The sequence below is a fragment of the Pseudophaeobacter sp. C1-32P7 genome (assembly GCF_041008775.1).
In the GTDB taxonomy this organism is placed as follows: Bacteria; Pseudomonadota; Alphaproteobacteria; order Rhodobacterales; family Rhodobacteraceae; genus Phycobacter; species Phycobacter gallaeciensis_A.
On the sequence record NZ_JAXGFR010000012.1, the window covers coordinates 57,672 to 115,342 of the forward strand.

51 protein-coding genes (2 of these 51 cut by a window edge) are annotated in these 57,671 nt (G+C 60.6%); 30 read left to right on the forward strand and 21 right to left on the reverse strand.

Annotation, left to right across the window (positions count from 1 at the left end; genetic code table 11):
- Positions 1 to 1,008, reverse strand: partial view of a TRAP transporter permease gene (locus SM763_RS16665; RefSeq protein WP_368999227.1) — the beginning only. The gene continues 1,980 nt to the left of window position 1, outside the view; only the first 1,008 of its 2,988 coding nucleotides appear in the window; its start codon is at positions 1,006 to 1,008; its stop codon lies off the left edge, out of view.
- A gap of 128 nt (positions 1,009 to 1,136) precedes the next feature.
- Positions 1,137 to 2,102 (reverse strand): TAXI family TRAP transporter solute-binding subunit, encoded by a 966-nt coding sequence (locus tag SM763_RS16670; RefSeq protein WP_065270355.1) that lies wholly within the window; start codon positions 2,100 to 2,102, stop codon positions 1,137 to 1,139.
- Positions 2,103 to 2,553: 451 nt separating this feature from the next.
- On the opposite strand from SM763_RS16670, the gene mtnA reads away from it, so the two are divergent.
- The 10 genes from mtnA (at position 2,554) to SM763_RS16720 (ending at position 13,428) form a co-directional block, all read left to right on the forward strand.
- Positions 2,554 to 3,663, forward strand: coding sequence for an S-methyl-5-thioribose-1-phosphate isomerase (gene mtnA / locus SM763_RS16675; protein ID WP_368999228.1), 1,110 nt, complete (start codon positions 2,554 to 2,556; stop codon positions 3,661 to 3,663).
- On the forward strand, positions 3,660 to 4,325 hold the full coding sequence (locus SM763_RS16680; RefSeq protein WP_368999229.1) for a class II aldolase/adducin family protein: 666 nt from the start codon (positions 3,660 to 3,662) through the stop codon (positions 4,323 to 4,325). The genes mtnA and SM763_RS16680 overlap by 4 nt, the downstream gene beginning before the upstream one ends.
- 119 nt (positions 4,326 to 4,444) lie before the next feature.
- Entirely contained in the window at positions 4,445 to 5,506 is a 1,062-nt protein-coding gene (locus SM763_RS16685) for a dipeptidase (protein ID WP_368999230.1), read from the forward strand.
- 53 nt (positions 5,507 to 5,559) lie between these two features.
- The gene (locus SM763_RS16690) at positions 5,560 to 7,155 is read left to right on the forward strand and encodes an ABC transporter substrate-binding protein (RefSeq protein WP_368946535.1); all 1,596 of its coding nucleotides are present in this window, start codon (positions 5,560 to 5,562) and stop codon (positions 7,153 to 7,155) included.
- Entirely contained in the window at positions 7,156 to 8,214 is a 1,059-nt protein-coding gene (locus SM763_RS16695) for an ABC transporter permease (RefSeq protein ID WP_368999231.1), read from the forward strand. It abuts the gene before it with no gap.
- Positions 8,211 to 9,128 (forward strand): ABC transporter permease, encoded by a 918-nt coding sequence (locus tag SM763_RS16700; protein ID WP_065270361.1) that lies wholly within the window; start codon positions 8,211 to 8,213, stop codon positions 9,126 to 9,128. Before SM763_RS16695 ends, SM763_RS16700 begins: the two co-directional genes overlap by 4 nt.
- Positions 9,125 to 9,982 carry an ABC transporter ATP-binding protein gene (locus SM763_RS16705; RefSeq protein ID WP_368999232.1) on the forward strand — a complete coding sequence of 286 codons (858 nt, stop codon included), beginning with the start codon at positions 9,125 to 9,127 and terminating at the stop codon, positions 9,980 to 9,982. Before SM763_RS16700 ends, SM763_RS16705 begins: the two co-directional genes overlap by 4 nt.
- Positions 9,979 to 10,749 (forward strand): ABC transporter ATP-binding protein, encoded by a 771-nt coding sequence (locus SM763_RS16710; protein WP_274829264.1) that lies wholly within the window; start codon positions 9,979 to 9,981, stop codon positions 10,747 to 10,749. The genes SM763_RS16705 and SM763_RS16710 overlap by 4 nt, the downstream gene beginning before the upstream one ends.
- 5 nt (positions 10,750 to 10,754) lie before the next feature.
- Positions 10,755 to 11,540 (forward strand): N-acyl homoserine lactonase family protein, encoded by a 786-nt coding sequence (locus SM763_RS16715; protein WP_368999233.1) that lies wholly within the window; start codon positions 10,755 to 10,757, stop codon positions 11,538 to 11,540.
- Positions 11,541 to 11,679: 139 nt separating this feature from the next.
- On the forward strand, positions 11,680 to 13,428 hold the full coding sequence (locus SM763_RS16720; protein ID WP_368999234.1) for a sugar phosphorylase: 1,749 nt from the start codon (positions 11,680 to 11,682) through the stop codon (positions 13,426 to 13,428).
- 21 nt (positions 13,429 to 13,449) lie between these two features.
- Here SM763_RS16720 and SM763_RS16725 read toward each other — a convergent pair whose 3' ends face one another.
- Genes SM763_RS16725 through SM763_RS16735 form a run of 3 tightly spaced genes read right to left on the reverse strand, consistent with a single transcriptional unit; the run spans position 13,450 to position 16,448 of the window.
- Positions 13,450 to 14,670: a glycosyltransferase family protein gene (locus tag SM763_RS16725; RefSeq protein ID WP_065270366.1), complete on the reverse strand. Its 1,221-nt coding sequence runs from the start codon at positions 14,668 to 14,670 to the stop codon at positions 13,450 to 13,452.
- A gap of 14 nt (positions 14,671 to 14,684) precedes the next feature.
- Complete coding sequence (locus SM763_RS16730; RefSeq protein ID WP_368999235.1) at positions 14,685 to 15,458, reverse strand: HAD-IIB family hydrolase; 774 nt, start codon at positions 15,456 to 15,458, stop codon at positions 14,685 to 14,687.
- A gap of 15 nt (positions 15,459 to 15,473) precedes the next feature.
- Positions 15,474 to 16,448, reverse strand: a complete 975-nt coding sequence (locus tag SM763_RS16735) for a DUF808 domain-containing protein (RefSeq protein ID WP_368999236.1) — start codon at positions 16,446 to 16,448, stop codon at positions 15,474 to 15,476.
- Between the two features lie 262 nt (positions 16,449 to 16,710).
- Between SM763_RS16735 and gap the strand changes: the two genes are divergently transcribed.
- Both gap and SM763_RS16745 read left to right on the forward strand, forming a co-directional pair.
- On the forward strand, positions 16,711 to 17,712 hold the full coding sequence (gene gap, locus SM763_RS16740; RefSeq protein ID WP_274833704.1) for a type I glyceraldehyde-3-phosphate dehydrogenase: 1,002 nt from the start codon (positions 16,711 to 16,713) through the stop codon (positions 17,710 to 17,712).
- A 73-nt stretch (positions 17,713 to 17,785) separates the two neighbouring features.
- Complete coding sequence (locus SM763_RS16745; protein ID WP_165832660.1) at positions 17,786 to 17,929, forward strand: hypothetical protein; 144 nt, start codon at positions 17,786 to 17,788, stop codon at positions 17,927 to 17,929.
- Positions 17,930 to 18,056: 127 nt separating this feature from the next.
- Here SM763_RS16745 and coaD read toward each other — a convergent pair whose 3' ends face one another.
- The 3 genes from coaD to SM763_RS16760 all read right to left on the reverse strand — a co-directional run bounded on the left by coaD (position 18,057) and on the right by SM763_RS16760 (position 20,144).
- Positions 18,057 to 18,551 (reverse strand): pantetheine-phosphate adenylyltransferase, encoded by a 495-nt coding sequence (gene coaD / locus SM763_RS16750; protein ID WP_065270370.1) that lies wholly within the window; start codon positions 18,549 to 18,551, stop codon positions 18,057 to 18,059.
- 127 nt (positions 18,552 to 18,678) lie between these two features.
- On the reverse strand, positions 18,679 to 19,113 hold the full coding sequence (locus tag SM763_RS16755; RefSeq protein WP_065270371.1) for a CBS domain-containing protein: 435 nt from the start codon (positions 19,111 to 19,113) through the stop codon (positions 18,679 to 18,681).
- 134 nt (positions 19,114 to 19,247) lie between these two features.
- The gene (locus SM763_RS16760; RefSeq protein WP_065270372.1) at positions 19,248 to 20,144 is read right to left on the reverse strand and encodes a LysR family transcriptional regulator; all 897 of its coding nucleotides are present in this window, start codon (positions 20,142 to 20,144) and stop codon (positions 19,248 to 19,250) included.
- Positions 20,145 to 20,292: 148 nt separating this feature from the next.
- On the opposite strand from SM763_RS16760, the gene SM763_RS16765 reads away from it, so the two are divergent.
- The gene (locus SM763_RS16765) at positions 20,293 to 21,792 is read left to right on the forward strand and encodes a CoA-acylating methylmalonate-semialdehyde dehydrogenase (RefSeq protein ID WP_368999237.1); all 1,500 of its coding nucleotides are present in this window, start codon (positions 20,293 to 20,295) and stop codon (positions 21,790 to 21,792) included.
- 255 nt (positions 21,793 to 22,047) lie between these two features.
- Positions 22,048 to 22,644, forward strand: a complete 597-nt coding sequence (locus SM763_RS16770; RefSeq protein ID WP_065270374.1) for a L,D-transpeptidase — start codon at positions 22,048 to 22,050, stop codon at positions 22,642 to 22,644.
- A gap of 20 nt (positions 22,645 to 22,664) precedes the next feature.
- Here SM763_RS16770 and SM763_RS16775 read toward each other — a convergent pair whose 3' ends face one another.
- Positions 22,665 to 24,458 (reverse strand): O-linked N-acetylglucosamine transferase, SPINDLY family protein, encoded by a 1,794-nt coding sequence (locus SM763_RS16775; RefSeq protein ID WP_368999238.1) that lies wholly within the window; start codon positions 24,456 to 24,458, stop codon positions 22,665 to 22,667.
- Between the two features lie 236 nt (positions 24,459 to 24,694).
- Here SM763_RS16775 and SM763_RS16780 point away from each other — a divergent pair, with 236 nt between their 5' ends.
- From SM763_RS16780 to SM763_RS16800, 5 genes are all read left to right on the forward strand, one after another.
- Positions 24,695 to 25,840 carry an acyl-CoA dehydrogenase family protein gene (locus SM763_RS16780; protein ID WP_274834238.1) on the forward strand — a complete coding sequence of 382 codons (1,146 nt, stop codon included), beginning with the start codon at positions 24,695 to 24,697 and terminating at the stop codon, positions 25,838 to 25,840.
- A gap of 8 nt (positions 25,841 to 25,848) precedes the next feature.
- The gene (locus tag SM763_RS16785; protein WP_368999239.1) at positions 25,849 to 26,889 is read left to right on the forward strand and encodes an enoyl-CoA hydratase/isomerase family protein; all 1,041 of its coding nucleotides are present in this window, start codon (positions 25,849 to 25,851) and stop codon (positions 26,887 to 26,889) included.
- Between the two features lie 3 nt (positions 26,890 to 26,892).
- Positions 26,893 to 27,765: a 3-hydroxyisobutyrate dehydrogenase gene (gene mmsB / locus SM763_RS16790; RefSeq protein ID WP_368999240.1), complete on the forward strand. Its 873-nt coding sequence runs from the start codon at positions 26,893 to 26,895 to the stop codon at positions 27,763 to 27,765.
- A gap of 134 nt (positions 27,766 to 27,899) precedes the next feature.
- Positions 27,900 to 28,091, forward strand: a complete 192-nt coding sequence (locus SM763_RS16795) for a YgaP family membrane protein (protein ID WP_065270379.1) — start codon at positions 27,900 to 27,902, stop codon at positions 28,089 to 28,091.
- 191 nt (positions 28,092 to 28,282) lie between these two features.
- Positions 28,283 to 28,597: an excinuclease ABC subunit A gene (locus SM763_RS16800; protein ID WP_368999241.1), complete on the forward strand. Its 315-nt coding sequence runs from the start codon at positions 28,283 to 28,285 to the stop codon at positions 28,595 to 28,597.
- Positions 28,598 to 28,630: 33 nt separating this feature from the next.
- On the opposite strand, the gene uvrA is transcribed toward SM763_RS16800, so the two are convergent.
- The 7 genes from uvrA to SM763_RS16835 all read right to left on the reverse strand — a co-directional run bounded on the left by uvrA (position 28,631) and on the right by SM763_RS16835 (position 41,542).
- A complete protein-coding gene (uvrA, locus tag SM763_RS16805; RefSeq protein WP_368999242.1) occupies positions 28,631 to 31,492 on the reverse strand; it encodes an excinuclease ABC subunit UvrA in 2,862 nt (953 codons plus the stop codon).
- A gap of 94 nt (positions 31,493 to 31,586) precedes the next feature.
- Positions 31,587 to 32,762 (reverse strand): MFS transporter, encoded by a 1,176-nt coding sequence (locus SM763_RS16810; RefSeq protein ID WP_368999243.1) that lies wholly within the window; start codon positions 32,760 to 32,762, stop codon positions 31,587 to 31,589.
- A gap of 142 nt (positions 32,763 to 32,904) precedes the next feature.
- The gene (gene lpdA, locus SM763_RS16815) at positions 32,905 to 34,299 is read right to left on the reverse strand and encodes a dihydrolipoyl dehydrogenase (RefSeq protein WP_368999244.1); all 1,395 of its coding nucleotides are present in this window, start codon (positions 34,297 to 34,299) and stop codon (positions 32,905 to 32,907) included.
- 393 nt (positions 34,300 to 34,692) lie between these two features.
- Positions 34,693 to 35,271 (reverse strand): DUF924 family protein, encoded by a 579-nt coding sequence (locus SM763_RS16820; RefSeq protein WP_368999245.1) that lies wholly within the window; start codon positions 35,269 to 35,271, stop codon positions 34,693 to 34,695.
- Between the two features lie 139 nt (positions 35,272 to 35,410).
- The gene (locus SM763_RS16825; protein ID WP_065270385.1) at positions 35,411 to 36,685 is read right to left on the reverse strand and encodes an MFS transporter; all 1,275 of its coding nucleotides are present in this window, start codon (positions 36,683 to 36,685) and stop codon (positions 35,411 to 35,413) included.
- A 205-nt stretch (positions 36,686 to 36,890) separates the two neighbouring features.
- A complete protein-coding gene (gene queA / locus SM763_RS16830) occupies positions 36,891 to 37,961 on the reverse strand; it encodes a tRNA preQ1(34) S-adenosylmethionine ribosyltransferase-isomerase QueA (protein WP_368999246.1) in 1,071 nt (356 codons plus the stop codon).
- Positions 37,962 to 38,026: 65 nt separating this feature from the next.
- Positions 38,027 to 41,542: a YhdP family protein gene (locus SM763_RS16835; protein ID WP_368999247.1), complete on the reverse strand. Its 3,516-nt coding sequence runs from the start codon at positions 41,540 to 41,542 to the stop codon at positions 38,027 to 38,029.
- 47 nt (positions 41,543 to 41,589) lie between these two features.
- Between SM763_RS16835 and SM763_RS16840 the strand changes: the two genes are divergently transcribed.
- The 5 genes from SM763_RS16840 to SM763_RS16860 all read left to right on the forward strand — a co-directional run bounded on the left by SM763_RS16840 (position 41,590) and on the right by SM763_RS16860 (position 46,717).
- On the forward strand, positions 41,590 to 42,051 hold the full coding sequence (locus SM763_RS16840; RefSeq protein WP_274829238.1) for a peroxiredoxin: 462 nt from the start codon (positions 41,590 to 41,592) through the stop codon (positions 42,049 to 42,051).
- Between the two features lie 197 nt (positions 42,052 to 42,248).
- Positions 42,249 to 43,103 carry a ferritin-like domain-containing protein gene (locus tag SM763_RS16845; protein WP_368999248.1) on the forward strand — a complete coding sequence of 285 codons (855 nt, stop codon included), beginning with the start codon at positions 42,249 to 42,251 and terminating at the stop codon, positions 43,101 to 43,103.
- A gap of 226 nt (positions 43,104 to 43,329) precedes the next feature.
- Positions 43,330 to 44,664, forward strand: a complete 1,335-nt coding sequence (locus SM763_RS16850; protein WP_065273469.1) for a M23 family metallopeptidase — start codon at positions 43,330 to 43,332, stop codon at positions 44,662 to 44,664.
- Positions 44,654 to 45,190, forward strand: a complete 537-nt coding sequence (locus tag SM763_RS16855; protein ID WP_274866474.1) for a bactofilin family protein — start codon at positions 44,654 to 44,656, stop codon at positions 45,188 to 45,190. Before SM763_RS16850 ends, SM763_RS16855 begins: the two co-directional genes overlap by 11 nt.
- Positions 45,191 to 45,463: 273 nt before the next feature.
- Entirely contained in the window at positions 45,464 to 46,717 is a 1,254-nt protein-coding gene (locus tag SM763_RS16860) for a calcium-binding protein (RefSeq protein WP_368999290.1), read from the forward strand.
- A gap of 104 nt (positions 46,718 to 46,821) precedes the next feature.
- On the opposite strand, the gene SM763_RS16865 is transcribed toward SM763_RS16860, so the two are convergent.
- On the reverse strand, positions 46,822 to 47,370 hold the full coding sequence (locus SM763_RS16865; protein ID WP_065270392.1) for a peptidylprolyl isomerase: 549 nt from the start codon (positions 47,368 to 47,370) through the stop codon (positions 46,822 to 46,824).
- Complete coding sequence (locus SM763_RS16870) at positions 47,363 to 47,869, reverse strand: peptidylprolyl isomerase (protein ID WP_065270393.1); 507 nt, start codon at positions 47,867 to 47,869, stop codon at positions 47,363 to 47,365. The genes SM763_RS16865 and SM763_RS16870 overlap by 8 nt, the downstream gene beginning before the upstream one ends.
- Positions 47,870 to 48,005: 136 nt before the next feature.
- Between SM763_RS16870 and SM763_RS16875 the strand changes: the two genes are divergently transcribed.
- From SM763_RS16875 to SM763_RS16900, 6 genes are all read left to right on the forward strand, one after another.
- Positions 48,006 to 49,199, forward strand: a complete 1,194-nt coding sequence (locus SM763_RS16875; protein ID WP_368999249.1) for a phosphoglycerate kinase — start codon at positions 48,006 to 48,008, stop codon at positions 49,197 to 49,199.
- Positions 49,200 to 49,422: 223 nt separating this feature from the next.
- Entirely contained in the window at positions 49,423 to 51,261 is a 1,839-nt protein-coding gene (locus SM763_RS16880; RefSeq protein ID WP_368999250.1) for a methyl-accepting chemotaxis protein, read from the forward strand.
- Between the two features lie 367 nt (positions 51,262 to 51,628).
- Complete coding sequence (locus SM763_RS16885) at positions 51,629 to 51,928, forward strand: FtsB family cell division protein (protein WP_065273470.1); 300 nt, start codon at positions 51,629 to 51,631, stop codon at positions 51,926 to 51,928.
- Between the two features lie 232 nt (positions 51,929 to 52,160).
- Positions 52,161 to 53,174 (forward strand): pyruvate dehydrogenase (acetyl-transferring) E1 component subunit alpha, encoded by a 1,014-nt coding sequence (gene pdhA, locus SM763_RS16890; RefSeq protein ID WP_065270396.1) that lies wholly within the window; start codon positions 52,161 to 52,163, stop codon positions 53,172 to 53,174.
- A gap of 16 nt (positions 53,175 to 53,190) precedes the next feature.
- Positions 53,191 to 54,570, forward strand: a complete 1,380-nt coding sequence (locus tag SM763_RS16895; RefSeq protein ID WP_368999251.1) for a pyruvate dehydrogenase complex E1 component subunit beta — start codon at positions 53,191 to 53,193, stop codon at positions 54,568 to 54,570.
- Between the two features lie 12 nt (positions 54,571 to 54,582).
- A complete protein-coding gene (locus SM763_RS16900; protein ID WP_368999252.1) occupies positions 54,583 to 55,914 on the forward strand; it encodes a pyruvate dehydrogenase complex dihydrolipoamide acetyltransferase in 1,332 nt (443 codons plus the stop codon).
- A gap of 94 nt (positions 55,915 to 56,008) precedes the next feature.
- Here the strand turns inward: SM763_RS16900 and SM763_RS16905 are convergent, their stop codons facing one another.
- From SM763_RS16905 to SM763_RS16915, 3 genes are all read right to left on the reverse strand, one after another.
- Complete coding sequence (locus tag SM763_RS16905) at positions 56,009 to 56,302, reverse strand: DUF1330 domain-containing protein (protein WP_065270399.1); 294 nt, start codon at positions 56,300 to 56,302, stop codon at positions 56,009 to 56,011.
- A 190-nt stretch (positions 56,303 to 56,492) separates the two neighbouring features.
- A complete protein-coding gene (gene cysE / locus SM763_RS16910) occupies positions 56,493 to 57,302 on the reverse strand; it encodes a serine O-acetyltransferase (RefSeq protein WP_368999253.1) in 810 nt (269 codons plus the stop codon).
- Between the two features lie 129 nt (positions 57,303 to 57,431).
- Positions 57,432 to 57,671, reverse strand: the 3' portion of a protein-coding gene (locus SM763_RS16915; protein ID WP_368999254.1) for a DUF7742 family protein. It continues 45 nt past the right edge of the window; the window shows 240 of its 285 coding nt (coding positions 46-285); its start codon lies beyond the right edge, outside the window; it ends in the stop codon at positions 57,432 to 57,434.

The window sequence follows — 57,671 nt, forward strand, 5'->3', positions numbered from 1 at the left end:
GAATTTGGTGGAAACGCCAAGTGCGATGCCAAAGACACCTTCGGAGGTGATCCACATATGGCTCATCGCCTTTTTCAGGCTGGCGCCTTTCCAGCGGATCACTTCGGGCACCACGTCAGAGGAGCCAAAGAACACATAGGCGAGGAAGATCGTGGCGATGATCGCCATCGCGGGCCCCAGGGCGCGACGCGCGGCTTCGAACAGGATGATCAACCCAGCCAGCGCAAAGAATTTGTCGACATCATCGGCCAGACCGCCGCTGTCGACGATCTTCTGGTAGTTGAGGAAGCCATAGACCGCCACATAAACGCCCGCAGCGGCAAGAACCCAGTCCTGCACCGGCACGAAACCTGGCTCGGGATTGGCCCATTCCCGCAGGTAGGCCAGAACCATCACGGCCGCTACAATCAGCGCGACCACGATGGAAAAGAGCGCCAGAGAACCGCTCCAACCGTCAACAAGATACTGCCCAAGGATCGCCACCGCGCAATAGGTCAGTAGTGCCACCGCCGCGAAAATGCCAAGCGCGCTGGCCATGCTCTCCAGCCGCGTCGCCATGCCCGATCCGTTCAGATAGGTCGGCAGCACCAGCACCAGCGCCACCAGCGCCGAAACGAGAACCGCCGCCGACACCGAAAGCCCCGGCGCGATGGCAAGCAGCACCGCCACGCCAAAGGCGCCGATACCCAATAGCGTTCCGATATGCCCCAGCCAGAAGCCGACCAAATTGCGGCTTTCCCGGCTCATGGCAGGATAAGCCATGAACCCCAGCATCAGGGCGAAGGCCAGGTGGATCAGCCGTGAATTGTTATTGACGGCGCCCGGAAGCAGATAGTTCGAAAGCGGTGAGGCCAGAATGACCTGAAACAGCGACCAGCTTACGGCGACAAGTGCAAGAGACAGGCCCACAGCCCCAATGGGGTTGCGCGCACCGGCGTCCGAGGACGCGACCAGTTCCTGCAGTTCTTCCTCGCTAAGCGGTCGATTTCCTTGAGCATCGGATGTCATGGATAATCTCCCCTGCGGACGCCCTGATATGGGATCCGGCTATTGTGATTGGCGCCATCACCGATGAGAGGCCCGGCAGGCGCAAAGCGGGGCGCCAATGCGCCCCGCCTGTTGGTTATTGGCCGATCTTACTCGATCCAGCCCATTTCCTTGTAGTATTTGGCAGCGCCATCATGCAGCGGCGCCGACAGGCCGTCCTTGATCATCTCTTCCGGCTTCAGGTTGGCAAAAGCAGGGTGCAGTTTCTTGAAGGCGTCGAAGTTTTCAAAGACCGATTTCACAACCGCATAGACCGCGTCTTCGGACACGTCGGTCGAGGTCACGAAGGTCGCGCCCACACCGAATGTCTTGGTGTCTTCGTCAGACCCACGGTACATGCCGCCCGGGATCGTCGCAGTACGATAGAAGGAGTTGTCGGCAACCAGTTTGTCGACGGCTTCACCGTCCACGGTGACCAGAACCGAGTCACAAGCGGTGGTGGCTTCCTGGATCGAGCCAGAGGGGTGACCCACGGTGTAAACCATCGCGTCGATCTGGTTGTCGCACAGGGCAGCGGATTGCTCGGCCGCCTTCAATTCGGTCGCCAGAGCAAAATCCTCCATGCCCCAACCCTTGGCTTCCATCAGAACTTCCATGGTGCCGCGCTGACCGGAACCCGGGTTGCCGATGTTGACCCGCTTGCCTTTCAGATCGTCAAAGTTGGTGATGCCTGCATCGGCACGCGCCACAACGGTAAAAGGCTCCGGGTGGACCGAGAATACCGCGCGCAGACCTTCAAAGGCGCCCTGCTCTTCGAATTTGGAGGTACCGTTATAGGCATGGTACTGCCAGTCGGACTGGGCAACGCCGAACTGAAGTTCACCTTCGCGGATGGTGTTGATGTTGTAGACCGAACCGCCGGTGGATTCGACGGCGCATTTGAAGCCGTGTTCCTTGCGGTTCTTGTTGACCAGACGGCAGATCGCGCCGCCCGTCGGGTAATAAACGCCGGTCACACCGCCGGTGCCGATGGTGATGAATTCCTGCGCCTGAGCAGCCGGAGCCATGAAGGCCGCGGTCACAAGCGCACCGATGGACAGTTTTGCGTGTTTCATCGTTTCTATACTCCCTTTTTCATTCTTGGTGACACTCTGCACCTCTGTGCGACTGTCAGCTCTCAATCAAAATCCGGAGACTGAACAGTCTGGCTCAGCAGGCAGGAACGCCCAACTCTTTTGCTAAAGTCTGCATATGCAATAGATAAAGCTCAGCTTCCGGCGCGCATCGGCGCCTGTCAACTCTGCCGTTTGGCGAAAGGGTTGAAAAACCGATCTTCCAGCATATGTGACGCCCTGCGTTGGATTTTCCCCGCTCTCAGCCAGACCCACCCGGATTCGCATAACTGTGGCAGAATGCCGCACCGAAATGCAAGACCTCTTCCTGCGTCAGGTTTCCGCTTCCGGCACAGTTGAGCGGCTCCATAGGCGCGCTCTTGCACGGGTCAGAAATTTCCGCGAAAAAAGTTCCAACACACCAATTCAGCCGTCCTGGCAGAAAGAGGCTCTCGTGAAGGTCAACGGAACCCCGTACCGGTCCCTGTGGTGGGAAGAGAATGCGCAGGCTTTGCAGATCATCGACCAGCGCTGGCTGCCCTATGATTTCCGGATCGAGCAGCTTGAGACTCTGGCAGAGTACTGCGAGGCGATCACCGGCATGCATGTGCGTGGCGCGCCGCTGATCGGCGCCACCGCAGCCTACGGCATGGCGCTGGCTGCGCGTCTGGACCCTTCGGATGGCAATCTGGACGCCGCATGGGCGGCGCTGAACGCAACCCGCCCGACGGCGATCAACCTGCGCTGGGCGCTGGACCGCTGCCGCAAAGCCCTGCGTCCGCTGGCAGAGCCAGACCGCGCCACAGCAGCCCTGCAACTGGCCCATGACATTGCGGATGAGGATGTTGAGATCAACTGCAGGATCGGCCAGCACGGCCTTGAAATCATTAAAGAGATTGCCGCGAAGAAACCGGCGGGCGAGCCTGTCCGTCTGCTGACCCATTGCAATGCCGGGTGGATCGCAACCGTGGATTGGGGAACCGCCACCAGCCCGATGTATCAGGCCCATGATGCCGGTCTGGATATCCATGTCTGGGTCGATGAAACCCGGCCCCGAAATCAAGGTGCGCTCACAGCTTGGGAACTCGGCAGCCACGGTATCTCCCACAGCTATATCACCGACAATGCCGGCGGCCATCTGATGCAGCATGGGCAGGTCGACATGGTCATCACCGGCACTGACCGAACCACCCGCAACGGCGATGTCTGCAACAAGATCGGCACCTATCTGAAGGCGCTGGCGGCACGGGACAACAACGTGCCCTTTTACGTCGCGCTGCCCTCGCCGACCATCGACTGGACGGTTTCCGATGGCGTGCGCGAGATCCCGATCGAGGAACGCGCGGGCCGCGAAGTCAGCCATGTTCAGGGCGCCCTGCCGGATGGCATGATCGGTACGGTTGAGGTCACGCCGAAAGGCAGCGGCGTCGGCAACCCCGCCTTTGACGTGACCCCCAGCCGTCTGGTCACCGGGCTGATCACCGAACGCGGTGTCTGCGATGCCAGCGCCGAGGGGTTGGCCGGGCTATTCCCGGAGTTTGCAACCTCTGGCGATCCGGCATGAGCGCGGCACCCTACGCCGACACGCCCGAGCTGCGGCAGGCCATCATCGACGCCTGCCTGTCGATGGAGCGCCAGCAGATCAATCAGGGCACTTCGGGCAATATCTCGGTGCGGGTTGGGGACCAGATGCTGATCACCCCTTCGGGCGTGGATTACGCCCGAATGACGCCGGAGATGATCGTTGCCATGCCGCTGGACGACGGCGCCCCGGCGCCCGGCCAGATGAAGCCCTCTTCTGAATGGCGGTTCCACCGGGATATCCTGCGCGACAAGCCTGCCGTTCACGCGGTGGTCCACGCGCATCCCGTCAATTGCACCGCGCTGGCGATGAACCGGACCGAGATCCCAGCCTGCCATTACATGATCGGCGCCTTTGGTGGCGATACGGTTCCAGTGGCAGATTACGCCCTGTTCGGCACTGCAGACCTGTCAGACAATGTTCTGAAATCGCTAAAAAATCGGGCAGCCTGCCTAATGGCCAATCATGGTGCGGTTGTCATCGCGGACACGTTAAACCGGGCGCTGTGGCGCATGGTGGAGCTGGAAACACTGGCCAAAGGCTACGTCACCAGCCTGACCATCGGACAGCCCCATATTTTGAACGGCGATGAAATGGCCAAGGTCATGGAGGCCTTTGCTGATTATGGCCTCAAAGATATCTGAGAGTTGATTGCACAGTCGTCGCGGTCGGCTTTTCCTCTGGACATTTGCGACGTGTGACGGAAGGCTGCCGGTTATTGAATCCAATATTCACCGATATTCTCTGAGCCGAAGGACCCTTCATGACTGCCCCCCTCATCTTTGACGGCCACAACGATCTTCTGCTGCGCATTCATAGCGGCGCAGTCTCCGCCGGTCCCGATGGATTTCTGGGCAACGGCGGAAACCAGATTGATATGGAAAAGGCACGCGCGGGCGGGTTTGGCGGCGGTTTCTTTGCCATTTATGTTCCAAACGAGGACTCCGCGCTTGATGATACGGAGATGAACAAGCCCGCCTATGACCTGCCCCTCCCGGATATGGTCGATTGGCCCACGGCCAGCCGGGTTGCCTTGTCGCAAGCCTCAATCCTGATCAAGCTTGAACGTGCTGGCGCACTGGCCATCTGCCGCAGCACCGATGAGATCCGCGCTGCCATGGCAGAAGGCAAGCTGGCCGCCGTGATGCATATGGAAGGCGCCGAGGCGATTGATCCCGATTTCCACATGCTGGACGTTCTTTATGCCGCTGGTCTGCGCTCGCTTGGGCCGGTGTGGAGCCGGGAGACCATCTTTGGCCACGGCGTGCCGTTCCGATACCCGTCAACGGGTGAGACCGGGCCGGGGCTAACGGCGGATGGCATCCGTTTGGTCAAAAAGTGCAATGACTTGCGCGTTCTTATTGATCTTTCCCACCTGAACGAGGCTGGGTTCTGGGACGTCGCGAAACACAGCGACGCTCCGCTGGTCGCCACCCATTCCAATGCCCATGCCATCAGCCCGCACAGCCGCAACCTGACCGACCGGCAGCTGCACGCGATCCGCGACAGCGATGGTATCGTGGGGCTCAATTTCGCCGTCGCCTTCCTGCGTGAAGACGGGCGGATGGATGGAAACACACCTATTGACCAGATGGTCAAACAACTTGACTATCTGATGGAGCAGCTGGGCGAAGATCGGGTCGGACTTGGGTCTGATTTTGACGGCGCCACTGTTCCGGACAAGATCAGCACGATCGCCGGTCTGCCGCATCTGCGTAGCGCCATGCAGGCGCGGGGCTATGATGCGGAGCTGATAACGAAACTCTGTCACGGCAACTGGATGCGGGTCCTCGACAAGACCTGGGGCCACACCAGCGCCGCCTGACTGGGCCGCCGCAAGGCAAAACAAAAAACCTAATAAAAACAGGGAGTTTACAAATGACAATTATGACACGTCTGATGGGCACGGCCGCGCTTGGCCTGGCTTTGGGTCTGACCACCCTGCCCGCCATGGCAGCTACACCGGACAATATGCTGGTGATCGCCAACCGGATCGACGACATCACCACGCTGGATCCGGCGCAAAGCTTTGAATTCGCGGGCTCCGATGTGCTGCGCAATGTCTATGGCAAGCTGGTGAACTTCGACCCCGAAAACCTGGATGCAGGCTATCAGCCCGACCTGGCCGAAAGCTGGACCGTTTCCGAGGATGGTCGCACCATCACCTTCACCATGCGCGAAGGTGTGAAATTTCAGTCTGGCAACCCGGTCCGCGCCGAAGATGTTGCCTTTTCGCTGAAGCGCGTCGTCCTCTTGGACAAGACCCCGTCCTTCATCATTACCCAGTTCGGTTTTACCCCGGAGAATATCGACGAAACGATCAAGGTGGACGGCAACACCGTCTCCATCACCACTGACAAGCGCTACGCGACCTCCTTTGTGCTGAACTGTCTGACCGCAACCATCGGCGCCATCGTTGACGAGAAAACCGTCATGGCCAACGAGGTCGACGGCGATATGGGCAACACCTGGCTGGCGACCAACTCTGCCGGTTCCGGCCCCTACACCCTGACCAGCTGGAAACCGAAGGAAAGCGTCACCCTGACCGCGAACCCCGATTTTTACGGCGGCGAACCGGCCATGAAGCGGGTGATCGTCCGCCACGTGCAGGAAAGCGCCACCCAGCGCCTCATGCTGGAACGCGGTGACATCGACGTGGCCCGCAACCTGAACCCCTCGGATGTCGAAGGCGTACGCGCCGCGGATGGTGTTGAAATCCTCGAAGAGATGCGCGGTCGTCTGATGTATATCTCGATGAACCAGAAGCATCCGGAGCTGTCCAAACCCGAAGTCCGTCAGGCGCTGAAATACCTGATCGACTATAAAGGCATGGAAAGCAGCTTCCTGAAGGGCGCCTATGTGGTGCATCAGAACTTCCTACCGAAAACCTATCTTGGTTCGGTCAACGAAAACCCCTTCTCACTGGATCTCGACAAGGCCAAAGCCCTGCTGGCCGAGGCAGGCGTTGATGGCATGGAGCTGACCGTGGGCGTGCGCGAAGCGCAGGAACGTCTGGAAATCGGCCAATCGCTGCAGAACACCTTTGCTCAGGCCGGGATCACGCTGAACCTCGAAGTCGGCACCGGCAAGCAGGTGCTGGGCAAGTACCGTGCGCGCGAGCTGGACATCTACCTGGGCGCATGGGGCCCGGACTATCCCGACCCCCATACCAATGCAGGCACCTTTGCCTACAATCCGGACAATTCGGATGAGGCAAACGCCACCGGTCTTCTGGCCTGGCGTAACGCCTGGGATACCGCTGGTCTAACCGAGAAAACGGCTGCCGCCGTGGTCGAAGGCGATACCGAGAAACGCGCCGAGATGTATCACGAGATCCAGGCCGAGTTCCGCGACAAGTCGCCCTTTGCGGTGATGTTCCAGAAGGTGGAGCAAGCCGGTGTGGCCGAGAACGTCGAAGGTCTCAGCCTTGGCGGCGCCATCACCGCGGTGTCCTACTGGTCCGTGACCAAGTAAATGACCACGTCGAACACCTATGTGAAGAGGCAGCCTCGGCTGCCTCTTCCGGCATGGCTGCGGGGCGTGCTGGTCACCCTTCTGTCCATTTCCATCACCATGCTCGGGCTGTTGTTCGTGACCTTTGTTATTGGTCGCGTGATGCCCATCGATCCGGTTCTTGCGGTGGTCGGCGAACGCGCCACCGAGGCGCAATACGATGCCGTCTTTATTGAACTTGGGCTGGATAAGCCCCTGATCGTACAGTTTTTCTACTATGTCTCCGATGTACTGCGCGGCGATTTCGGTACCTCGCTGCTGACCGCACGGCCCGTTGCCGATGATATCGTCCGCGTCTTTCCGGCGACCTTTGAACTCGCCACCATCGGCATTCTCTTCGGCTGCCTTCTGGGCGTGCCGCTGGGCGTCGTAGCCGCGGTAAAACGCGGCAGCTGGATCGACCAGATCGCCCGCGTCGTGGCGCTGGTGGGCTATTCGATGCCGATCTTCTGGCTGGGCCTGATGGGCCTGTTGCTGTTCTACGGCATTCTGGGCTGGGTCGGCGGCCCCGGGCGTCAGGGCATCTTCTACGAGGACATGATCCCCGTCGTCACTGGCATGATCCTCTTGGATTCTGTTCTTGCCGGGGACTGGGGCGCCTTCTGGGATGCCTTTTCCCATATCGTGCTGCCTGGCTCGATCCTGGGTTACTACAGCCTTGCCTATATCAGCCGCATGACGCGCTCCTTCATGCTGGAGCAGCTATCGGCCGAATATGTCACCACCGCCCGCGTCAAAGGCATGAGCGAATGGGCCGTGGTCTGGCACCACGCCTTCCGCAACATCCGGGTGCAGTTGATCACGGTGATCGCGCTGAGCTATGCCAACCTTCTTGAAGGGTCGGTGCTGACCGAGATCATCTTCTCTTGGCCGGGCATTGGCAGCTATATCACCACCGCGCTGCTGTCTGCGGATATGAACGCCGTTCTGGGCGGAACCGTCGTGGTGGGCCTCGTGTTCATCTGCCTGAACGTGTTTTCCGACCTTCTCTACAAAGTCTTTGATCCGAGGTCCAAATGAGCAGTCAAACCGGAACGCTGCGCGACTGGCTTCTGTCAGATACGCCAACCTCGCGTCGGCAGGCCCGCTGGGCCGCCGTATACAAAGGCTGGCTGACGCTGAAATCCAACCATATGGCCATGGCGGGCCTTGCCATTATCGTAGCCCTGATCGCGCTGGCGATCTTTGCGCCGCTCATCGCCCCGCATGATCCTTTCGTTCAGGATCTTGGCAACCGCCTGCAACCGCTGGGCAGCGAGGGGCACCTTCTGGGGACGGATTCCCTTGGCCGCGATATCCTCAGCCGGTTGATCTGGGGCGCCCGGATCACCCTTTATATCGTTGCGCTGGTGGCGCTGATCGCGCCCATCGCCGGGCTTCTGGTGGGCACCGTGTCGGGCTATGCCGGGGGCTGGGTCGATGTGATCCTAATGCGGATCACCGATATCTTCCTCGCCTTTCCCCGTCTGGTTCTGGCGCTGGCCTTTGTCGCCGCGCTGGGTGCGGGCATCGAAAACGCCGTGCTCGCCATCAGCCTCACGGCCTGGCCGCCCTATGCACGCATGGCGCGCGCCGAGACGCTGACGATCCGCTCCTCGGATTATATCAGCGCCATTCGTCTGCAAGGCGCAGGCCCCTTGCGGATCATTATCAAACACATCTGGCCACTGTGTATTTCTTCGCTGATCGTGCGGGTGACACTGGATATGGCCGGGATCATCCTGGCCGCTGCCGGCCTTGGCTTTCTGGGCCTTGGCGCACAGCCGCCCAGCCCGGAATGGGGCGCGATGATCTCCGAAGGGCGCCGGTTCATTCTGGATCACTGGTGGGTTGCCACCATGCCAGGCCTTGCCATTTTCACCGTCTCGCTTGCCTTCAACCTTCTGGGTGATGGCCTGCGCGATGTACTCGACCCAAAGGACAGCGCCTCATGAGCACGCTTCTGGACGTAAAGAACCTCTGGGTGAAATTCCCCACCCGCAACGGCGTGGTCGAAGCTGTGCGCGGCATCTCCTTCTCGCTGGGCAAGGAACGGCTTGGCATCGTCGGCGAAAGTGGCTCGGGAAAATCCATGACAGGCCGCGCCATCCTGCGCCTGATCCGTCCGCCAGGCATCATTGAGGCTGATCATATTTCCCTTCATGGTCAGAACCTTATGGATCTGAGCGAAAGCAAGATGCGCGCCGTGCGTGGTCAGAGAATCTCGATGGTGATGCAGGACCCCAAGTTCTCGCTGAACCCGGTGATGACGATCGGCGATCAGATCATCGAGGCCCACCGTCTGCACGCGAAATCCTCGCGCAGCGAGGCGCGCAAGAAGGCCATCGAGATGCTGGAGGCGGTGTCGATCCGCGATCCCGAACGGGTGATGAAAGCCTACCCGCACGAGATGTCTGGCGGCATGGGGCAGCGCATCATGATCGCCATGATGCTGATCCCGAACCCAGAAATCCTGATCGCGGATGAGCCGACCTCCGCGCTCGACGTATCGGTTCAGGGGCAGGTCCTGTCAATCATGGACAAGCTGGTGAAGGACCGCGGCATGGGGCTGATCTTCATCAGCCACGATCTGAACCTTGTGTCGCAATTCTGCGACCGGGTGCTTATCATGTATGCCGGGCGCATTGTCGAGGTCTGCGAAGCTGACAAGCTGCACGAGGCGCAACACCCCTATACCCGGGGTCTGCTCGGCTCCCTGCCCCGGTTCGATGCACCGCGCGCGCGGCTGGATGTGCTGCAACGGGATCCCGCCTGGCGCGATGCCCCCAGCGTGGAGGCCCGCACATGAGCGTCGCATCCAAAGACACTGCGCTGAAAGTTGAGGACCTGAGCGTCTATTTCGGCGATCACCACGACCTGTTTCAGGCGGTCAAATCCGCCAGTTTCACCGTTGAAAAGGGTGCCAGTTTCGGTCTTGTCGGCGAAAGCGGGTCGGGCAAATCGACCATCCTGAAGGCGCTGACCGGTCTTGCTCCACAGTGGGAAGGACATATGCATGTCGCCGGGCAGGACCTGGGACGTAAACGCGACCGGACCTTCTATCGGACCGTGCAGATGGTGTTTCAGGACCCCTATGCCTCTTTGCATCCGCGCCAGTCGGTGGATCAGGTTCTGTCAGAAACGCTCCACCTGCACGGGTTCACGGATATCGACGACCGGGTGGATCAATTGCTGCGGGATGTGGGTCTTGGCCCGGCCTTCCGCTTTCGCTATCCGCACCAGTTGTCCGGTGGTCAGCGCCAGCGTGTGGCCATTGCCCGCGCCTTGGCGCCAGAGCCGCAGATCCTGCTTCTGGACGAGCCGACCTCGGCGCTGGATGTGTCGGTTCAGGCCGAAATCCTGAACCTTCTGAGTGACTTGCGCAAGGAACATCACCTAACCTACATTATGGTTTCTCATGATCTGGCGGTGGTGGCTCATATGTGTGACAGGGCAGCGGTGATGCAAAACGGCGAGATCGTCGAGATCCTCAGCATCGACGACATGCGCAACGACCGCTCCAGTCACGACTATACGCGCCACTTGCTGGCGGCCTCAGCCAATCGGGTGGCCTGACGACCATGGCGGAAGTCGGAACTGTCGAACCCATCGCACAGGGCGGCCTGCTGAAAGGCCGCCCTGTGCGGCTGTATGTGCTCGATTTCGGGCTGTTCCGGGTCCATTCAAACGGGCGCAAGATCGGCATCTGTGGCTATCTGATCCAGACAGATGCGGGCGAAAACGTGCTGATCGATTCTGGCTTTCCCGCCAAATACGCCACGGAGCCTGCGCAGGCGAGCGAGGAGGATCGGCTTTATGAGTTCGGCGAGGTGCTTGATTGCCAGCCGCACCACCTGCCCGCCGCGCAGCTGGCCCTCGTCGAGGTGCAGCCCAAGGACATTGACCTCTTCGTGCTGACCCACACTCATATCGACCATATCGGCGGCATCGCTGATTTCCCGCAGGCGCCGATGGTGATTTCGAAACGGGAACGGGATCTGCCGCAACCGCTTTACTGGGGAAACCAACGCCCGCTGGACTGGCCGGACCGCCGCTACCTTACGCTGACCAAGGATACCGAGATCGGACCGGGCTTTGAGCTGCTGATGGCGCCCGGCCACGCACCGGGACAAATCGCGGCGCTGCTGTCCCTGCCGGAGAGCGGCGATGTACTCTTGACCTCGGATGCGATTTCCCGCCCGGCCGAGGTTGATGAAGGCTTTGATACCGCACCTGATCCGCAGCTGGCCACGCAAAGCGCCCGTCGCCTGCTGGACCTTGCCACAGCGCGCGATGCGATGGTGATTTATGGGCATTGCCCGACCCAATGGCCCGGCCTGAAAAAGGCGCCGGATTACTTTGCCTGACGGCAATTTTCACGCACGCAAAACATCGCACACGGGCTGCTGAAAAATTGGACACCCCGCGCAGAGCGCGCCTGTTTTCCGGGCCTGCCAATCTGGATAGGCTTGGCCTTGCAGGCTGCAACATGTTTGACTGCCTGTCATGACAGAACCCACCCGATCCCTTCACCGCGCGATCAGCAGCCGCATCGCGCGGATCTATCCCGGTCTCAACGCGGATAATCTTGCCACGCAGATCAACCAGGCCTTCTGGCCGGATCCGTTCAAACGCCGCAAACGCGCCCGCACCCCGGGCAACCGGATGTGGAGCGAAGCGGACGCGCTGGTCATCACCTATGGCAATTCCATCGTGGACGGGCAGCACAAGCCGCTGGATCTGCTGAATGATTTCCTGCGCCGCTACTGTGATGGCTGGCTCAACAGCGTGCATATCCTGCCGTTCTTTCCCTATACCTCAGACGACGGATTTGCGGTGTCGGATTTCTGCAGCGTCAATCCGCAGCTAGGCGATTGGAGCGATATCAACCGGATCGCAGATGAGTTCACTCTGATGTCGGATCTGGTGCTCAACCATGTCTCCAGCCAGGGCGCGTGGTTCAACGCCTACAGGCAAGGACAGGCGCCCTATGACAAGTTCTTTTTCGAGGCCAGCCCAGAGGATGATCTGAGCGCCGTAGTCCGCCCACGCACCACGCCGCTGCTGCAGGAGGTCGAGACAAGCAACGGGACGCGTCACGTCTGGTGCACCTTCTCACACGACCAGATCGATCTGGATTTCCGTAACCCGGAGGTTCTGCTGGAATTCCTGCGTATCATTCGCCTGCATCTGGACAATGGCGTGCGGATGATCCGGCTCGACGCAGTGGCCTTCCTGTGGAAGGAGGTCGGCACCCCCTCGATCCACCTGCCCCAGACCCATGAGATCATCAAACTGATCCGGCTTTTGTGCCACAACACCGCGGAAAAAGTGGTTCTGATCACCGAAACCAACGTGCCCAAGGCAGAGAACCTCAGCTATTTCGGCGCCCGTGATGAGGCGCATATGATCTACAACTTTCCGCTACCGCCGCTGATCCTGCATGCGATGATGGCCGGGGATGCCACCCATCTGGTGCAGTGGCAAAAGGCGATGCCACCAGCGCCGCTGGGCTGTGCCTATTTCAACTTTACCGCCAGCCACGATGGCATCGGCATGCGCCCCGCCGAAGGATTGCTGAGCCACGAGGAACAGGAGCGGATGATCGAAACGGTCCGCCATGCGGGGGGCCTTGTGTCGATGCGGGCGCTGCCTTGCGGCGGTGAGTCCCCTTATGAGCTGAACACCACATTCTACGAGGCGCTCACAGAAACCTTTGACGGGCCGGATGCCTTTCATTTTGAACGGTTTATCTGCTCTCAGACCATCGTGATGTCGCTGGAGGGTATTCCCGCCTTCTATATTCACTCCCTGCTGGCGACGCCAAACGATCACGAGGCGGTGGAGAAACGGGGCATGAACCGGGCGATCAATCGGCACCGCTGGGATTACACCGAGCTGCGCGGCCTTCTGGACGATGAAACCAGCCTGCAGGCCCGCGTGATGCGGGAATTGCGCGCGCGGCTGGAACTGCGCAAGATGCAGTCCGCCTTTCATCCCAATGCCACGCAATTCACGCTCAATTCCGGGGATGACCGGGTCTTTACCCTGTGGCGGCAGAGCCTGGATCGCGGGCAGTCCATGTTTGCCTTGCACAACGTTAGCAAGGATGAAATCGCACTGCCATCCCACCATCTGAACCTGATCGAGGATGACACCTGGGTCGACATTCTGACAGGCGAGCATCTGGCAATGATGGATGGTACCATCACCCTTGCGCCCTATCAGTGCCGCTGGATTACAAACGTCAACTAACGCCCTGCAACGACGGCATTATCACTGAAATTCCGCCGTGTCTTGCGCCGCTGCGGCATGCATGTCCCGCAGGAAGGCCGGGTCTGCGGCATGCACGCGGCTCCATGTCGGGATGAAGGGCGTCTCATGCGGGTTATCGAGAAAGAACTGCCCGGCCCGCATGATGTTCTCGGCAAAGAGCTCGATCGAGCGTTCCTCGCTGTGGCGGTCGATGCTGAGACCATTCATCTTGGCATCGGCGTAATAGGCCTCCAGCAGGTCCAGCGCGCTGCGGTAATAGGTGGCTTTCAGGGTCCTAAAGACATTGGTGGTAAAGACCGTGCCATCCGCCGCCAGTTTGCGGAAGATCGATTTGCAGATATCCACCGACATCCGGTTCAGCCCTGCCTCAGCGTCTTCCGGGCTCAGCTCCTGATGTTTGTGATCATAGGAATCGGCGATTTCCACCTGACAGACGGCCTTGGGCGCCAGGTTGCGCCAGGCCTCGGAGAGCACTCCAATCTCCAGCCCCCAGTCCGAAGGGATCCGCAGATCCGGCAGAATGCTGGTGCGCATCGCGAATTCACCGGACAAGGGATAGCGGAAGCTGCGCAGGTAATCGATGTAGTCGCGGTCCCCGATCACCCGTTTAAGCGCGATCAGCAGCGGGCTGACCAGAAGGCGTGTCACCCGCCCGTTCAGCCGGTCCTGCCCGACGCGGGCATAAAACCCTTTGGCCACCTGATAGGGAAAGTTGGGGTTCGCCACCGGGTAAACCAGCCGCGCCAAAAGCTCGTTCGTGTAGGTCAGGATATCGCAGTCGTGAATTGCCATGACCGAGCTGTCTTCGCAGCTCATCAGATAGCCAAGCGAAGACCAGACGTTCTTGCCCTTACCCTGCTCGGTCGGGGCTAGGCCCATTGCCTCCAGCCGCGCGCCAAGCGCCTTCATCCGGGGGCTGTCGTTCCAGATCACCACGTGGTTCTGGTTCAGATCCTTGAAGAACTTCTGGGCATGGCGGAACTGCGCCTCATCGGCCCGGTCCAGCCCCACCACGATGCGGTGCAGGTAACGGACCTTGGACAGCTCTGCCACGATATTGGGCATCGCCTCAGTTTCCAGCTCGGAATAGAGACAGGGCAGGATTAGGGAAATTTTGCGTGATTGGGCAAAGGTTTCCAACTCATAGTTCATTTCCTCCAGCGATCGGGTCCGCAGATTGTGCAGCGTCGTGATATTCCCGTTCTGATGAAAATCTACCATGCGGATGTCCGTTCCTATGCCTTGGTTTCGAGCCGGTCCAACAGGTCCATCATGGCCCTGTTCCAGCCCGAAGGCCCAGCCTCTTTTGTACGAATTATGCGGCCTGTGCGCTCTGCGGCCAAGGGCGGCAATGCCGCACGATGCGGATTGGCGATGATGATGCCAAATTCTGCGGCTTCCAGCATCTCGACGTCGTTTGGCGCATCCCCCAACGCCACCGTGTGCCGGGCAGGATAGCGTGACAGGACCTCGGCCATCTGGTCCGCCTTGGTGCCGCCAAAGGACAGGGTCAGGAACCGCCCGCCGTATCGCGCCGAAACACCGAGATCCGCCAGCGCCGTTTCAAACTCTGCCCGCTCCGTTTCGGTGCCACTCCAGATCCCCGGTTCGGAAAACATCCGCTCGGATGCGCGGGCGGCATCTGCCTGCGGCAGGCCGGTGATCTCTGCGATCTCCGCCACGGGCATATCGCCAAAACCCCGGAACATCTGGCGCAGACCCGACGGAACCCGCTCCAGCGCAGCGCGCAGATCCGCATAAGTTGGCGCAACGCTTTGCCCCAGCAACCCGGCACCGTTTTCAACGATTGCGGGCCAGTTCGAAAGACCCATTTCCCGTTGCAAAACAGTTATTTCCGATGCGGTCTTACTGCTGGCCAGAACCACGCCTGCGCCTATATCTGCCAGCCGATCAAGCACAGGCACAGCGGCCTGCCAGGAATAGCTGTCATGATCCAGCAGGGTTCCATCCAGATCGGAAAATACAACCAGAGGAAGCGGTTCTTGCATCGGCTCCACTATATCCTAGTGTCCGGCAGGCGATTTGCCGGTCACCGCCGCCAACAACGGCGCAATCACCTTGGTCGCCAGAGGGATCAGCACCATGCCCAGAGCCACGCCAAAGACCCCATCCATCGCGGCCTTTGCCGACCATTCCACTGCCCCGGTCCAGCCTGCAGGCACCGCGTGACCAATGGCATAGGCCCAGTCGTGGATCAGATGCCCCAACCCGCCAAAGCCAAGCTCCTCCAGCCCGTGAATAACGATGGAGCCGCCCACCCAGAGCATTGCAGCGGTCCCCACTATGGTCAGCAGCTTCATGAAGCCGGGCATAGCGTGGACCAGACCGCGCCCCAGCGCCTGCGTCAGGCCCAGACGCCCATTCTGCGCCATGAAAAGCCCCACATCGTCGGCCTTCACGATCAGCGCGACCGAGCCATAGACGGCCACGGTAATACCAAGACCCACCAGCGCCAGCGTCGCCGCCTCCATCCAGATCGTTCCCTCCGGAATGGCCGAAAGGGCGATGGTCATGATCTCAGCCGAGAGGATAAAATCGGTCTTGATTGCACCAGCGGCCTTTTCTTCTTCGAGATGTGCCGGATCCCCCGGCTTATCCTCGGGGAAGACATGGGTTTCGTCATGGGGCACAAGGGCATGATAGATCTTCTCGGCGCCTTCAAAACAAAGATAGGCACCGCCCAGCATCAACAGTGGCGAAATCAACCAGGGCGCCAGATTGGCCAGCAGCAGGCCGATGGGCAACAGGATCACCAGCTTGTTCTTGACCGAGCCCTTGGCGATCCTCCAGATGATCGGCAATTCGCGTTCGGCGGCAAAGCCATGCACGTATTTCGGAGTCACCGCAGCATCGTCAATGACCGCACCGGCGGCCTTGGCGCCCGCCTTGGCTGCCTGCGCCGCAACATCATCGACCGAGGCAGCCGCCACCTTGGCAATGCCTGCCACATCATCCAGCAGCGCCAGCAAACCGCTCATCGAACATCCCCTCGTAAACCTGCCTTTATTTGCACCCTATCCGATCCACCAGCACAGGCAAGCCGAAGCCCGGGCACGACAGCCCGGGGATTCCCGGCGCATGGCGGACTGCCCAAATCGTTATCGCCACCGGTCGAAAACCGTTAACGCCACCGGTCTAGTTTTGCGCTAACATGCTGTCATTTCGGCCTTTTTGCCTCTTTAGGGATTTACATAACGGGTCTATATCCGGCGCAAGTTTTGCTCGCCAGGAGACACAGGAATGACCATCAAAGTCGGGATCAACGGTTTTGGCCGCATCGGCCGCTGCACCCTGTCACACATCGCAGCCTCGGGCCGTGACGACATCGAAGTGATCAAGGTCAACGCGACCGGTCCACTGGAAACCGCAGCGCATCTGATCAAATACGACTCCGTGCATGGTCGTTTCCCCGGCGAGGTCAGCATCGGCGACGGCACCATGAACCTTGGCCGCGGCGACATGCAAATGTTCTCGACCTACGACATGAATGAACTGGACTGGGACGGCTGCGATGTCGTTCTGGAATGCACCGGTAAATTCAACGACGGTGAAAAAGCCAAGGCGCACCTGGAGCGCGGCGCAGGTAAGGTGCTGCTCTCCGCCCCCGGCAAAAACGTTGACAAGACCATTGTCTATGGCGTCAACAGCGACCAGCTGACCGCCGAGGACCGCATGGTGTCGAACGGTTCCTGCACCACCAACTGCCTGGCTCCGATCGCCAAGGTCCTGGACGAAGGTGTCGGCATCGAAAGCGGCATCATGACCACGATCCACGCCTATACAGGCGACCAGCCGACGCTGGACCGCCGCCACAAGGATCTGTACCGCGCCCGCGCGGCAGCCATGTCGATGATCCCTACCTCCACCGGCGCAGCAAAGGCTCTGGGTGAGGTTCTTCCCAACCTCAAAGGCCGCCTGGACGGTTCAGCCATCCGCGTGCCCACGCCGAATGTCTCTGCCGTGGACCTGACCTTCCGCGCTGCCAAGGAAGTGACCGCCGAGGAAATCAACGCGCTGGTCGCCGAAGCCTCCAAGGGTGCGATGGCCGGTGTTCTGGGCTATGAGCCCGCGCCACTGGTCTCCACCGACTTCAACCACTCCAGCGAAAGCTCAATCTTCGCACCGGATCAGACCCGCGTGGTCGAAGGCCGCATGGTGCGCGTCCTGTGCTGGTACGACAACGAATGGGGCTTCTCGGTACGTATGGCTGACGTGGCAACCGCGATGGGCCGCCTTAGCTAAGCCCCGTCACGGACTTGAGATTTAGCGCCCGGTCAGGCATATCTGACCGGGCGTTTCTTTTTGGCGGACAGCTATGACCAATCAAATTGCTATTGTCATGGGGATTATCCTGACAGCCGCCATCGCCATCGACGTGGCGCTGTTCGGCAGCGAGCACATGGTGTTTCTCGGCAAGAAGCTGTTCGAACTGATCGACTGGGTTGCGTTCTGGCGCTAAGACATGCGTCGCCCGCTGCACAGCATTTGACCCATTGACCCAATAGAAAAAGCCGGGCGAGGCGCCCGGCTTTGTCATTTCGCGGCGGAGCAATGCCCCGTACCCTATCTGGAAACTTCAGACCGGCCTATTTCGAAAGCCGCTTACGAAGTTCGTCGTTGACCTGGGGCGTGACGAATTTCGACACATCGCCATCCAGCCGCGCGATTTCCTTCACCAGTTTCGAGGCAATCGCCTGATGACGTGCCTCGGCCATCAGGAAGACCGTTTCAATCGAGCTGTCCAGGGCCCGGTTCATGCCAACCATCTGGAATTCATACTCAAAGTCCGCAACCGCCCGCAGGCCCCGCACGATGATCTGCGCGCCAACATCGCGGGCGCAGTGGATCAGCAGGTTCTCAAACGGGTGCGCGACGATCTCGGTGCCGGTTTCCTCTGACAGTGAGGCACATTCGGCCTCGATCATGGCAACACGCTCTTCCAGATCAAAAAGCGGTCCCTTGTCCCGGTTAATCGCAACACCGATCACCAGTTTATCCACCAATGCGCTGGCGCGGCGGATGATGTCGATATGGCCCAAAGTGATCGGATCAAATGTGCCGGGGTACAAGCCTATACGCATTGGGGGCCCTCCTGCCTCCTCAGAACTCGCGCGCACGCAAACATATTTGCGCCTGTCCTGACAAGAGGGGGAAAATACGGAAACACCTGTTCCGGCACGTCATCTGGTAAGAAAATTTCGCCGGGGCCTAGTGCCCCATGATCATGCCTTCCAGAGCGTCCTTTTCCATCGCGACTTCGGCCAGCTTGGCCTTGACCACATCGCCCAGCGAAATCAGCCCGACCATCTTGCCGCTTTCGACCACAGGCATGTGGCGGAACCGGCCCTCGGTCATCTGCTGCAGGATATCTTCGACGTTGGATTCGCTGGTGCAGGTCACCAGCTTGCTGGTCATGTAGTCCTTGACTTTGCAGGTCAGGCAGCCAGACCCACTTTTGCCCAGCTCACGCACGATATCGCGCTCGGACAGGATCCCCTCAGCCGTCTCATTGTCGGAAGACACCACCACGGTCCCGATGCCTTTCTCCGCCAACAGCTTGGCCGCGTCAGAAACCGGAGCCTCAGGAGAAATCGTTACCACCCCGGCGCTTGCCTTGGATTTCAAAATCGATTGAACCAGCATGAACTCTCCTCCACTCGTAATTTTCTTGCGTAAATACAAGCGTTGCCGCAATGCAGATCCAAGTCAAGAACATGTCCAGTCAGTTTTGGAAATAGCTGCGACAATTTGGTAGGAAAGCCGCAGCAGATCCAGCGTCAGGTCAGTGCCTCCAGCCGCGCCACCTCGTCGCGGATCCCCTTGGACAGCGCCTGCGCAAACCGGTTCAGACGCTCGCTGCGCTGATCACCCTGATGGCGCACCAGATAGAAACTGCGCGACAGGCTGATCTTGTCGGTCAGCACCTTGCGCAAGACCCTATGCGCGGGCAGTGAAAAATCATGCGCCACACAAAGCGCAGTGCCCTCGGCTGCCAGTTTGATTTGTACCGAGACCGAGTTGGAGGCCAGCGCCACCCGCTCCACCCCCAGATCGCTGAGGTAGTCCAGCTCCCGATCAAAGATCATGTCCGGGATATAGCCGATCATCCGGTGCCCCTTCAGATCCTCAAGTTTTTCCAGCGGCGGGTGCTCACGCAGATAGTGGCGCGACCCCACAAGATGAAGCTTGTAATCAGTAATCTTCTGAACCAGCAGCTGCCCGGCAGTGGGCGCGCTGACGGTCACGGCCATATCCGCCTCGCGGCGCGACAGGTTGATGACCCGCGGCAAGGCAACGATCTGGATATCGAGATCGGGGTTTTCGGCGCCAATCGCGGCGCAGACCTGCGGCAGGATATAATTGGCGCTGCCATCCGGCGCCCCGATGCGGATCTGCCCCGACAGCGTGTCGCTGGGACCGCTCAGCGCCTCCTGCCCGGCCCGCATCGCCTGTTCGGCGGTCTCTGCATGGGTCAGCAACCGGTCCCCAGCCGCACTCAGCGCATAACCCTGCGGGGATTTGACGAACAATGGGGTGTCCAATGCAGCCTCGAACCGGGCGATACGCCGCCCGACGGTCGCGGGGTCCATCTTGAGCACCCGCCCGGCACCGGACAGGCTGGCCTCGCGCGCGACCGCGAGAAACACTTTCATATCATCCCATTGTGGGTCCATGCCGGGATCCTCCTCGACGTTCCTGTACCTTATGTTCTTGCCCTGCGATCGATACTTGCGTTCTTGCAAAGCCTTTTTGAAATCTTTCCCCTTTTCCGGTGTTTTTTGCAAGTCTATGTTGCCGCCAAAGCGTATAGGGAGGAATCCGATGCAAGAACTCACCCATTATATCAACGGCGAACACGTCAAAGGCACGTCCGGCCGTTTTGCAGATGTCTTCAACCCGGCAACCGGTGAAGTGCAAGCCAAAGTGCCGCTGGCCTCTAAGGACGAGATGGAACAGGCCGTGGCCATCGCGGCCGCCGCACAGCCCGCATGGGCCGCCGTCAACCCGCAGCGCCGCGCTCGCGTCATGATGAAATTCGTCGGCCTGCTGAACCGCGACATGGACAAGCTGGCCGAAGCGCTGAGCCGCGAGCACGGTAAGACCCTGCCCGATGCGGCTGGTGACGTGCAGCGTGGTCTGGAAGTGGTCGAATACTGCATCGGCGCGCCGGAACTCCTGAAAGGTGACTACACCGACAGCGCCGGGCCGGGCATCGACATGTACTCCATGCGTCAGGCCCTGGGCGTGACCGCAGGTATCACCCCGTTCAACTTCCCGGCGATGATCCCAATGTGGATGTTTGCCCCGGCCATCGCCTGCGGCAACGCCTTCATCCTGAAACCGTCCGAGCGTGACCCGTCGGTTCCGCTGATGCTGGCAGAACTGATGGAAGAAGCCGGTCTGCCCAAGGGTATCCTGCAGGTCGTCAACGGCGACAAGGAAGCCGTGGACGCGATCCTTTACAACGACACCATCCAGTCGGTCGGGTTCGTGGGGTCCACCCCGATTGCCGAATACATCTACGGCACCGGCTGTGCGCAAGGTAAGCGCGTACAGTGCTTTGGCGGCGCCAAGAACCACATGATCATTATGCCCGATGCGGACATGGATCAGGCCGCAGACGCGCTGATCGGCGCAGGCTACGGTGCTGCTGGTGAACGCTGCATGGCAATCTCGGTTGCGGTTCCTGTCGGTGAAGAAACCGCCGACCGCCTGATCGACAAGCTGGTGCCGCGCATCGAAAAGCTGAAAGTCGGCCCCTACACCGCAGGCAACGATGTGGACTATGGTCCCGTTGTCACCGCCGCCGCCAAGGAAAACATCCTGCGGCTGGTCGAATCCGGTGTCGAGCAAGGCGCAAAGCTGGTGGTCGATGGTCGTGACTTCAACCTGCAAGGTTATGAGGACGGCTTCTTTGTCGGCCCGCACCTGTTCGACAACGTCACCACCGACATGGACATCTACAAGAAAGAGATCTTTGGCCCGGTTCTGTCCACCGTGCGCGCCAAAACCTACGAAGAGGCACTTGGCTATGCCATGGACCACGAGTATGGCAACGGCACCGCGATCTTCACCCGCGATGGTGACACCGCCCGCGATTTCGCCAACCGGATCAATATCGGCATGGTCGGCGTCAACGTTCCGATCCCGGTGCCGCTGGCCTATCACACCTTTGGTGGCTGGAAGAAATCCGCATTCGGCGACCTGAACCAGCACGGCCCGGACGCCTTCAAGTTCTACACCCGGACCAAGACCATCACCTCGCGCTGGCCGTCGGGTATTCGCGAAGGCGGCGAGTTCAACTTCAAGCCAATGGACTGATCCTGGATCTCATACCGACATGCAAAGCCCTGGCCGAAACGCCGGGGCTTTGTTTTTTGCTTTCCTCCATGGGAGTGCCGCGATATCGGGCAGCGGCAAGCAATTTTTGCGCCAGGCCCCGGACCGCACGAACACAAATTCGTGAGGCCACCAAAACCCTCCGGAAACCACTGGCCAAATTCGCTGAAGTGAATATGTTCCCGGACAGACCCCGAACGAAACCGAGCAGTTTCGAAACAGAATACAGGAGGCACCATGACACAACGGATCACCCGCCGGAGCACAATCCTTGGGTTGGCGGGGGCTTTGGCAACCCCGACACTCCTACGCGCGCAATCCACTGATGCCTTCCCCGCCGATGAGGCACCGATCCGCGATCAGACAGCGGTAAAAAGGAACATCTCGGCCTTTACGCAGCAAAACTGGCAGGATCATTTCGACGAGCTGGGTGTGGGCTGCCTGCTGGCGGATGTTGCCTCGCGTGCGGTGCATTACTGGGGCGGGGACGGCGAAAGTTACCGTCTTTTCCCCTCTTCCGTGCCGATGAGCGACGAACTGACCAAGCGCGGCTATACCAAGGTCGTGCGCAAGGCAAAGAATCCTGGCTGGACCCCGACCGCGAATATGCGCGAACGTGACCCCACTCTGCCCCGATATATGGAAGGCGGCCCGGGCAACCCGCTGGGCACCCGCGCCATGTATCTGACTTGGCCGGCCTATCTGGTGCATGGCACCCATGACACCCGCAAGATCGGGCGCCAAAGCTCATCCGGCTGTATCGGTCTTTACAACCAGCACGTCGAGGAGCTCTACGAACTGGTTGAGATCGGGACGCAGGTGCGGATCCTTTAGGATCCGCACAGCGGCCTCTGTCAGTTCAGGGACAGGTGCTTGGGCTTGTATCCTTCCTCATGGCGCAGGATTGCCTTTTCCATCAGGTTCTCGAAGTCGCGAACATACTGCTCCGAGTCATACAGCGGAGTGGTCCAGAGATTGTCCTTGAGACGCTGTTTAATCTCGTTCAGAGCCTCACGATCCGTCGCTAGTTTGTACGCTAGGTCGTAGTACTCCTCTTTTGTCTCGGTCACCAGATCCGGGCACCCTATTGCGGTGACGATGCTGGCTGCGACACGTGCAGCGAACTGTTTGCCAGCCTTGGTCACGATTGGCAGCCCGGACCAGACCGCCTCACTTGCGGTGGTATGGGCGTTACAGTTGAACGCATCCAGGAACAGATCTGCCCGCCCCATCCGGCTCACGTGTTCTACCATGGAAACCCTTGCCGCGAACACCAGCCGTTCGGGTCCGATCCCGCGTGCTTTCGCCTCCCGTAGCAGGTTCTCCTGAGTGGTGATGGTCGGCGCAAAAAGCCAAAGCACACTGTCCGGCACATTGTGGAGAAGCTTCGTCCAGACATCGAACTCGGCCGGTGTGACCTTGTTCGGGTTGTTAAGGCTGCAAAACACAAACGCATCTTCCGGAAGCCCCAGTTCAGCGCGAGTAGGCATATCCGGCGAATGCTCCCTTGTGTTGTCATTCACCTGATAACAGTTGGGCATATAGAGAATTTTTTCACTGAAGTGCTGACGCAGCGATGGCGGCACCGTAATTTCATCCCCAATGAAATAGTCCATCGTCGGCAAGCCGCTCGTTCCCGGATAGCCGAGGAAAGCAACCTGAACCGGCGCCACCCGCTCTGCAAATGCAGCCAGCCTGGCGCCTTTCGTATAGGTTTTCATGTCGATTGCGATGTCGACGCCATCCTTGCGCGCCAACTCAGCCATTTCATGATCACTGATATCGCGCACGTTGTGATAGATATCCGCGCTCTCTTCCACTTGCAGTCGCACGGCACTATTTCCAGAACTGCCATAGTCATAGATAATAACCTCAAAGCGCTCACGATCTATTAGATCGAAAAACCGTCCCATCAGGAGCATTGTGGCGTGATCCCTGAAGTCGTCGGAAAAGAAACCGATCCGGATTTTCCGTCCGTGAACGCTGGTCCGGGAGAAACGCTTGTTTTCCTTAATCCGTTTCATCAAATCTCTACACCGCGCTTTGACGCGCACCTTGTGCAACGCCGGATCGTCCGTCAGACCCAAAAGCGTAAATGGCTGCACATCAAGGGGACACCTATCGCCCAAGCGCAAAATCTGCGGCAGCCGGTCAAAGAAACTCCAGTCGCTGTCCTTCATACTGTTATGAGCCCAGTTATAACCAGAATAGGCATCACTCGGATCGGTATTATGTGCTGCCTGGAAAAAACCTTTGGCATCGTGGGAGTTCCCCATGAGCCCCAGCAGGCTTCCGATCGAGTTCAACACTTGAGTGTCCAGCGGGTTGACACCCATTGCAGTCATGTAGGTTAAAAGCGCGTTATCCTTATCATCCTGCTGCAGGTAAACATCGCCTGAAAGCCGAAGAAGGACGATGTCTTCGGGATAGATCGACAGAGCCTCGTCAAGCATGGCACGTGCGGCGTTGTAGTCGAGCGAGACCACCAGATCCATCGCGTCGTCAATGTACTTCCGCGCAGTTTTTACCGTGCCAGCCTGACTGCCTTGCTGAATTCCAGCCTTCTTTTGCGTTTCGAACATCGCCAACCCTGCTGTTACCGACTGATTCGACGCGTTTTTCTGAAATTGGAAATCGAATTTTGACATGGATCTCTTCCGAAGTTCTGACAGTTCTATGATACCGTTCGCCGGCACATGGGCGTGGGTGCACTCTATGGCCGCGGTTCCTAAGAATTGGTTTCCGAAATCAAAATTCGCCTTAAAGGTGTGCCGCCGCCATTCCTGCAGCACGGCTTTGCAATTGCACAGCTTGCTCTGAGAGGCGCCTACGGATAAGTAAATAAACAACCGTTCAATTCACACCGCGCCAGGGAGGACACGACGTGGATTTCGCTTTGACAGAAGAACAGACCGCCATTTTTGACATGGCTCATGCCTTTGGTCAGGACAACATCGCCCCCTTTGCCCGCCAGTGGGAAGCTGAAGGCACCATTCCCAAGGATCTGTGGCCCAAGGTCGGTGAGCTGGGCTTTGGTGGGCTTTACGTCAGCGAAGAAGGCGGCGGATCCGCTCTGACGCGTCTTGACGCCACGCTGGTATTCGAGGCACTGTCTATGGCCTGCCCCTCGGTCGCGGCCTTCCTGTCGATCCACAACATGTGCGCCAAGATGCTGGACACCTTTGCCAGCGACGAGATGAAGGCCCGGGTGATGCCGGATGTTCTGACCCTGAACACGGTGCTCTCCTACTGCCTGACGGAGCCCGGTTCCGGTTCCGACGCGGCCGCGCTGAAAACCCGCGCTGAAAAGACCAACGAAGGCTACACGCTGAACGGCACCAAGGCCTTCATCTCGGGCGGCGGCTATTCCGATGCCTATGTCTGCATGGTGCGCACCGGGGAGGATGGCCCCAAGGGGATCTCTACCGTCTATGTCGAAGATGGCACGCCAGGCCTGTCCTTTGGCGGGCTCGAGGACAAGATGGGCTGGAAAAGCCAACCGACCGCGCAGGTTCAGTTCGACGATTGCAAGATCCCCGCGAACAATCTGGTGGGTGAGGAAGGCAAGGGCTTCAAATACGCCATGATGGGCCTGGATGGCGGGCGTCTGAACATTGCGTCCTGCTCCTTGGGGGCCGCGCAGACGGCGCTCAACATGACCCTGCAATACATGAGCGAGCGCAAGGCCTTTGGCCAGTCGATCGACCAATTCCAGGGCCTTCAGTTCCGCCTTGCGGATATGGAGATTGAACTGCAGGCCGCACGCACCTTCCTGCGTCAGGCGGCCTGGAAGCTGGATCAGGGCGCGCCGGATGCGACCAAGTTCTGCGCTATGGCCAAGAAATTCGTCACCGAAGCGGGATCGAAGATCGTCGATCAGTGCCTGCAGCTGCACGGCGGCTATGGCTACCTCGCGGATTACGGGATCGAGAAACTGGTGCGTGATCTGCGGGTGCACCAGATCCTTGAGGGCACCAATGAGATCATGCGCGTGATCGTGGCCCGCCACATGCTGTCTGAAAACCGCTGAGGTCTGGGATGAGCGATATCGACATTCGCGTGACCGGCTCAGCGGGCCGGATCACCCTGACCCGCGAAAAGGCCCTGAACGCCCTGTCCTATGACATGTGCATGGCCATTGATGCGGCATTGAAGGACTGGGCAACCAATGATGCGGTCAAAATCGTCGTCATCGATGCAAGCGGCGAAAAGGCCTTTTGCGCTGGTGGTGACATTGCCGAGCTTTATGCCACCGGCACCAAGGGCGATTACGGCTATGGGCGCACCTTCTGGCGCGATGAATACCGCCTGAATGCGCGGATCTTTGAATACCCGAAGCCGGTGGTCAGCTTCCTGCAGGGCTTCACCATGGGCGGGGGCGTCGGCATCGGCTGCCACGGCACTCATCGGATCGTCTGCGAGAGCAGCCAGATCTCCATGCCCGAGACCGGCATCGGCCTGATCCCCGACGTGGGCGGCACGCTGATCCTGGCGCTGGCGCCCGGGCGCTTAGGCGAATACCTCGGTCTGACTGCGGGCCGGATGAAGGCCGCCGACGCGATCTACGCCGGTTTTGCCGACCACTATATCCCGCAGGAGAAATGGCCCGGGCTAATCACCGCACTGGAGCAGGACGGCAACCCTGATATTCTGGCCAACGCCGCCGAGGCCGCGCCCGATGGCACACTGGAGGCCATGCAGGGTGATATCGACCGGCTGTTTGCCGGGGAAACCCTGAATGACATCCTGACCGTCCTTGAACAGGACGGCTCGGAGTTCGCCGCCACCGCCCAAAAGCCGCTGATGCGCAATTCGCCGCTGTCCATGGCCGCGACCGTGGAAATCCTGCACCGGCTGCGGGGCGCGACCCTGACCATCCGCAAGGCGCTGGATCTGGAGTATCGCTTTACCTACCGGTCGATGGAAAAAGGCGACTTTCTGGAAGGCATCCGGGCCCAGATCATTGACAAGGACCGCCAGCCCAAGTGGCAATACGCGGGCCGCTCCGTGCCAGCAGTTGCCGTCAGCCAGATGCTGATGCCGCTGGGCGCAGACGCACTGACATTTGAGGAGGAGTAACCCATGAAGATCGGATTTATCGGCCTTGGCAATATGGGCGGCCCGATGGCGGCCAACCTGGCCGCTGCAGGCCATGATGTCACCGGCTTTGACATGGCAGAGGTCAAGGTCGAGGGCGTCACCATGGCGCCGTCCGGGGCCGAAGCCGCCAAGGACGCCGACGTGGTCATCACCATGCTACCCAACGGCCAGATCCTGCGCAGCGTTGCGGATGAGATCATCCCGGCGATGAAAGCGGGCGCGGCCTTCGTGGACTGCTCTACCGTGGACGTGGATTCCGCCCGCGCCGTAGCAGAGCAAGCCGCCGCGGCAGGCCTGTTGCCGGGGGATGCGCCGGTTTCGGGTGGTATCGGCGGCGCCGCGGGCGGTACGCTGACCTTCATGGCCGGCGGCTCGGCAGAGGCCTTCGAGAAGGCAAAGCCGCTGTTTGACATCATGGGGCAGAAGGCCGTGCATTGCGGCGATGCAGGCGCCGGTCAGGCCGCCAAGATCTGCAACAACATGATCCTTGGCGTCACCATGATCGCCACCTGCGAGGCCTTTGCCCTTGCCGACAAGCTGGGTCTGGACCGGCAGAAAATGTTCGATGTGGTCTCCACCTCCTCGGGCTACAGCTGGACCATGAACGCCTATTGCCCGGCCCCAGGCGTCGGCCCGCAATCGCCTGCCGACAACGATTACAAGCCCGGTTTCGCAGCCGAACTGATGCTGAAGGACCTACGCCTGTCCCAGCAAGCTGCAGACAGCGCCGACGCGGACACGCCGATGGGCCAGCTCGCACAGGCGCTTTATGCGCAATTCGTCGAGAACGAGGATGGCATGGGCATGGATTTCTCGGCCATGCTGCCCCGGTTCGAAAAACGCAGCCGCGACTAAGGCACAGCAACAGATCAGTTGCCGATCAAATACAGGGGCGGACCGGATGGTGCCGCCCCTTTTCATTGACCCACATCATGTTCGACCGTCCAGACGCCGGGTATTCTCTGCCCATAACGAGGAAAGGACATGCCATGTTTGCAAACAACGTTGGGGGTCTGGACAAGATCCTGCGCATCGTCATCGGCGCATTGCTGATCGTAGGCGCGCTGATGGGCTATGGCTGGTGGATGTGGATCGGCGTGGTGCCGCTGGTGACGGGTCTGCTCGGGACCTGCCCTCTGTATTCCATCCTGGGCGTCAATACCTGCCCGATGAAGAAATAGCGACCGCTGGGGATTTGGTCGACTGGACGCCCGGATTTGGCTGCAATCTGCCGCTTTGATCCGGCCAATCGGCAAGATCAGGCTGAACAACTGCGCCCAGATGGTTTCGCAAGGAAGGCACCGGCTTGGCGCGCTATCCTTTGCGCTGACCGCCAATCACCGATTGGCACAAAGCACAGGAAAGGAACGTCATGCGTTTCATCATCACTGCTGTCATTCTGGGCCTCAGCCTCCCCGCCGCCAGTTTCGCCGCGCCAAAGGGCTGCCCGCCGGGGCTGGCCAAGAAATCCGTTCCCTGCGTGCCCCCGGGCCAGGTAGGCAAGCACCGCGGCCCGCACGCGGTGGGGGACAGGCTGATGAACTACATCATTCTGCGCGACCCCAAGCGGTACAGGCTGGACCCGAGGTACACCTATTACCGCAGCGACGGCTACCTCTATCGGGTCGATCCTGAAACCCGCAAGGTTCTGAACCTGATCGGTGCGGTTGCGGACATCCTGGAATAAGCGGAGCCGCGCCACCGACAGAGAGAGGCTGCCTTACTCGGCAGCCACCCTGCCCGCTTGCTCCAGCATCGGTTTCAGATAGCGCCCCGTATGGCTGCGCGGTTCTGCGGCCACCTGTTCCGGCGTGCCGGTGGCGACGATTTCCCCGCCACCATCACCGCCTTCGGGTCCGATATCGATGATGTGATCGGCGGTCTTGATGACATCAAGGTTGTGTTCGATCACCACCACGGAGTTGCCCTGATCCACCAACTCGTGCAGCACTTCGAGCAGCTTTTTCACGTCTTCGAAATGCAGACCGGTGGTGGGTTCGTCCAAGATATAGAGTGTCCGGCCAGTGGAGCGTTTCGACAGCTCCTTGGACAGTTTCACCCGCTGCGCCTCACCGCCTGACAGCGTGGTCGCTTGTTGGCCCACCTTGATATAGCCAAGGCCAACCCGCATCAGCGCGTCCATCTTGTCGCGGATCGATGGCACCGCGGCAAAGAACTGCTGCGCTTCCTCGACGGTCATATCCAGCACATCCGCGATGCTTTTGCCCTTGAAGGTGACTTCAAGTGTTTCGCGGTTATAGCGTTTGCCCTTGCAGGTTTCGCATTCCACGTAGACGTCCGGCAGGAAGTGCATCTCGATCTTGATGACGCCATCCCCCTGACAAGCCTCGCAGCGGCCGCCCTTGACGTTGAAGGAGAAACGCCCCGGTTTATAGCCGCGCGCCTTGGCCTCGGGCAGCCCGGCAAACCAGTCGCGGATCGGGGTAAAGGCACCGGTATAGGTCGCCGGGTTCGAGCGCGGTGTGCGCCCGATGGGACGCTGATCGATGTCGATCACCTTGTCCAGATGTTCCAGCCCCTTGATGGTTTCACACGGCGCCGGAGTCTGCCGCGCCCCGTTGAGGCGCATCGAGGCGGTCTTGAACAGGGTTTCGATCGTCAGGGTGGATTTACCGCCCCCGGATACGCCGGATACGCAGACGAATTTGCCAAGCGGGAATTCGGCTGTCACCTCTTTCAGGTTGTTGCCGGTCGCCTTGACCACTTTGATTTTCTTCTTGTTGCCCTTGCGCAGTTTGGCGGGAATTTCGATCTCCCGCACGCCTGACAAATACTGCCCGGTGACCGAAGCCGCATCGGCAGCGATCTGCTGCGGCGTGCCGTGGCTCACCACCTGCCCGCCATGCACCCCGGCACCGGGGCCGATATCGAACACATAGTCGGCCTGACGGATCATATCCTCGTCATGCTCGACCACGATCACCGTATTGCCCTGATCACGCAGGTTTTTCAGGGTCGTTATCAGCCGGTCGTTGTCGCGCTGATGCAGGCCAATGGACGGCTCATCCAGAACATACAGGACTCCGGTCAGGCCTGAACCAATCTGGCTGGCCAGTCGGATCCGCTGGCTCTCGCCGCCCGAGAGCGTGCCGGAATTCCGGCTGAGCGTTAGATATTCAAGGCCGACGTTGTTGAGGAAACCCAGCCTTTCGCGGATTTCCTTGACGATGGCGCGGGCGATTTCCTGTTTCTGGGTGCTGAGGTGATCCGGCACCTCCTCGATCCAGCCGAGTGCCTCGCGGATGGATTTCTGCACCACCTGACCGACGTGGATATCGGCGATCCGCACCGCCAGCGCCTCTTCCCGCAAACGGTAGCCGCCACAAGCACCGCAAGGGCGATTATTCTGGTAGCGTTCGAATTCTTCGCGGATCCAATTGCTGTCCGTCTCGCGATAGCGGCGTTCCATATTGGGAATGACGCCTTCGAAAACGCGGGTCACGTTGTAAACCCGGCCGCCTTCGTCATAGCGGAACGGGATTTCCTCATCGCCCGAGCCATAAAGGAACACCTGCTTCACATGGGCAGGCAAATCCTTCCACGGCGTGTTCTTGTCGAACTCATAGTGCTTGGCAATCGCCTCGATGGTTTGCAGGAAATAGGGAGATTTTCCCTTGCGCCAGGGCGCCAGCGCACCGTCATAAACCTTCAGGCTCTGATCCGGCACCACCAGACGTTCGTCAAAGAACAGCTCCATCCCCAATCCGTCACATTCCGGACAGGCCCCAAAGGGCGCGTTAAAGGAGAACAGGCGCGGCTCGATCTCGGGGATGGTGAAGCCGCTGACCGGGCAGGCAAAGTTTTCCGAGAAGGTGATGCGTTCGGGATCGCCTTCACGCGGAGCCGTTTCCAGAATGGCGATGCCATCAGCCAGATCCAGCGCAGTGCGCAAGCTGTCCGCCAGCCGGGTTTCCAGCCCTTCGCGCACAACGATCCGATCAACGACAACGTCGATGTCATGGCGGAACTTCTTGTCCAGCGTCGGCGGTTCGTCCAGCTCATAGAATTCGCCGTCCACCTTGACCCGCTGGAAGCCCTGCTTCCGAAGTTCAAGGAATTCCTTTTTGTACTCGCCCTTGCGATCCCGCACGATGGGCGCCAGAAGATAGCCGCGCGTGCCCTCCTCCAGCGTCATGACACGGTCGACCATATCCTGCACCTGCTGCGCCTCGATCGGCAGGCCGGTCGCGGGGCTATAGGGCGTCCCTGCCCGCGCGAACAACAGGCGCAGGTAATCGTAGATCTCGGTCACGGTGCCGACGGTAGACCGCGGGTTTTTCGAGGTGGTCTTCTGCTCGATGGAGATCGCCGGAGATAGGCCGCTGATGTGATCCACATCGGGCTTTTCCATCATGTCGAGGAACTGGCGCGCATAGGCCGAGAGCGATTCCACATAGCGGCGCTGCCCTTCGGCATAGATGGTATCAAAGGCGAGCGACGACTTGCCCGAGCCGCTAAGGCCGGTGATCACCACCAATTCGTCGCGCGGAATGTCCACGTCGATGTTTTTCAGGTTGTGTTCGCGCGCGCCGCGCACCTCGATGGACTTCAGCTCAGCCATGGAACCCCCGTTATTCGCGCCCCGGCCTGCACCGGTCGCCCGACCCTACAGATAGGCAAAGCTTTCCGAGTCTCCAACCCAAAATCGAGAACGTTCAGCGAACATTTGATTTTCTGCGCAGTGCCGCCAGCCAGCCATGCACCAAACATCCGCAGATGAACACAATGACGCCGGTCACGATCATGCCATTATAGCCCGCCAACCCCAGCACCCAGACCATCAGCGGCGTGCCGATGGTATTGCCAAGATTACCGGCCATGGCGAGGGCGCCATTGGAGCTGGCCTGATCGACCGCCCCGGAATTGAGCTGCGCCACCGAGGCAAAACTCGGTCCCTGCACCAGCCCCAGCGCCCCGGCCAGCGCCAGACAGGCCAGCGGCGCACCGGGATCGGCCCACATCCAGACCAGCGCCAGCGCGCTGAGCGCAAAGCCCGCCTGGATCAGTGGCACTGCATGGATCCGCCGCAGCAGGAACACCCCCAGCGTCATCGACACTGCGATGCTGGTCAGCGGCATCGCGCCCATCACAAAACCCCGCACCTGCGGCGCCAAATAGGGCGGCAGGACGGTCAGGATCGCGACGAAACAGATGGTGTAGAACAGCCAGCCAGCCGCCGGTGCCGCCAGCCAGGGAGAGCGGAAAATCTCCAGATGCAGACGCGGCAGAGCGGCGAACCGGGGTAGCGGCTGGCGTGGCGGCACCGGCACATCGCGCAGCACCCGCAGCAGCAACAAAGCCAGCGCTGCCATGATTACGGCGTGGGCGGCAAACAGCGCCTGAACCCCAGCCATCCGTGCCAGCGGAACGCCAAACCACGAAAGGAACGCAAAAGCCACCGCGAAAAACGTGCTCCACAGCGTCAGCGCCGCGCCCCGGTGCCGATTGGAACTGATCTGGGCAATCAGGGTCGGTGCCGCCACCACCACGCCCAGATGCGACAGGCCTTCGATCACGCGGGTGGCCAGAAACAGCGAGAAAGGCAGATTTAGGCTTTGCAGGGCGGACATCGCAGCGCCGCTGGCCAGGGCCGCCACAAGCGTGCGGCGGAAGCCGAAAGAGGCCACCACCATGCCCGCAATGACACCCAGCCCGATCCCGAGGAACCCAACCAGCGAGACCGTGAATCCGATGGCGCTGCCCGCATCCGGAAACAGCTCGGCCATCTCAGCGAAGACCACGCTCACCTTGCCATATTGCGCTGCAGCGCCAAGGCCAGCGCCCCAAATCAGAAGGATCACACTCCAGCGGGTGTCCTGGCTCGGTGTCATGCTGAAATCCCGTCTGAATAGGTCATGATAAATATGCCTCGCCGCAATACCCCGAAACAATTGCAGCGACCAGCCGCTCAATAAAAAACCGCCCAAAGCCGCGAATGGCCTTGGGCGGTGCGTGTGTCACATGTCGCAGCGCTTAGAAGTGAATGGTGCGGTCAAAGGCGTTGAGGACGCTTTCATGCATCATCTCGCTCAGCGTCGGGTGCGGGAAGACGGTGTTCATCAGGTCTTCCTCGGTGGTTTCCAGCTGGCGGCCCACCACATAGCCCTGAATGAGCTCCGTCACCTCGGCGCCGATCATATGCGCGCCCAGCAGTTCACCCGTCTTGGCGTCAAAGATGGTTTTGACCAGCCCTTCGGGTTCCCCAAGCGCGATGGCCTTGCCGTTGCCGACAAAGGGGAAACGACCAACCTTGATGTCGTACCCCAGCTCCTTGGCCTTCGCCTCGCTGTAGCCAACGCTGGCCACCTGCGGATGGCAATAGGTGCAGCCTGCAATGCTTTCGGGTTTGACCGGATGGGCGTGTTTGCCTGCGATCAGCTCTGCCACCATGGCGCCTTCGTGGCTGGCCTTATGCGCCAGCCAGGGCGCCCCGGCGATATCCCCGATGGCATAAAGCCCCTCGACGCCGGTGCGGCAGAATTCATCGGTCACCACATGGGTGCGGTCAACGTTGACGCCAAGCGCCTCCAGACCCAGCCCTTCGGTATTGCCAACGATGCCAACGGCCAAGATCACCGTGTCGAATTCCATCTTCTGGACCTTGCCGCCAGCCTCAATATGAGCGGTGACCTTGCCTTTTGCCCGATCCAACTGCTTGACCATGGATTTCTCCATGATCTTCATGCCCTGCTTCTCAAAGGCCTTCTTGGCCATGCCGGAAATCTCGGCATCCTCGACCGGCAGCACCCGGTCCATCACCTCGACCACGGTGGTGTCGGCGCCCAGCGTGTTGAAGAAGCTGGCAAATTCGATGCCGATGGCGCCCGATCCGATGACCAGCAGCTTTTTCGGCATCCGCGGTGCGGTTAGCGCGTGGCGGTAGGTCCAGACCAGGTCGCCGTCTGCCTCCAGCCCCGGGAGCTCCCGCGCGCGGGCACCGGTCGCCAGGATGATATTCTTGGCCGCCAGGTCCTCGGTGCCCTTGTCGGTCTTGACCGAGACCTTGCCCTTGGCGGGGATCGTCGCCTCGCCCATGATCACGGTGACCTTGTTTTTCTTCAGTAGATGCGCGACGCCCGAGGACAGCTGTTTCGCCACCCCGCGCGAGCGTTTCACCACCGCGTCCAGATCGTAGCCGATGCCATCGGCGCTGAGCCCGAATTCCTTGGCCCGGTGCATCAGGTGGAACACTTCGGAAGAGCGCAGCATCGCCTTGGTCGGGATGCAGCCCCAGTTGAGGCAGATACCGCCCAGGTTCTCACGCTCGATGACCGCCGTCTTGAGCCCCAGCTGGGCCGCGCGGATGGCAGCCACATAGCCGCCGGGGCCTGCGCCGATTACGATCACGTCATAGGTTTGTGCGGCCATGATATCCCTCGCCAAACTGGATCTGAAACTAGTTTACCGTTAAACCAATGTTTTGCACGCCGCAATCTCGCAGTGACAAAAGCCTTTGGGAACGTGGTGGGCATTTTCACCGACAGGTATCCACCGCGAGACCTGCGCGCCGGAACAACCATATGCACAGTCCCTGCTACAGGCCACAAAAAATCCCGCTCCAGCACAGTCATCCCGCGACGACCGTTTCAAGAAGATGTGATCACGGTAAGCATAGTTGGTTAGCCGAGTACCTGGCACGAAAAGCCCGACACCAAAAAGGCGCTGCCCAGCCAACCGGACAGCGCCTTTGGAATGTCAGCGTCAGGGTTGCATCAAGGAGCAGGTCTCCCCACTGGTTAACCCCCAAGGGCTCCCCTCGGTTCAGCTGGCTTGCTGGAAGGTTCGGATCGTGGCGCCATAACCGCCGGCTTCGACATAGTCGCGCTCCGGCTCGGTGCTATGGCGCAATAGCGCCTCGTTGCGATAAGGGAAGCGGCCGAATTTGCGGATCACGTCGCGATGGGCGCGCGCGTGCAGCAGATTGGCAGCACCATATTCCGGCATCCGTTCCTTCAGCAGGCGCACGCAGCGCTCCTGATCGCACAGGTTTTCCGAATGCATCAGCGGCAGATAAAAGAACTGCCGCGCCGGCTCATCTATCTTCAGATCCCATTTCTTGTTCAGCGCGTTCTTGGCCACGGCCAGCGCAATCTCATCCGAGGCAAAGGCCTGACCTTCGCCGCGGAACATATTGCGCGGGAACTGGTCCATCAGGATGATATAGGCAAGGGTTCCGCTCGGGTAGGTCAGCCAAAGCGAGAACTTGCCCTCGCAAGCCTCCTCCCAGGCCTTTCCGAACCGTTTGCGGATGGTCGCGTCCAGATCATCATCCTGCACATACCAGCCCTTTTCTCCGACCTCGTCGAGCCAGAATTCAAGGATTTCTTCGGGGCCAACCATCCCATTTACTCCACATGTGTTGCCTACCCCCAAGTTCAGAGGATTTTACCCCCTCATGGCAAGTCATAGAACCGTCACAAATTGCAACAGGAGCGGCAATTGGTGAAATATTGCTCACGTTTCCTGCAGGTTAGCGCAATCACCCGGCCTCATGCGCGGCTTCCTGCTCTTCCATCTCGGTTTCGATGACGTATTCCTGTGCAAATTCGACCGCCACGGGCGAGCCTGTCGGCGCCATCGGCGCGAAGGTGCCCGAATCTTCGGCCGCGATCGAGGCACGCTGCGTCGTCCGATAAAGCGCGTATGCCGCCAGCGCAAAGGTCAGCACCGCCATGATCAGGAAGAATCCCGGAGGGCCAAAGACGCTTTCGCCCATCAGCCAACCGGTGATCAGTGGCCCGGTAATGGCGCCAAGGCCGTTGATGAAGACCAGACCGCCCGAGGCCGCCGCCATATCGTCGTAATCCAGATAGTCGTTGGTGTGGGCGATCAGCAGCGAATAAAGCGGGTTGGTCATCCCGCCGATAAAAAAGGCCGCCAGCAGCAGCATCCAGAAATTCGCGCCCATCGCCATACCCAGAACCGCCGCTGCGCCACTGAAGGCCGCCGCGAACAGGATCACCACGCGCCGGTCCATGCGGTCGGAAATCCATCCCAGCGGATATTGCAGCACCAGCGCGCCGACATAGAAGGTCGCGACGAACAGCGAAATCTGCGGCAAGGTCAGCCCGGCCGAAGCCGCGTAGACCGCGCTCATCCCGAACTGGGCCGAGAAGACGCCGCCCAGCAGAAACATACCCACGCAGCCCAGAGGCGATGCATCCATCAGCTGGCGCAAGGTCATCGGTTTCGTAGTGTCAAAGGCAGGCGTCGGCGAAATCGACAGCAAAATTGGCGCAAAGGACACCGAAATCACAACCGAGGCGATCACAAAGGTCTCATAGCCCGACGGGTTACCAAGCAGCATCAGCGCCTGCGCCGAGACGATGCCCAGCATCTGTACCAGCATGTAAAGCGACAGCGCCTTGCCGCGGTTGGCATTGTCTGCCGCATTGTTCAGCCAGCTTTCAGCGGTGACATACACGCCGGAAAAGCAAAACCCGATCAGCACCCGCCCGGCCATCCAGGCAAAGGGATTGGTGATCGCGGGATAGAGAATCATCACGGCAGAAATCAGCGAGGCCAGCGCCGCAAAGACGCGGACATGGCCGACCCGCCGGATCATCTCCGGCGCCATCCGCGAGCCGCCCAGAAAGCCGACGAAATAGGCGGACATGACAAAGGACATCTGCAACGTCGAGAACCCTTCAAGGTCGCCGCGCACCCCAAGAATGGTGCCCTGAAGACCGTTCCCGATCATCAGCATTCCCATCCCCAGAAGCAGCGCCCATGCGCTTGAGAGTACCTGCAGCATTGCCCGTATCCTTTTGCATCCGCCGCCTGCCCCCGGTTTTGGATCCGGCAGGCGGTGTTTCATTTCGCATCTTCCGCCCTTATCTGCGGATGCGGTGTGTGGAAAGAACTATCGCAGATCGCAAAGACGATTTCATCCCGCCGTCACGTTTACAGCGGAATTCTCTGCATTTTCTGAAGGTCCGGCGCTGGTGATCTGGCGGGGCTCAGCTCTGCCGCGATCCCGCCGCAGAGGGGATCAGCAGCGACGCATCGCCATAGGAGAAGAACCTGTATCCGCTGTCGACCGCGTGGGAATAGATCTGCCGCACGGTCTCCTGCCCCATCAGCGCAGAAACCAGCATCATCAGGGTGGAGCGCGGCAGGTGGAAATTCGTCATCAGCGCATCGGCAACATGGAAGGTAAAGCCCGGGTAGATGAAAATATCAGTCTCCCCTTCCCATGGCGCGATCGCGCCGCTGCGCGCGGCGCTTTCGATCAGACGCAGCGCTGTGGTACCCACCGGGATGATGCGCCCGCCTGCAGCCTTAGTCGCCGCGATCTCGGCGGCAGCTTCGGGGCTGACCCGCCCCCATTCGGCGTGCATCTTGTGGGTGGTCACATCCTCGACCTTGACTGGCAAGAAGGTGCCTGCGCCCACGTGCAGGGTGACATAGCTGAACGTGATCCCGCGATCCTTAAGCGCCTGCAGCAGCGGTGCATCAAAATGCAGCGAGGCGGTCGGCGCCGCTACGGCGCCGGTGTGGCGCGCCCAGACCGTCTGGTAATCGGTCTTGTCCTGCGCATCCGCCGGGCGTTTGGCAGCAATATAGGGTGGCAGCGGCATGGCGCCCGCCTCGGCCAGGGCCGCCTCGAATTCGTCGCCTTCCAGATTGAACCGCAGGGCGCCCTGCCCGTCGGCAACACCCTCCAGCACGGCGCTGAAACCATCGGCAAAACGGATCGTCTCGCCCGGTTTTACCTTTTTCAGAGGTTTAAGCAGGGCATTCCAGGTACCGTCTGCGCCCGGCTCCAGCAAGGTGACTTCGATGCGGGCGGAGGTATCGCCTTGCGCACTGCTGCGATGGCGCTGCCCCGACAGGCGCGCTGGAATGACCTTGGTGTCGTTCAATACCAGACGATCGCCGGGCTGGAACCACTCCGGCAGGTCTGAAACCCGCGCATCGGTAATCCGATCTCCTTCGGCCACCAGAAGACGGGCCGCGCTGCGCGGAGAGGCAGGGCGGGTTGCAATCAGATCCTCGGGGAGATCAAAGTCAAAATCGCTCAGTTTCATGCGGCGGCATATAGGAGCTTTGTGATGCCTTGGCTATGGCAATCTGCGCCAGATTGCCTGTGTACTCAGCGTTCGCCGGCCTGAGGAGCGGTCGGGGCGGCTGGCACCTCTTCGGGCGCCAATGGCCCGCTGGTGGGCGGCGGCGCGGCGGGGGTCTGCCCCGGCACCTCCGGCGCCCGGCCCCGGAACAGCTCCCGGAAGATGCCCGGCGCCAGGCCGGACAAAGGATTGACTTGCACCTTGGGATCATCCGCCGTGCCCCGCAGCCGGTAGGAAAAGCCGATCAACCCTTCGCCCTTGCGGGTCAGGACGCTGCCGATGGCGTTCAGCACATAGATCGGGGAAATCACCCCCCGCATATCCAGTGCCGTGGTCTCAAGATTGTAATTCCCGTCCATCGACAGACCGATCGACGGACCCACTGCACTGCTTTCGTGAACGATCAGATGGGTGGCGCCAAGGCGGAACTTTGCTTCGACTTCCGAAAACTGAATCCCCTGCCCGGCGAGTTCATTGACCAACCCCACCAGGCTGATCGCGTTGACCAGCGCTGCCATGGAGGGCGCGTCCTTCACCCGCGTGTTGCGCACGGTCATGCGGCCATCGTATTCGCCCGGCGTGGCTGCAGGCACCAGCGTCATGTCAAAACTGCCGCCCTGACCGTGCCGCAGCACCCCGGCCGAGCGGAAGATCCCGCCGGCATCCTCGGACTTGATCCGCGTCGCCGTGCCGCCCTTGTCCGGGACCACAATACCGCTCAGCGGGGTCTGACCATTCAGCCGCGCGGTGAACTTGCCATTGAAGCCGCCCGCCGTGGAAAACCGCCCCTGAAAGCCATTGAGGGCGATACTGTCAGTCACCTGCAGCCGATCAAGGCTCAAGAGGATCGGTCCGGTGCCGCCCGATCCGGAGCCACTGCTGCCGCTGGAGCTGGTAAAAGGCACCCGGCGCATATCGATCACGCCGCCGCCAATACGGATTTCCGGTGCCGCCACCCCGCGCCCGACAAATGTCACCGGTCCGCGCAGCCAGCCATCCAGCGACACCGCGCTAAAGGCCGCTCGGTCCAGCCCGCCATCTTCCCGCGTGGTCACGGTGCCCTCGGCCTTCAACCCCGCAGCCTCGACCCGAAGCCGGTCCACCGAAGGCTGCGCCCGCAGCGTTACCACAAGATCCAGAAGACCCGTGTCCGCTTCCGCCTTGCGCCAGCTCAGCGCCGGAATACGCAGACCGATCCCTTCGAGCGCCGAGCGCAGGTTCAACTCGGGTGGCACCCCGGGCGCAAGGCGCAGCACGAATTCGCCCTGACCGGTCCCAAAGACGGCCCCCGTCGGCAAGCCGATATTGAACCTCTCCACAACCGCGTTCGAAAGCGCCACCTTACCGGTGACATAGCTGGTCGGATCGGTACCGGGGCCAACCGGCTGGCGCCATGTAGCCGTCAGCGGCACATCCGACAGGGTCGCAGCACCAGAGAGCTGCACGTGGCTTTGATCCCCCGACAGCTCCAGCCGCTCTGCGGCGACCGGATGTCCCGGCACCAGAACCCCGCTACTGACGCCGGTCACGCTGCCCGTGTAGTGATAAAGGATCTCCTCTGGCGGCACGCCCGCGCGCAGGGGCAGCGACAAGGTTCCGCTGACCTGCACCTGCCCCTCTGCCAGCTTCACCGGCAGCCCCGCCTTGGACATGATATTGAGCGGCGGACGTTCGAGCAGCGACAGCCCCGCCGTTACCGCACCCGAGGCCTTGACCCGGACGATCCCCGGCGCACCGCCTTTGATCGAAGTGTCGGGAATGATGAAAGACGTGCCCGTCACATCCACAGCGCCACCGTCATCGGCGGTCACCGTGCCCCGGCTGGCGATCACCACCAGACGCGTGCCGTGGATGCTGAAATGGCCATCGGCGCCCCGCACCGGCGGCAGATGCTTCTGAAAGCGCGCATCGACCCCGGAAAAGGTGGTATCCAGATGCAGAAACGGCTTTTCCAGCCCGGCGCCACGCAGCGCCACATAGGCATCGCGGGCAGTGCCTTGATAAAGGTTATCTCGCACCCACTCACGCGGTTTCGGCGGCGCCGCTGCTGGCCACAATTCCTTGATCCGATCCACCGACATCTGATCCACATGACCATTCAGCGCATAGGTCCATCCTGCTTCTTCGGCGGAGACCTTGCCGTCGAGCAGGATGTTGGAATCCCCATCCTGGATCAAAACCTCGCCCAGGGTCAGGCTAAAGGGTTCCGGCTCCAACCGAAAATCCACCCCAACGCCCGCCAGTTCCAGCGGCTGATCGTACAGGTCGCGCGGGTTGAGGCTGAGGTCGGAAAACTGCAACTGCCCGACCAGTTCTGTGAGCCGCCCGTTCTCGATCCCGCTCAGATGCGCGCGCCCCTCCATCGTACCTGAGACCCAGCCGCTTTCGACTTTCAGCTCATCGAACTGCAGGGCCTGCTGATCAGGGTAGTAGGTGAAATAGCTATGCGCGCTTTGGATCGGCACGGGGCGGGTTTCTTCCGACGGCTGGATCACACCACGCCCGATTTGCAAGCCAGCGGAAAGGGTCAGCAGCTCGCCTTCGCTGCCCAGGCCACCGCGGAGCGAGCCGGAAATCGGTGCCCGCAGCGCCTGAAGCCAGCCAAGCGCCGGCGCCTGAACCGCGATATCCTCGCTCGCGATCTCTTCGATCAGGAACCCGAATTCGGCTGAGGCATCGCCGATGTCGGATTTGTAGTTGGCCTCAATGGTGCCGACATACTGCCGCCCGCTCAGCACCGAAAAGCCGCCAGACAACGCCAGCGATCTGCCCTCACGCGCCAGCCGCACGGTGCCGCCGTCCAGTGTCCAGACCCGGTTCAGTCGGCCATCTTCATAGCGCAGCGTCAAACCTTCGGTCACAACCTCGGACAGCGCCGCAAGGACCGGGCGTTCAAATTGGGTATCCCAGTGTTCGATCAATTGCGGCAGGTCGGATGCTTCGCGGAACGGCGATCCCGCCTCAGAGAGGCTGAGTTCGAACTTGCCATCCGCGCCGCGCCGCAAAGAGGCAAAGAGCCCGCTGAGCCAGATCTTGCGGGGCTGAAGCTTCCCACTCAGCAAGGGTCGCATCGCCAGCGACACCTGCGCATCCGCCAGCCGGGCCACCGGCGTTCCATCCGCCTGCGCCAGAGATACATCGCGCAGCCCGAGCCGTGGGCGCCAGCCCTTGTTCACCACCAGATGGATTTCCCCAAACTCGATCTGAAGACCACCAAGGCTTTGTTCCAGGCGCGTTTCGACCTTCTGGCGCAGCCATTGCGGCGCATCGATGCGGGTGCCGATCCCGAAATAAACCGCGCCCGCCCCGAGAAAGCATAGGACGGCCACAACGCGCACCACGGCTTTCAGCCGCCGCCAGCGCCGCCGGTCTTTGGGGCGCGCCGCAAGCCCTTCCGCGGCCTCCGCATCAGCAGGACCAGCGACCTGCTCGGCCCGTGCAGCCTCCTGCCCGGACGCCGCCTGTTCGGCAGCCTCGGGTGCCGCGACTTCCTCTGGCTGATCCGCTGACCTCGCGATCTGTGCTTTTCCTTTGCTCGCCATAGCCTATTTATGGCACCCAATGATGCAAAACCAAGCGGAGACCCCATATGCTCGAACCATCCGATCTCGCCCCGATGTTCACCCTGCCCCGTGACGGCGGCGGTGAAATCTCGCTTGCCGACCTCAAGGGACGAGCCGTCGTCCTGTTTTTCTATCCGCGAGATGATACCCCGGGCTGCACCAAGGAATCCATTGGATTTTCAGGCGCTTTGCAGGCTTTTGCCGATGCCGGGGTCGAGGTTTATGGGATTTCCAAGGACACCGTCGCCAAACACGACAAATTTGTTGCCAAACATGAGCTGACCACGCCGCTCCTCTCCGATGCCGAAGGCACAACCTGCGAGGATTACGGCGTGTGGAAGGAGAAGAACATGTACGGCAAAAAACACTGGGGCATCGAACGCTCCACCTTCCTGATCGACGCCGAGGGCCGCATCGCGCGGGTTTGGCGCAAGGTCAAGGTGGACGGACATGTTGAGGAGGTTCTGGAGGCCGCCAAAGCCCTGTAACCCGAAACGGATTGCCGCCACACCACCCGGCGCTGCGCAACGCGCAGCGCCGGGTGGTGTGGCGGTCACGTCACAAGTAATCGACGACGGGCGGGAGCGCCCCAGCCATCCCCCAGCCATCCCCCAGACAAATCCGTTGCCATGGCGCGCGCCAAGGGGCAGGAACGCGGCGCAGCACGAAACCCGACGGAGGCGAGATGACCGATACCCCCAATTCTGAGGCCGGGATGTCCCTGGCCGAAATGGCGACAGAGGTTCTGACCACCGCCGACGGTCGCCACAAAACCGCCCTTTCCCGCCAGCACGCCGCCCGCTGGTTTGCGTATCGTCGCGGCGAAGCGGGAGAAATCCCGGTTGGCACTGCCAACCCGCCGCTGCGGCCCGCCCGGCCCGAAAAGCCGGAACTCCTTGATCCCCGCGACGTGCCAAAGCGCAAACCCGGCTCGGAGGCGGGACGTATCGCCCTGCTTCATGCGGTAGCCCATATCGAACTCAACGCGGTCGATCTGCATTGGGATATCATCGCGCGGTTTTCCCATGTGCCGATGCCGATCGGGTTCTTTGACGACTGGGTCAAGGCTGCGGATGAAGAATCCAAACATTTCAACCTGATGTGCGATTGTCTTGAAAGCCTTGGCAGCCACTACGGCGCCCTTCCGGCCCATGCCGGCATGTGGCGCGCTGCCGAAGACACCGCCGAGGACCTGATGGGCCGTCTTGCTGTTGTGCCGATGGTGCTTGAGGCCCGGGGTCTTGATGTCACCCCCGGCATGATCAAGATTTTCCGCCAGGCAAAGCTGACCCAGGCAGTGGAGGCCTTGGAGGTGATCTACAAGGAAGAAGTTGGCCATGTCGCCTATGGCTCCAAATGGTTCCATTTCCTTTGCGGGCGCGAGAACCTCGATCCCAAGGATGTCTTTCACGATCTGGTCCGAACCTATTTCCACAGCACGCTGAAACCGCCCTTCAACGAGGAAAAACGCGCCGAGGCCGGACTGCCACCCGATTTCTACTGGCCGCTGACCGACACCGGCGCACAGCCCGCAGGTTGACCTCAGGCTGACAAAGCGGCCGGGCGGCGCGTGACCGCCGCCGCCCTGCCGCTACCCGGCAAATTTCCGCCAATATCCTGCCTTGCAGGCACAAATTCCTTACTGATTGGTCAACAGACTTGCCCAATGAAGCCCGGCTGGCTATTCAAATGGGCCATGGCGCCTGGGCTCACAGGGATGTGAGTGGCCCTGCGCCATGCAATTGGGATGGGACAAGGATCAGCGCGTGCGCACACGTCTGACTATTAAAATTCACGCGTTTCTCGAACGGCGCTTCCCCGAACGGCGCGTTTTCCTCAAATCGGATGACGACACCAGATTCATTCGGCTCAGGCCGGAAACACAGCTTATTGCCGTTGCCGGTATCGTTCTGTTTGTCGCCTGGTCGATCATGGCAACAGCCATTGTGCTGATGGACGGGATCGGAGCCGGAAACTTCCGCGAGCAAGCCAAACGCGATCAGATGAACTACCGTGCCCGGCTCAACGCCCTATCGCTGGAGCGGGATAACCGCGCCGAAGAGGCTCTGGCAGCGCAGCAGCGGTTCAACGCAGCTCTGGCGCAGATTTCCGACATGCAGTCCGAATTGCTCGCCTCCGAAACTCGGCGCCGGGAGCTTGAAACCGGCATCGAAGTCATTCAGGCCACGCTGCGCGACACCATGACCCAGCGGGACAAGGCGCGCGATGCTCTTGCCGAATTACGCAAGGAAACCGAGGAAGACAGCCCAGTCCAGATGATGGCCGCTGTTGCCCCGGTGCAGATGGAGTTCCTCGCCGACGCGCTGGCCGAAACCGCCGCCGAGCGGGATCAGGTCATGGCAGACGCACAATCGGCGCTGGAGCAGCGGGATTCGCTTGAGATGGAAATCAAGCTGATGGACGAGCGCAACAACCAGATCTTCCGGCAGTTGGAAGAGGCGGTTACCGTTTCCGTAGCGCCGCTGGACAAGATGTTCCGCAGCGCCGGTATGCCGCCGGATCGGATCCTGGAGCAGGTGCGCCGCGGCTATAATGGACAGGGGGGTGGTCCCCTCACCCCTTTAGCCCTATCGACCCGCGGTGAAGAACCAACCGCGGAAGAGCGTCGGGCCAACAGCATTCTCAATGAGTTGGACCAGCTGAACCTTTATCGCATGGCCGCGCAGCAGGCGCCTTTTGCGACACCGGTGAACCTTGGCCTCGTGCGGCAAAGCTCGGGCTTTGGCTATCGCCGTGACCCAAAAACTGGCGGCCGCCGGCTCCACAAAGGATCGGATTTCGCCGGCCGCACCGGCACAGATATCTACGCCACTGCTGATGGCGTTGTGACCCATGCGGGCTGGCAATCCGGCTATGGCAGGCTGGTCACGATCCGCCATGCCTTTGGTATTGAGACGAAATATGCCCATAACTCAAAACTCCGCGTGAAGGTCGGTCAAAGGGTCTCGCGCGGGGATCACATTGCTGATATGGGTAACACCGGACGGTCCACCGGGACCCACCTTCATTACGAGGTTCGGGTCAACGGAAAACCCGTAAACCCTATGATCTACATCAAGGCTGCGAGAAATGTTTTCTAAGAGCAAAATCAATGAGCCCGGGCCGAAGCAGGCCGAAGCAACTCCGGCGGCTGCAACGCCGAGCGCCCCGCCCTCTGCGCCCGCGAGCGATTACAAGGCCACGCCGCCCAAGGCAAAACCGCCGGCATCCGTGCTCAGCTCCGATCTGCATATCACCGGGAACCTGAAAACCACCGGCGACATCCAGGTTGAAGGCACCGTCGAAGGCGACATTCGGGCGCATCTGCTGACCATCGGCGAAACCGCGACGATCAAGGGTGAAGTCACGGCTGATGACGTGGTGATCAATGGCCGTATCGTGGGTCGCGTGCGCGGCCTGAAGGTCCGCCTGACCTCGACCGCCCGTGTCGAAGGCGATATCATCCACAAGACCATCGCCATTGAGAGCGGCGCCCATTTTGAAGGCTCCGTGCAGCGTCAGGACGATCCGCTGAATCCCGGCGGCAAGAAAGCCGCTCCGGCTGCCGCCGCTCCGGCGCGCCCTGCTACCGCACCGGCAGGCTCGGCCCCCAGCTCCGACAGCTAAAAGTCACAGGGACCTCTCGGTCGCTGAACTGAATAGAAGACCGTAAACGCCGCAGAGCCCTGCGGCGTTTCGCATGTCAGGGCAAGGTTCAGGTTGTATTACGTTCTCTCTCCCCTGGTTCTTCAAAACACAAACTGCTGGATTTTCTCACCTTTACCTTCAGCTCTTTAAACGTCATGGTTGATAGGATTATGCATTCCAGTGGCGTCCGCAAATGCGGTACCAGAAGCCGGAGTGCGGACTTAATTCATTAGGGAATCGAAATTGGCTAATGTGCTCATTCAGGATACCAGCGGAACCTGGTCGATCAACGATCTGAACTCCGCGGACTTTTCGGATCCTGTTATTACCCAACAATCCACCACATCAATCACCATGAGTGGTACAAACGGGCTGTCGCTGCGGTTCGACGGTGATTTTTCAGCCTCCTCCCCCTACAGCTGGCAGCTGACAGCTCTCTACATCTACAGCTACGGTAACCAGGTCTTCTCCATGACCGGCTTCAGCGAGAGCTTTTACGATCTGGCTACGATGAGCGGCGCCGCGCTGGAACGCAGTATTCTGGCGGGAACTGATACCATCACCTCAAACAGCACTGTCGGCAACCTGTGGTACACCTATGGCGGCGATGACACCATTACACTTGGGAGCGGCGATGACACCATTGACGCCGGAACCGGGACCGACACGCTGGTTCTGAATACGCATTCAAGCCAGGCCACGCTACGGGGGCTGGACGATCTGTTCTCATCCTACTCTTCGGTTCAGGTCAGCAGCGCCATGGGAACCGACCGGATTAGCAATATCGAAATTCTGAAGTTCATAGACCGCAGCGTGGCACTGTCCCTTGGCAACGCTGGCAACGACCGGCTTCTCGGCGACGCACAGTCCGTGACCAATAGTGATGTCATGGCCGGCGGCTTTGGCAATGACACGCTTGATGGCGGCCTGCAGGACGACCTGCTCTACGGCAACGCAAACGATGACCATCTGAGCGGCGGCAGCGGGCGCGACACGCTGTTCGGTGGAACCGGTGATGACCATCTGACCGGGAATACCGGCTCCGACCGGCTGGTGGGCGCCGCAGGCGACGATGTGATCGAGGGCGGCAGCGGCCGGGATCGGGCCCTTGGCGGCACGGGCGCGGATGAAATCACTGGCGGCAATCACCGCGACATACTGAACGGCGGTGGCGGCAATGACACCCTAACCGGCGGCGCAGGCGGTGATCGCTTGCTTGGTGGCAATGGCCGGGACCGGTTGATCGGTCACAAGGGCGACGACAAACTGACTGGCGGTGGCCGGGCCGATATCTTTGTCTTCAAAAAGGGCCACGGCGACGACACCATTTCGGACTTCACTGTCGGTACCGACAGGATCGAAATCGGTCGCGGAGCTTCCCGTTTTGGACAACTGGAAATCGAGCAACAGCAAGACGATGTGCTGGTCTCCTTCGCCAATGTCACCATCCTGATCGAGGACGCGGAGGTGCAGGACATCGCGCAGGCGGACAATTTCCTGTTCTAAGGCATTTGCAGGCCAACCCGACGCACTGGAACAGCAAAGCCCGCGCGGATTGGCGCGGGCTTTGACGTATTTGAAAGATCGGCAGGGCCGCAGCCCCGGGCGGCTTACTCGGTCACGGTGACCTTGGTCATGACATCGGGCTGGCCCTTGACCGAACCGCTCTGCCCCGAGCCGCGCTTGATCGCGTCGACCACATCCATGCCTTCGGTGACCTTGCCAACGACGGTATACTGGCCGTTGAGGAAATGCCCCGGCGCGAACATGATGAAGAACTGCGAATTGGCGCTGTTCGGGTTCTGCGAACGGGCCATGCCGACGACACCGCGGTCATAGGCAATATCCGAGAACTCCGCCGGAAGGTCCGGACGTTCGGAGCCGCCCATACCGGCGCGGCGCATGTCCTCGCCAAGCTTGCCGAACTGGACGTCACCGGTTTGCGCCATGAAGCCTTCGATCACGCGGTGAAACACCACGCCATCGTATTTGCCTTCGGCGGCCAGCGCGGTGATCTGCTCCACGTGCTTCGGCGCAACATCCTCGAAGAGGTCGATCTTGACGGTACCATTGGCGCCCTCGCCTTCGATCTGGATTTCAAGGCCAGAGGCAAAGGCAGAGCCCGCGATCAGGGAAAATGCAGCAGCCAGCTTAAGCATCTGCGGCCACCTTGACGCTGATCATACGGTCAGGGTTCGCAGGCGGCTCACCACGGGTGATCGCATCAACGTGCTCCATGCCTTCGATGACCCGGCCATAAACGGTGTACTGGCCGTTCAGGAAGTGGTTGTCCTTGAAGTTGATGAAGAACTGCGAGTTTGCCGAATCCGGGTTGGCAGAGCGCGCAGCGCCCAGGGTGCCACGGTCGTGCGGCAGTTTGGAAAATTCCGCCGGAACGTTCGGCAGGTCAGAGCCGCCAGTGCCCGCCATGCGCAGGTTGAAACCGTCTTCCATGTCTCCGTGCTGCACGTCGCCGGTCTGCGCCATGAAGCCGTCGATGACGCGGTGGAAGGCCACGTTGTCATATTCACCGGCGCGGGCCAGTTCCTTCATCCGTTCGCTGTGCTTGGGCGCCACATCGGGCAGCAGCTCGATCACCACATTGCCGTCTTTCAGCTCGACGATGATGGTGTTTTCCGGGTCCTTGATCTCGGCCATCTGGCTCTCCTGTCGTGTTTGCTTTGCCAGATACCTAAGGGCAGCGGTCGCAATTGCCAAGGGAGCATTGACTGGGCGCACAAAAGCCCCGAAACAGCACCAAACACATTCGCCAATGACCGGAAGGAGCCTGAGGATGGGCTGGAATACCCTTGATGACATGGATCTCAGCGGCAAACGCGTTCTGGTACGCGTGGATATCAACGTGCCGATCGTGGATGGCGTGGTAACCGACTCCACCCGGATCCGCCGCATCGCCCCCACCGTGCGCGATATTCTGGCGGCCGGTGGCAAACCGATCCTGCTGGCGCATTTCGGCCGCCCGGGCGGGGAGCGCCGCGAGAACCTGTCGCTGAACCAGCTGATCCCGACGCTGGAGCGTGCCTTTGAAACCAAGGTGCTGTTTGCCGCCGATTGCGTTGGCCCCGGTGCCGAGGCTGCCGCCGCCGCCCTGCAACCGGGCGAAGTGCTGCTGCTGGAAAACACCCGGTTCCACGCCGAGGAAACCAAGAACGACCCCGATCTGGCCGCAGGCATGGCGCGGCTCGGGGATGTCTACTGCAACGACGCCTTCTCCGCCGCACACCGCGCGCACAGCTCGACCGCGGGCATTGCCCGCCTCCTGCCCGCCTGCGCGGGCCGGTTGATGCAGGCAGAGCTGTCTGCACTGGAAAGCGCGCTTGGCGCGCCGAAACGTCCGGTGACCGCCGTTGTCGGCGGCGCCAAGGTTTCAACCAAGCTGGAATTGCTCGGCAACCTGATCAAGAAGGTCGATTACCTGATCATCGGCGGCGGCATGGCCAATACATTCCTGGTCGCCAAGGGGATCGATGTCGGCAAATCCCTGGCCGAACGGATCATGAAAGACACCGCAGCCGAAATCCTGGCCGAGGCTGAAAGCGCAGGCTGCAAGATTATCCTGCCGAGCGACGTTGTGGTGGCCGAGGCCTTTGCCTCCCATGCGCCGCATCAGGTGCTGCCCGCCGACCAATGCCCCGCAGAGGGCATGATCCTGGATGCCGGTCCTGACAGCATCGCCACGATCAACGAGATCTTCGAGCAGAGCCAGACCCTGATCTGGAACGGACCGCTGGGCGCCTTTGAACTGGAGCCTTTTGACGCGGCGACCAATGCGGCCGCGCTGAAGGCGGCGGCCCTGACCCGGGCAGGCAAGCTGATCTCGGTTGCTGGTGGCGGCGATACCGTTGCGGCACTCAACGCCTCGGGTGCGGCGCGGGATTTCACCTATATCTCCACCGCCGGCGGCGCCTTCCTTGAATGGATGGAAGGCAAGACCCTGCCCGGCGTCGCCGCGCTCGATCAGGGTTAAGATCATACGTCTCGGCAGGGACTGCTGAACACCTGAAATCAACAAGGCCGGGCGCATCATCGCTCGGCCTTTTTCGTGCTCTTCCAATTGATTACTCACATTAATTTGTGTTTTCTTGAGCGCCCTTTCGGACCCCCGTTAAGACTTCATAGACCCCTGCCTTCCTAGGGCTGGCCGCGCGTATTAACGCCACGGAACACACCCTCAGGAGCACCACTCAGCCATGAGCCGTTTTTCACTCCGCAGCCAAGTGCTGCTATTCGCAACCGCCTTCATAGTCATGCTGCTTGCCAGCACCACTGTCGCCTGGCTCACCAGCCTGAAACTCACCGGGGCCATCTCTCAGGCCAGCTACGTCAACGCTCAGGTGAAAAGCCTTGATGACATGAAAGAGGATATCGAGCAGGGGATCGGAGATCTGCTTGCCTATGCTCTGGGTCGCGGCGCCAGTATCGGCGACCTGCGCGGAAATATCGAAGAGGTCGAGACCGAAGTCGCCATGGCGAAGGCCCGGTTTCTCGACATTCCTCTGACCATCGCCCGTCAGCCGGAGGTCTATGAGACCATCATGACGCTACCCGACATCTTGACCACACTGCACGGCCAGGTACAGCAGCTGGAAGCGGCGAGCCTTGAGATGCGCCAGCGCATGGCCTTTGCCACAGTTCTTCCAACCGTTCAGAAACTCCGCGACACGGTGAACGACATGCAGGACATGCTGGGCGTCACCCACGACGAGGTCAGCACCCGCATCGACGACCTTGCGGCCTTTGCCGAGCTGCCGCAGCTGATCGTCGGCCTGGTGGCCGTTCTGATCTCCACCGGCATCGCCTTTGCCTTTGGCCGCCAGCTCAGCGGGCCAGTTACCGGCGCCGCCCAGGCGGTTCAGCAGATTATGGACAAAGACTATAACCAGGAGATCCAGGGCCTCACCCGAAAGGACGAAGTCGGCAGCATCGCCCGCAACCTGCAAGAGCTGAAGGAAATCCTGCGCTCGGCAGAGGAAACCGACGCAAGAAACCGCGCCGAAAACGACCGTCGCGTGGCCTTGTTCCAGACCATGGGCGCAGCCATGAGCGGCCTGACGCGCGGAGATCTGGGGCAACAGATTGACGCCGAAGACTGGGCCGACCTGGGCGACACCTACGTCACCCTATGCGAGGATTTCAACGCGCTCTCAAGCAGCCTGTCTGGACTGGTGGAGGAACTCAAACAAAGCTCCGCCGCAGTCGAGCGCAACGCCCGCGAAATGGAGCAGATGTCGGACCAGATGTCGCAGCGCGCCGAAACCCAGGCCGCGACGCTGGAACAATCCGCTGCGGCGCTGGAAGAAATGTCAGCCAGCGTCCAATCCAGCGCAGCCCAGGCGCAGGATGCCGACCGCGAGGTCAAGGAAGGCCGCCAGCACGCGGAACAGGGTGGCAAGGTCATGGATCGCGCCCGCGAAGCGATGAGCGCCATCGCACACTCATCCGAGCAGATCAGCCAGATCATCACCGCTATCGACGACATCGCGTTCCAGACCAGCCTGTTGGCCCTCAACGCCGGGGTCGAAGCAGCCCGCGCAGGCGAGGCAGGCCGTGGCTTTGCCGTCGTTGCCTCCGAAGTCCGCAGCCTTGCCTTGAAGTCCGCGCAATCGGCGAACGAAATCAAGGAGCTGGTCACGGAAGCCGCGCAACAGGTGAGCGCAGGTGAGCGTCTGGTGCAGGACACTGGCGACACCCTAAGCCTGATTGCCAGCAGCGTTACCCGGGTCTCCGGCATGGTCTCGTCGATCGCCAATTCCTCCAGCGAACAGGCCCAGGGGATCAAGGAGATCAATTCCGGCGTTGCTCAGTTGGACCGGGTTACTCAGGACAATGCGGCGATGGTACAGGAAAGCTATGGCGCCAGCCGCCAGATGCGCGCCGAGGCAAGCCGCCTGAGCGAGCTGCTGCTCAGCTTTACCGGGCAGGCGCAGGAGGGAGCAGCCGTGGCTGCTGCGCTTGATGAGGCGGGAGAATTCGCTGAAACCGCTTGGCTTGATGAGGCCGATGACGACGAGCTGCTTTCCGCCGCCTGAACGCGGAAACACCTGATTGCGGCCGGTCCTGCACCGCGACGCGTCAGTCAAATCAAAGAGACCATACAAGCCGACCGGGACAACAGTCCCGGCCGGTTTTTCATTGCGCAGCACCGCCCGCAGATTGCCGACGGGTCTCTCACTGGAGCACAGTCTGTCCTGCGCTGCGGCCAGGGTCACAGCACTCCCCACAAGCCCTGGCTGCCGTTGCGATCATGACACAGGCGCGGACTGCGAAACAGAAACTGGCCGCGTTAATCATTTTGGGGATTCACAGAGTGATTCGGTTGTGGCATACAGGATGCAGACATCGAAACAATCGGTGCAAAAACAATACTTTGAGCAGTATCATACAGGCAAACTCAACGTGACCCGAAGCAATAAGCCGTCTCTCGGCGCATTCGCCTTCTTTTCCATCGCATTCGCGCTGAGCGCGTATTTTACCTTTGCGGCGGTGCAGGGCGATTTCGGGTTGTTCAGAAGGGTCGAGATCCAGGCAGAAGCCGAAGAGCTTCGTCAGGATCTCGATCTCCTTCAGGCTGACATCGATCGGATGGAAAACCGCACCCGGCGCCTGTCTGATGATTACCTTGATCTGGATCTTCTCGATCAGCAGGCCCGTTCCGTTCTGGGCATGCTGCGCGCAGACGAAATCGTCATTCGCTGATCCAGCACCTGCCTCACAAGGCTTACCCTCCCTTTACCAGTGCATGAAACCGGTTGTTGCTGCAGGCTCTTTGCCGTGCAACCATGGCGTCACGAAGATATGACCGCCCGGAATATGGGATTTTTATGCATTGTTGTGACCCCGCGTCATAAAAGCACTCGCCAGTCACAGCAAAATCGAATATGGATTAGTTTAACACTAAACTATCTGGCTTTGAGGGGAGTCCGCCATCATGGCTGCTAGGAAAAGCACCAAGAAACCAAATGTTTCCGCCGAAGACCTGACCCGCCACTATCGCGAAATGCTTCTGATCCGCCGATTCGAGGAAAAGGCCGGTCAGCTTTATGGCATGGGTCTGATCGGGGGCTTCTGTCACCTCTACATCGGCCAGGAAGCCGTCGTGGTCGGTCTGGAGGCCGCCGCGGAGGAAGGCGACAAGCGCATCACATCCTACCGCGACCACGGCCATATGTTGGCCTGTGGGATGGACCCGGATGGCGTCATGGCCGAGCTGACCGGCCGCGAGGGCGGCTATTCCAAGGGCAAAGGCGGCTCCATGCACATGTTCTCGAAAGAGAAGCATTTCTATGGTGGCCACGGTATCGTCGGTGCGCAGGTACCTCTGGGTGCCGGGCTTGCCTTTGCCGATAAATACAAGGGCAACGGCCGCGTAACCTTTGCCTATTTCGGCGATGGCGCCGCCAACCAGGGCCAGATCTACGAGACCTTCAATATGGCCGCCCTTTGGCAGCTGCCGGTGGTCTTTGTCATCGAGAACAACCAATACGCCATGGGCACCGCCCAGGCCCGGTCGACCTCCACACCCGAGTTGTTCACCCGCGGCGAGGCCTTTGGCATTCCCGGTGAGGCAGTGGATGGCATGAACGTGCTGACCGTCAAGGACGCAGGCGAGCGGGCCGTGGCCCACTGCCGCGCGGGCAAAGGTCCCTATATCCTTGAGGTGAAGACCTATCGTTATCGCGGCCACTCGATGTCGGACCCGGCCAAGTACCGGACCCGCGAGGAAGTCCAAAAGATGCGCAGCGAACGCGACCCGATCGAACAGGTCCGCGAAATGCTGCTGACCGGCAAGCACGCCAGCGAAGACGATCTCAAGGCGATCGACAAAGAGATCAAGGACATCGTCAACAAGTCTGCCGATTTCTCCAAGGAAAGCCCTGAGCCCGCCCTGGATGAGCTGTGGACCGATATCTACGCCGACGAAATTCCGCAGAAGAGCGCCTGAGGGAGAGATCAAGACTATGGCAACTGAAATTCTGATGCCCGCCCTGTCGCCGACCATGGAGGAAGGCACGCTGGCCAAATGGCTGGTCAAGGAAGGCGATACCGTGAATTCCGGCGATATCCTCGCCGAGATTGAAACCGACAAGGCGACGATGGAGTTCGAAGCCGTCGACGAAGGCGTGATCGGCAAGATCCTGATCGCCGAAGGCAGCGAAGGTGTGAAGGTCAACACCGCCATCGCCGTGCTGCTGGCCGAGGGCGAAAGCGCCGATGACATCGCCGATGCCGCACCTGCTGCCAAGGTGGAAGCGCCGACCGCAGAGGCACCTTCGGCGCCCGCTCCGGCCGCCGCTGCTGCCGCGCCCCAAGAGGCCCGGCAGGTGGACGAAACACCGGATTGGCCCGAAGGCACCACGCTTAAGCAGCAGACCGTGCGCGAGGCGCTGCGCGATGCGATGGCCGAGGAAATGCGCGGCACCGAAGAAGTCTACCTGATGGGTGAGGAAGTCGCCGAATACCAGGGCGCTTACAAGATCTCGCAGGGTCTGCTGGATGAATTCGGCGCCAAGCGCGTCATCGACACGCCGATCACCGAACACGGCTTTGCCGGGATCGCCGTGGGGTCGGCCTTTGGCGGGCTGAAGCCGATCGTCGAATTCATGACCTTCAACTTTGCCATGCAGGCGATCGACCAGATCATCAATTCAGCCGCCAAGACGCTGTATATGTCCGGCGGTCAGATGGGCTGCCCCATCGTGTTCCGCGGCCCCAACGGCGCCGCCGCCCGCGTGGGCGCCCAGCACAGCCAGGACTATGCCGCCTGGTACATGCAGATCCCGGGCCTGAAGGTCGCCATGCCCTACTCCGCCTCTGATGCGAAGGGCCTGCTGAAATCCGCGATCCGCGATCCCAACCCGGTGATCTTCCTTGAGAACGAGATCCTCTACGGCCGCTCCTTCGACGTGCCGGACATGGATGATTACACCGTTCCCTTTGGCAAGGCGCGCATCTGGCGGACCGGCGACGATGTCACCATCGTCTCCTTCGGGATCGGCATGCAATACGCGCTCGAAGCGGCGGACAAGCTGGCCGAAGAGGGCATCAATGCCGAGGTGATCGATCTGCGCACCCTGCGTCCGATGGATCTGCCCACGGTGATCAAATCGGTAATGAAGACCAACCGCCTTGTCACCGTCGAAGAAGGCTGGCCACAAGGTTCGGTCGGCAGCTACATCGCCTCCGAAGTGATGCAGCAGGCGTTTGACTACCTTGACGCGCCCATTGTGACCTGCACCGGCAAGGACGTGCCGATGCCCTATGCCGCGAACCTCGAAAAACACGCGCTGGTCACTACGGATGAGGTGATCGCCGCCGTGAAACAAGTGACCTACCGGTAAGGAGAGACAGCGATGCCCACAGAAATCCTGATGCCCGCCCTCTCTCCCACCATGGAGGAAGGCACGCTGGCGAAATGGCTGGTCAAGGAAGGCGACACCGTCGCCTCTGGCGATCTTCTGGCCGAGATTGAAACCGACAAGGCCACGATGGAATTCGAAGCCGTCGACGAAGGCGTTATCGGCAAAATCCTGGTGCCTGAAGGCAGCGAAGGGGTGAAGGTCAATACCGCCATCGCCGTTCTGCTCGCCGATGGTGAAAGCGCTGATGACGTGGACGCAGCGCCTGCCGCGAAGCCGGAAGTTTCCGCGCCAGAAACCGGCGTTGGAAACGATAATGGCGGCCCCAAGGAAGCCCCGGCCCCCACGACGGCGCCCGCTTCCCCTGCCCCGGCTGCGCCTGCCGCCGCCGACGGCAGCCGCATCTTTGCTTCGCCTCTGGCGCGGCGCATTGCGGCAGACAAAGGGCTGGATCTGGCTGCGATCAGCGGCTCCGGCCCGCGCGGTCGCATCGTCAAAGCCGACGTCGAAGGCGCTACAGCAGCACCAAAGGCCGAGGCCCAGCCTGCCGCTGCCCCCGCAACCGCCGCTCCGGCTGCTGCTGCCGCGCCTGCTGGTCCTTCTGCGGATGCCGTGGCCAAAATGTACGAAGGTCGCGATTACGAAGAGGTCAAGCTCGACGGTATGCGCAAGACCATCGCCGCGCGCCTCAGCGAAGCGAAACAAACCATCCCGCATTTCTACCTGCGCCGGGATATCCAGCTGGATGCGCTGCTGAAATTCCGCGGTGAACTGAACAAGCAGCTGGAAGGACGCGGCGTGAAGCTGTCGGTTAACGACTTCATCATCAAGGCGGTGGCCTTGGCGCTGCAATCGGTGCCCGAAGCGAACGCCGTCTGGGCCGGTGACCGGGTTCTGCAGATGAAAGCCTCGGACGTGGCGGTTGCCGTCGCCATCGAAGGCGGGCTGTTCACGCCCGTGCTGCAAGACGCCGACATGAAGTCGCTCTCCAGCCTGTCGACCGAGATGAAGGACCTGGCCACCCGCGCCCGCGACCGCAAACTGGCGCCCCATGAATACCAGGGCGGCTCCTTTGCGATCTCCAACCTCGGCATGTTCGGCATCGACAATTTCGACGCCATCGTGAATCCTCCCCATGCAGGCATCCTCGCGGTTGGCTCTGGCGTGAAAAAACCGGTTGTCGGTGCCGATGGCGAACTGAAGGTCGCCACGGTGATGAGCGTCACCATGTCCGTCGATCACCGCGTTATCGATGGCGCGCTTGGGGCAAACCTGCTCGCAGCCATCGTCGAGAACCTGGAAAACCCGATGGTCATGCTGGCCTGATCCAGGCAGCAGTTCCTATCACACCAAACAGGGGCCGGGCGGAAACGTCCGGCCCTTTTACATCCTCCAGCCCGGAGCTGGCGCCCAAAACAGCCTAGGCGAGCTTGTCGACCAGAATGGCATTCAGCGTTGATCCGGACCTGCGCAGAATCGCAAGCCTTTGAAACTCATCCGAATTCCAGAACCTTTGCGCATGGGCACGGTCGGGAAACTCAAGGATGAAAGCCGCATCGGGCAGCGGGTCGCTGCCTTCCATCATCTCCGGCTCGCCGCCCCGGACCAGAAACTCGCCGCTATGCGCCTCAACCACTTTGGGGATTTTGGCAAAATACTCCTCCATCCAGTCGCGGCTGTGGATTTGCATCTGCCCGATAATAAACGCTGTCATGCTGTTACCTCCCAGACCAGCAACACTGGACGAAAAGGCTAACGGCAAATCACCTCTGCACCAAACCTTCCCGACAAACAGGCGGAGTAAATACCCTGGCGAAACACCGGGCCTTGCAGACCATAAAAACAAAAACGGGGCGGCTTCCATTTGGAAGGCGCCCCGCTCCGTGCCCCTTACGGAGCCTGAATTACTCGCCGCTGGCCAGAACCTGGTTCATGCTGACCGAAGGCTGATCGCAACCAGCCTCACCAACGATCTTGGCCGGGACGCCTGCCACCGTCTTGCACGGGGGGACATCGTTCAGAACGACAGAACCGGCCGCAATGCGGCTGCAGTGGCCGATGCGGATATTGCCGAGCACCTTGGCTCCGGCACCGATCAGCACGCCATCCTCGATCTTGGGGTGACGGTCCTCTTCTTCCTTGCCGGTGCCGCCCAGTGTCACAGAATGCAGCATCGACACGTTGTCGCCGACCACGGCGGTTTCACCGATCACGATGGAGTGGGCGTGGTCGATCATGATGCCCTGGCCGATCTTTGCGGCCGGGTGAATGTCGACGCCGAAGATCTCCGAAATCCGCATCTGGAAGAAATAGGCCAGATCGTAATCGCCCTGTTTCCACAACCAGTGCCCGACCCGATAGGCCTGAACGGCTTGGTAGCCCTTGAAGTACAGGATCGGCTGCAAGAGCCGGTGGCAGGCCGGATCGCGTTCATAGACCGCCATCAGATCGGCGCGCGCCGCAGCAATCAGCGACGGGTCGGAGGCATAGGCTGCATCGACGATCTCGCGCAGAATCACCATCGACATCTCGTTCGAGCATAGCTTGGCCGCCACGCGATAAGACAGCGCCTTTTCGATGGTTGGATGGTGCAGGATGCAGGCGTGAATCAGACCGCCCATCAGGGGCTGTTTATCAACGGCCTCCTGCGCTTCGGTTGCGATGCCGTCCCAGACAGGGTCCAGCGGAGTAACGGCTTTGCGTGTCTTGATCATGGTGAGGCATCCTTTTCTCACATCAGACTACGTATCTAACGCAAGTTTGGCCAAACGCAAATTTGTGAAGAGAAGTATTTTCATTATGAATGGATCGCGGGGCAGACGTCCCATGCGTGGCGCACAGGCTTACCCTATTCGCCCATACACGGCGCGCAGGACCCGGATCGTGCAAGCAAGGTATTCGGCATCATCGAGCGGTGGCTCATCCGCCAGCGGAAACCGCCGTGCTGCCGCGCTGAGCGTGCCATCGCCCCATCTGGGGTGCAGCCCCATGCCCTGCTCCATATGGGCACAAGCCCGCGCGGCACCCGCAAACAGGCAGGCACAAAGGCGGGCGCGCTTTGCCTCGGGGACATGCAGCAGTGC

Excerpts from the sequence above, each read along its gene's own strand:
- lpdA (WP_368999244.1), bottom strand. The coding sequence starts at position 34,299 with ATGGCCGCACAAACCTATGACGTGATCGTAATCGGCGCAGGCCCCGGC.
- queA (WP_368999246.1), bottom strand. The coding sequence starts at position 37,961 with ATGAAACTGAGCGATTTTGACTTTGATCTCCCCGAGGATCTGATTGCA.
- SM763_RS16700 (WP_065270361.1), top strand. The coding sequence starts at position 8,211 with ATGAGCAGTCAAACCGGAACGCTGCGCGACTGGCTTCTGTCAGATACG.
- pdhA (WP_065270396.1), top strand. The coding sequence starts at position 52,161 with ATGGCTGCTAGGAAAAGCACCAAGAAACCAAATGTTTCCGCCGAAGAC.
- SM763_RS16705 (WP_368999232.1), top strand. The coding sequence starts at position 9,125 with ATGAGCACGCTTCTGGACGTAAAGAACCTCTGGGTGAAATTCCCCACC.
- SM763_RS16820 (WP_368999245.1), bottom strand. The coding sequence starts at position 35,271 with ATGGTTGGCCCCGAAGAAATCCTTGAATTCTGGCTCGACGAGGTCGGA.
- SM763_RS16775 (WP_368999238.1), bottom strand. The coding sequence starts at position 24,458 with ATGTCAAAATTCGATTTCCAATTTCAGAAAAACGCGTCGAATCAGTCG.
- SM763_RS16880 (WP_368999250.1), top strand. The coding sequence starts at position 49,423 with ATGAGCCGTTTTTCACTCCGCAGCCAAGTGCTGCTATTCGCAACCGCC.
- SM763_RS16865 (WP_065270392.1), bottom strand. The coding sequence starts at position 47,370 with ATGCTTAAGCTGGCTGCTGCATTTTCCCTGATCGCGGGCTCTGCCTTT.
- SM763_RS16730 (WP_368999235.1), bottom strand. The coding sequence starts at position 15,458 with ATGCAAGAACCGCTTCCTCTGGTTGTATTTTCCGATCTGGATGGAACC.
- SM763_RS16670 (WP_065270355.1), bottom strand. The coding sequence starts at position 2,102 with ATGAAACACGCAAAACTGTCCATCGGTGCGCTTGTGACCGCGGCCTTC.
- SM763_RS16840 (WP_274829238.1), top strand. The coding sequence starts at position 41,590 with ATGCTCGAACCATCCGATCTCGCCCCGATGTTCACCCTGCCCCGTGAC.
- SM763_RS16770 (WP_065270374.1), top strand. The coding sequence starts at position 22,048 with ATGACACAACGGATCACCCGCCGGAGCACAATCCTTGGGTTGGCGGGG.
- SM763_RS16855 (WP_274866474.1), top strand. The coding sequence starts at position 44,654 with ATGTTTTCTAAGAGCAAAATCAATGAGCCCGGGCCGAAGCAGGCCGAA.
- SM763_RS16845 (WP_368999248.1), top strand. The coding sequence starts at position 42,249 with ATGACCGATACCCCCAATTCTGAGGCCGGGATGTCCCTGGCCGAAATG.
- SM763_RS16760 (WP_065270372.1), bottom strand. The coding sequence starts at position 20,144 with ATGGACCCACAATGGGATGATATGAAAGTGTTTCTCGCGGTCGCGCGC.
- SM763_RS16905 (WP_065270399.1), bottom strand. The coding sequence starts at position 56,302 with ATGACAGCGTTTATTATCGGGCAGATGCAAATCCACAGCCGCGACTGG.
- SM763_RS16895 (WP_368999251.1), top strand. The coding sequence starts at position 53,191 with ATGGCAACTGAAATTCTGATGCCCGCCCTGTCGCCGACCATGGAGGAA.
- SM763_RS16875 (WP_368999249.1), top strand. The coding sequence starts at position 48,006 with ATGGGCTGGAATACCCTTGATGACATGGATCTCAGCGGCAAACGCGTT.
- SM763_RS16825 (WP_065270385.1), bottom strand. The coding sequence starts at position 36,685 with ATGCTGCAGGTACTCTCAAGCGCATGGGCGCTGCTTCTGGGGATGGGA.
- SM763_RS16745 (WP_165832660.1), top strand. The coding sequence starts at position 17,786 with ATGACCAATCAAATTGCTATTGTCATGGGGATTATCCTGACAGCCGCC.
- SM763_RS16810 (WP_368999243.1), bottom strand. The coding sequence starts at position 32,762 with ATGACACCGAGCCAGGACACCCGCTGGAGTGTGATCCTTCTGATTTGG.
- SM763_RS16900 (WP_368999252.1), top strand. The coding sequence starts at position 54,583 with ATGCCCACAGAAATCCTGATGCCCGCCCTCTCTCCCACCATGGAGGAA.
- SM763_RS16710 (WP_274829264.1), top strand. The coding sequence starts at position 9,979 with ATGAGCGTCGCATCCAAAGACACTGCGCTGAAAGTTGAGGACCTGAGC.
- SM763_RS16835 (WP_368999247.1), bottom strand. The coding sequence starts at position 41,542 with ATGGCGAGCAAAGGAAAAGCACAGATCGCGAGGTCAGCGGATCAGCCA.
- SM763_RS16785 (WP_368999239.1), top strand. The coding sequence starts at position 25,849 with ATGAGCGATATCGACATTCGCGTGACCGGCTCAGCGGGCCGGATCACC.
- uvrA (WP_368999242.1), bottom strand. The coding sequence starts at position 31,492 with ATGGCTGAGCTGAAGTCCATCGAGGTGCGCGGCGCGCGCGAACACAAC.
- coaD (WP_065270370.1), bottom strand. The coding sequence starts at position 18,551 with ATGCGTATAGGCTTGTACCCCGGCACATTTGATCCGATCACTTTGGGC.
- SM763_RS16685 (WP_368999230.1), top strand. The coding sequence starts at position 4,445 with ATGACTGCCCCCCTCATCTTTGACGGCCACAACGATCTTCTGCTGCGC.
- gap (WP_274833704.1), top strand. The coding sequence starts at position 16,711 with ATGACCATCAAAGTCGGGATCAACGGTTTTGGCCGCATCGGCCGCTGC.
- mmsB (WP_368999240.1), top strand. The coding sequence starts at position 26,893 with ATGAAGATCGGATTTATCGGCCTTGGCAATATGGGCGGCCCGATGGCG.
- SM763_RS16715 (WP_368999233.1), top strand. The coding sequence starts at position 10,755 with ATGGCGGAAGTCGGAACTGTCGAACCCATCGCACAGGGCGGCCTGCTG.
- SM763_RS16680 (WP_368999229.1), top strand. The coding sequence starts at position 3,660 with ATGAGCGCGGCACCCTACGCCGACACGCCCGAGCTGCGGCAGGCCATC.
- SM763_RS16725 (WP_065270366.1), bottom strand. The coding sequence starts at position 14,670 with ATGGTAGATTTTCATCAGAACGGGAATATCACGACGCTGCACAATCTG.
- SM763_RS16735 (WP_368999236.1), bottom strand. The coding sequence starts at position 16,448 with ATGAGCGGTTTGCTGGCGCTGCTGGATGATGTGGCAGGCATTGCCAAG.
- SM763_RS16720 (WP_368999234.1), top strand. The coding sequence starts at position 11,680 with ATGACAGAACCCACCCGATCCCTTCACCGCGCGATCAGCAGCCGCATC.
- SM763_RS16690 (WP_368946535.1), top strand. The coding sequence starts at position 5,560 with ATGACAATTATGACACGTCTGATGGGCACGGCCGCGCTTGGCCTGGCT.
- SM763_RS16870 (WP_065270393.1), bottom strand. The coding sequence starts at position 47,869 with ATGGCCGAGATCAAGGACCCGGAAAACACCATCATCGTCGAGCTGAAA.
- SM763_RS16695 (WP_368999231.1), top strand. The coding sequence starts at position 7,156 with ATGACCACGTCGAACACCTATGTGAAGAGGCAGCCTCGGCTGCCTCTT.
- SM763_RS16765 (WP_368999237.1), top strand. The coding sequence starts at position 20,293 with ATGCAAGAACTCACCCATTATATCAACGGCGAACACGTCAAAGGCACG.
- SM763_RS16795 (WP_065270379.1), top strand. The coding sequence starts at position 27,900 with ATGTTTGCAAACAACGTTGGGGGTCTGGACAAGATCCTGCGCATCGTC.
- cysE (WP_368999253.1), bottom strand. The coding sequence starts at position 57,302 with ATGATCAAGACACGCAAAGCCGTTACTCCGCTGGACCCTGTCTGGGAC.
- SM763_RS16755 (WP_065270371.1), bottom strand. The coding sequence starts at position 19,113 with ATGCTGGTTCAATCGATTTTGAAATCCAAGGCAAGCGCCGGGGTGGTA.
- SM763_RS16800 (WP_368999241.1), top strand. The coding sequence starts at position 28,283 with ATGCGTTTCATCATCACTGCTGTCATTCTGGGCCTCAGCCTCCCCGCC.